This is a genomic window from Vreelandella sp. 21, assembly GCF_050995515.1.
GTDB classification, from domain to species: Bacteria; Pseudomonadota; Gammaproteobacteria; order Pseudomonadales; family Halomonadaceae; genus Vreelandella; species Vreelandella alkaliphila.
This window is the reverse complement of sequence record NZ_CP194673.1, coordinates 2,530,874-2,588,544: the sequence shown is the minus strand read 5'-3', so window position 1 is coordinate 2,588,544 and position 57,671 is coordinate 2,530,874. Positions and strand designations below refer to the sequence as shown.

At 49.0% G+C, this 57,671-nt stretch carries 45 protein-coding genes and 5 pseudogenes (2 of these 50 running past the window's edge); 46 read left to right on the top strand and 4 right to left on the bottom strand.

The window, feature by feature from the left end:
- The 33 genes from ACN06F_RS12070 to ACN06F_RS11910 all read left to right on the top strand — a co-directional run.
- Positions 1–729, top strand: the 3' portion of a protein-coding gene (locus ACN06F_RS12070) for a sulfite exporter TauE/SafE family protein (protein ID WP_038486017.1). It extends 69 nt beyond the left edge of the window; only the last 729 of its 798 coding nucleotides appear in the window; its start codon lies beyond the left edge, outside the window; its stop codon occupies positions 727–729.
- A gap of 51 nt (positions 730–780) precedes the next feature.
- Positions 781–1,569 (top strand): prolipoprotein diacylglyceryl transferase, encoded by a 789-nt coding sequence (gene lgt / locus ACN06F_RS12065; RefSeq protein ID WP_038486014.1) that lies wholly within the window; start codon positions 781–783, stop codon positions 1,567–1,569.
- 586 nt (positions 1,570–2,155) lie between these two features.
- Positions 2,156–2,986, top strand: a complete 831-nt coding sequence (locus ACN06F_RS12060) for a thymidylate synthase (RefSeq protein WP_038486011.1) — start codon at positions 2,156–2,158, stop codon at positions 2,984–2,986.
- A complete protein-coding gene (locus ACN06F_RS12055) occupies positions 2,983–3,522 on the top strand; it encodes a dihydrofolate reductase (protein ID WP_038486008.1) in 540 nt (179 codons plus the stop codon). The genes ACN06F_RS12060 and ACN06F_RS12055 overlap by 4 nt, the downstream gene beginning before the upstream one ends.
- Before the next feature lie 23 nt (positions 3,523–3,545).
- Positions 3,546–4,433, top strand: a complete 888-nt coding sequence (locus ACN06F_RS12050; protein ID WP_433923988.1) for a ProQ/FINO family protein — start codon at positions 3,546–3,548, stop codon at positions 4,431–4,433.
- Positions 4,434–4,696: 263 nt separating this feature from the next.
- Complete coding sequence (locus tag ACN06F_RS12045; protein ID WP_271912239.1) at positions 4,697–5,761, top strand: porin; 1,065 nt, start codon at positions 4,697–4,699, stop codon at positions 5,759–5,761.
- A 794-nt stretch (positions 5,762–6,555) separates the two neighbouring features.
- Positions 6,556–7,875, top strand: coding sequence for a polysaccharide biosynthesis C-terminal domain-containing protein (locus ACN06F_RS12040; RefSeq protein WP_038485999.1), 1,320 nt, complete (start codon positions 6,556–6,558; stop codon positions 7,873–7,875).
- An 18-nt stretch (positions 7,876–7,893) separates the two neighbouring features.
- Positions 7,894–8,568, top strand: a complete 675-nt coding sequence (locus tag ACN06F_RS12035; RefSeq protein WP_415965399.1) for a WecB/TagA/CpsF family glycosyltransferase — start codon at positions 7,894–7,896, stop codon at positions 8,566–8,568.
- Between the two features lie 3 nt (positions 8,569–8,571).
- Entirely contained in the window at positions 8,572–9,222 is a 651-nt protein-coding gene (locus tag ACN06F_RS12030; RefSeq protein ID WP_120386654.1) for a glycosyltransferase family 32 protein, read from the top strand.
- A 40-nt stretch (positions 9,223–9,262) separates the two neighbouring features.
- Positions 9,263–10,549 carry an O-antigen ligase family protein gene (locus tag ACN06F_RS12025; protein ID WP_271912246.1) on the top strand — a complete coding sequence of 429 codons (1,287 nt, stop codon included), beginning with the start codon at positions 9,263–9,265 and terminating at the stop codon, positions 10,547–10,549.
- Between the two features lie 2 nt (positions 10,550–10,551).
- Positions 10,552–11,955 carry an undecaprenyl-phosphate glucose phosphotransferase gene (locus tag ACN06F_RS12020; RefSeq protein WP_120386657.1) on the top strand — a complete coding sequence of 468 codons (1,404 nt, stop codon included), beginning with the start codon at positions 10,552–10,554 and terminating at the stop codon, positions 11,953–11,955.
- Positions 11,956–11,968: 13 nt separating this feature from the next.
- Positions 11,969–12,967 (top strand): UDP-glucose 4-epimerase GalE, encoded by a 999-nt coding sequence (galE, locus tag ACN06F_RS12015; RefSeq protein WP_433923987.1) that lies wholly within the window; start codon positions 11,969–11,971, stop codon positions 12,965–12,967.
- Between the two features lie 107 nt (positions 12,968–13,074).
- Positions 13,075–14,349, top strand: coding sequence for an O-antigen ligase family protein (locus ACN06F_RS12010; protein ID WP_433923986.1), 1,275 nt, complete (start codon positions 13,075–13,077; stop codon positions 14,347–14,349).
- Positions 14,350–14,611: 262 nt separating this feature from the next.
- Positions 14,612–15,034, top strand: a complete 423-nt coding sequence (locus ACN06F_RS12005) for a DVU3141 family protein (RefSeq protein WP_120386659.1) — start codon at positions 14,612–14,614, stop codon at positions 15,032–15,034.
- A 1-nt stretch (position 15,035) separates the two neighbouring features.
- Positions 15,036–16,760: a polysaccharide biosynthesis/export family protein gene (locus tag ACN06F_RS12000; RefSeq protein ID WP_120386660.1), complete on the top strand. Its 1,725-nt coding sequence runs from the start codon at positions 15,036–15,038 to the stop codon at positions 16,758–16,760.
- Positions 16,761–16,895: 135 nt separating this feature from the next.
- Positions 16,896–17,705 carry an ABC transporter permease gene (locus tag ACN06F_RS11995; protein ID WP_433923985.1) on the top strand — a complete coding sequence of 270 codons (810 nt, stop codon included), beginning with the start codon at positions 16,896–16,898 and terminating at the stop codon, positions 17,703–17,705.
- 3 nt (positions 17,706–17,708) lie between these two features.
- Positions 17,709–18,806, top strand: a complete 1,098-nt coding sequence (locus tag ACN06F_RS11990; RefSeq protein WP_433923984.1) for a chain-length determining protein — start codon at positions 17,709–17,711, stop codon at positions 18,804–18,806.
- Between the two features lie 566 nt (positions 18,807–19,372).
- A complete protein-coding gene (locus ACN06F_RS11985; RefSeq protein WP_433923983.1) occupies positions 19,373–20,782 on the top strand; it encodes an MBL fold metallo-hydrolase RNA specificity domain-containing protein in 1,410 nt (469 codons plus the stop codon).
- Between the two features lie 110 nt (positions 20,783–20,892).
- Entirely contained in the window at positions 20,893–21,774 is an 882-nt protein-coding gene (locus ACN06F_RS11980) for an ABC transporter ATP-binding protein (RefSeq protein WP_038485969.1), read from the top strand.
- 48 nt (positions 21,775–21,822) lie between these two features.
- Positions 21,823–22,926 carry a dTDP-glucose 4,6-dehydratase gene (gene rfbB, locus ACN06F_RS11975; protein WP_433923982.1) on the top strand — a complete coding sequence of 368 codons (1,104 nt, stop codon included), beginning with the start codon at positions 21,823–21,825 and terminating at the stop codon, positions 22,924–22,926.
- A 157-nt stretch (positions 22,927–23,083) separates the two neighbouring features.
- The gene (locus tag ACN06F_RS11970; RefSeq protein WP_423621676.1) at positions 23,084–23,449 is read left to right on the top strand and encodes a GxxExxY protein; all 366 of its coding nucleotides are present in this window, start codon (positions 23,084–23,086) and stop codon (positions 23,447–23,449) included.
- 342 nt (positions 23,450–23,791) lie between these two features.
- Entirely contained in the window at positions 23,792–24,688 is an 897-nt protein-coding gene (gene rfbD / locus ACN06F_RS11965) for a dTDP-4-dehydrorhamnose reductase (RefSeq protein ID WP_433923981.1), read from the top strand.
- A 239-nt stretch (positions 24,689–24,927) separates the two neighbouring features.
- Positions 24,928–25,818, top strand: a complete 891-nt coding sequence (rfbA, locus tag ACN06F_RS11960; protein ID WP_433923980.1) for a glucose-1-phosphate thymidylyltransferase RfbA — start codon at positions 24,928–24,930, stop codon at positions 25,816–25,818.
- 267 nt (positions 25,819–26,085) lie between these two features.
- Positions 26,086–26,634: a dTDP-4-dehydrorhamnose 3,5-epimerase gene (gene rfbC, locus ACN06F_RS11955; RefSeq protein WP_433923979.1), complete on the top strand. Its 549-nt coding sequence runs from the start codon at positions 26,086–26,088 to the stop codon at positions 26,632–26,634.
- A 41-nt stretch (positions 26,635–26,675) separates the two neighbouring features.
- A complete protein-coding gene (locus ACN06F_RS11950; RefSeq protein WP_433923978.1) occupies positions 26,676–28,508 on the top strand; it encodes a hypothetical protein in 1,833 nt (610 codons plus the stop codon).
- A complete protein-coding gene (locus tag ACN06F_RS11945; protein ID WP_433923977.1) occupies positions 28,508–30,913 on the top strand; it encodes a hypothetical protein in 2,406 nt (801 codons plus the stop codon). Before ACN06F_RS11950 ends, ACN06F_RS11945 begins: the two co-directional genes overlap by 1 nt.
- An 83-nt stretch (positions 30,914–30,996) precedes the next feature.
- Positions 30,997–31,311, top strand: coding sequence for a hypothetical protein (locus ACN06F_RS11940; protein ID WP_433923976.1), 315 nt, complete (start codon positions 30,997–30,999; stop codon positions 31,309–31,311).
- Between the two features lie 112 nt (positions 31,312–31,423).
- Positions 31,424–32,542: a non-hydrolyzing UDP-N-acetylglucosamine 2-epimerase gene (wecB, locus tag ACN06F_RS11935; protein ID WP_433923975.1), complete on the top strand. Its 1,119-nt coding sequence runs from the start codon at positions 31,424–31,426 to the stop codon at positions 32,540–32,542.
- Positions 32,543–32,766: 224 nt separating this feature from the next.
- Positions 32,767–34,047: a UDP-N-acetyl-D-mannosamine dehydrogenase gene (wecC, locus tag ACN06F_RS11930; RefSeq protein ID WP_433923974.1), complete on the top strand. Its 1,281-nt coding sequence runs from the start codon at positions 32,767–32,769 to the stop codon at positions 34,045–34,047.
- 148 nt (positions 34,048–34,195) lie between these two features.
- Positions 34,196–37,501, top strand: coding sequence for a glycosyltransferase family protein (locus ACN06F_RS11925; protein WP_433923973.1), 3,306 nt, complete (start codon positions 34,196–34,198; stop codon positions 37,499–37,501).
- A gap of 4 nt (positions 37,502–37,505) precedes the next feature.
- Positions 37,506–39,473, top strand: coding sequence for a glycosyltransferase (locus ACN06F_RS11920; RefSeq protein ID WP_433923972.1), 1,968 nt, complete (start codon positions 37,506–37,508; stop codon positions 39,471–39,473).
- Positions 39,474–39,493: 20 nt separating this feature from the next.
- Positions 39,494–40,714, top strand: coding sequence for a glycosyltransferase (locus ACN06F_RS11915; protein WP_433923971.1), 1,221 nt, complete (start codon positions 39,494–39,496; stop codon positions 40,712–40,714).
- Between the two features lie 29 nt (positions 40,715–40,743).
- A complete protein-coding gene (locus ACN06F_RS11910) occupies positions 40,744–41,595 on the top strand; it encodes a hypothetical protein (RefSeq protein ID WP_433923970.1) in 852 nt (283 codons plus the stop codon).
- A gap of 18 nt (positions 41,596–41,613) precedes the next feature.
- On the opposite strand, the pseudogene ACN06F_RS11905 reads toward ACN06F_RS11910, so the two are convergent.
- A pseudogene (locus ACN06F_RS11905) lies at positions 41,614–41,733 on the bottom strand (IS30 family transposase); the annotation flags it as partial.
- 315 nt (positions 41,734–42,048) lie between these two features.
- Here ACN06F_RS11905 and ACN06F_RS11900 point away from each other — a divergent pair.
- Complete coding sequence (locus tag ACN06F_RS11900; protein ID WP_433923969.1) at positions 42,049–42,204, top strand: hypothetical protein; 156 nt, start codon at positions 42,049–42,051, stop codon at positions 42,202–42,204.
- A gap of 197 nt (positions 42,205–42,401) precedes the next feature.
- Here ACN06F_RS11900 and ACN06F_RS11895 read toward each other — a convergent pair.
- A pseudogene (locus ACN06F_RS11895) lies at positions 42,402–43,055 on the bottom strand (IS3 family transposase); the annotation flags it as partial.
- A gap of 45 nt (positions 43,056–43,100) precedes the next feature.
- Between ACN06F_RS11895 and ACN06F_RS11890 the strand changes: the two are divergent.
- Together ACN06F_RS11890 and ACN06F_RS11885 are read left to right on the top strand one after the other, a co-directional pair.
- The gene (locus ACN06F_RS11890) at positions 43,101–43,994 is read left to right on the top strand and encodes a sulfotransferase family 2 domain-containing protein (protein ID WP_433923968.1); all 894 of its coding nucleotides are present in this window, start codon (positions 43,101–43,103) and stop codon (positions 43,992–43,994) included.
- A gap of 104 nt (positions 43,995–44,098) precedes the next feature.
- Positions 44,099–44,388, top strand: a pseudogene (locus tag ACN06F_RS11885) (transposase); the annotation flags it as partial.
- Here ACN06F_RS11885 and ACN06F_RS11880 read toward each other — a convergent pair.
- Positions 44,370–44,993: pseudogene (locus ACN06F_RS11880) on the bottom strand (IS110 family transposase); the annotation flags it as partial. The pseudogenes ACN06F_RS11885 and ACN06F_RS11880 sit on opposite strands and share 19 nt — an antisense overlap.
- An 85-nt stretch (positions 44,994–45,078) precedes the next feature.
- Here ACN06F_RS11880 and ACN06F_RS11875 point away from each other — a divergent pair.
- A pseudogene (locus ACN06F_RS11875) lies at positions 45,079–45,396 on the top strand (integrase core domain-containing protein); the annotation flags it as partial.
- A gap of 41 nt (positions 45,397–45,437) precedes the next feature.
- Here the strand turns inward: ACN06F_RS11875 and ACN06F_RS11870 are convergent.
- Positions 45,438–47,165, bottom strand: coding sequence for an SLC13 family permease (locus tag ACN06F_RS11870; RefSeq protein ID WP_433923967.1), 1,728 nt, complete (start codon positions 47,163–47,165; stop codon positions 45,438–45,440).
- 139 nt (positions 47,166–47,304) lie between these two features.
- Between ACN06F_RS11870 and ACN06F_RS11865 the strand changes: the two genes are divergently transcribed.
- The 9 genes from ACN06F_RS11865 to ACN06F_RS11825 all read left to right on the top strand — a co-directional run.
- Positions 47,305–48,117 carry a helix-turn-helix domain-containing protein gene (locus ACN06F_RS11865; RefSeq protein ID WP_433923966.1) on the top strand — a complete coding sequence of 271 codons (813 nt, stop codon included), beginning with the start codon at positions 47,305–47,307 and terminating at the stop codon, positions 48,115–48,117.
- Positions 48,118–48,260: 143 nt separating this feature from the next.
- Positions 48,261–49,163, top strand: coding sequence for a sulfate adenylyltransferase subunit CysD (gene cysD / locus ACN06F_RS11860; protein ID WP_038485914.1), 903 nt, complete (start codon positions 48,261–48,263; stop codon positions 49,161–49,163).
- A complete protein-coding gene (gene cysN / locus ACN06F_RS11855; protein ID WP_038485911.1) occupies positions 49,163–51,067 on the top strand; it encodes a sulfate adenylyltransferase subunit CysN in 1,905 nt (634 codons plus the stop codon). The genes cysD and cysN overlap by 1 nt, the downstream gene beginning before the upstream one ends.
- Positions 51,068–51,164: 97 nt before the next feature.
- On the top strand, positions 51,165–51,935 hold the full coding sequence (cysQ, locus tag ACN06F_RS11850; protein WP_095603274.1) for a 3'(2'),5'-bisphosphate nucleotidase CysQ: 771 nt from the start codon (positions 51,165–51,167) through the stop codon (positions 51,933–51,935).
- A 339-nt stretch (positions 51,936–52,274) separates the two neighbouring features.
- Positions 52,275–54,122, top strand: a complete 1,848-nt coding sequence (gene glmS / locus ACN06F_RS11845) for a glutamine--fructose-6-phosphate transaminase (isomerizing) (RefSeq protein ID WP_095603273.1) — start codon at positions 52,275–52,277, stop codon at positions 54,120–54,122.
- Between the two features lie 229 nt (positions 54,123–54,351).
- Positions 54,352–54,564: a hypothetical protein gene (locus ACN06F_RS11840; protein ID WP_433923965.1), complete on the top strand. Its 213-nt coding sequence runs from the start codon at positions 54,352–54,354 to the stop codon at positions 54,562–54,564.
- Between the two features lie 97 nt (positions 54,565–54,661).
- The gene (glmM, locus tag ACN06F_RS11835; protein ID WP_433923964.1) at positions 54,662–56,005 is read left to right on the top strand and encodes a phosphoglucosamine mutase; all 1,344 of its coding nucleotides are present in this window, start codon (positions 54,662–54,664) and stop codon (positions 56,003–56,005) included.
- A gap of 72 nt (positions 56,006–56,077) precedes the next feature.
- The gene (locus tag ACN06F_RS11830; RefSeq protein ID WP_038485898.1) at positions 56,078–57,244 is read left to right on the top strand and encodes a nucleotide sugar dehydrogenase; all 1,167 of its coding nucleotides are present in this window, start codon (positions 56,078–56,080) and stop codon (positions 57,242–57,244) included.
- Positions 57,245–57,272: 28 nt separating this feature from the next.
- Positions 57,273–57,671 carry the start of a glycosyltransferase gene (locus ACN06F_RS11825; protein ID WP_433923963.1) on the top strand. The gene runs 2,748 nt beyond the window's last position, so only the first 399 of its 3,147 coding nucleotides appear in the window; the start codon lies at positions 57,273–57,275; the stop codon falls past the right edge of the window.

Below are 57,671 nucleotides of genomic sequence, written 5' to 3'. Positions count from 1 at the left end.
TTTGGGGTGGGGGGCGGTTTAATTATTGTGCCTGCGCTTGTCTTTGCATTTGGTCTACAGGGGGTTGCTCCTGAAATTACCATGCATCTTGCAGTAGGCACCTCACTGGCGACGATCGTCGTCACCGGGGCTTCGTCAGCATTAGGGCACTTCCGAAAAGGTAGTATTCATAAGCCATGGTTCATGGCGCTGTTACCCGGACTTATGTTGGGGGCTATCGGTGGTGTATTTATCGCAGACAACCTTTCTGGCACCGTTTTGGGAACGTTATTCGGGGTGTTTGTATTGCTGCTAGCAACCAAAATGGTGTTTGGCCTTTCGCCAAAGCCCGGTAGTTCGCCACCAGGAAATGTTGCGATGACCATTGCTGGCGGCGTAGTAGGCGTCATATCGGCACTGTTTGGTATTGGAGGAGGCACAATGACAGTGCCTTGGCTTTCACGGTGTGGTGCAAGCATGACCCAAGCGGTGGGAACCTCTGCCGCCTGTGGCTTACCAATAGCGATGGTTGGTGCGTTAACGTTTATTGTTGTGGGATGGGGTAATCCGCTTCTTCCCCAATGGGCGACCGGCTTTGTCATGTGGCCTGCCTTTATCGGCATTGTGCTAACCAGTGTACCTTTTGCACGGCTTGGCGTTCGTTTGGCTCACGTGCTCCCAGCCACTGTATTGAGGTTTTCATTTGCAACGCTGTTGGCCATAGTGGGCTTGCGCTTCATATTGGCGTAATTCACCTATGCCACGCTGCTGTTTTCTTCCTGTTTGCTTTAGAGAGTCTCGATGATTAATTACCCAGATATCGATCCGGTAGCGATTTCACTTGGTCCGCTGCAGGTTCATTGGTACGGCTTAATGTATGTGGTGGGGTTTGTGGCGGCATGGTGGCTAGGATGTAAACGGGCGCCACGTATTGGGCTTACGAAAGATGATATCGGTGACTTGCTTTTTTACTGCGCCATTGGTGTGGTGCTGGGGGGGCGATTAGGATACGCCCTGTTTTACGGCTTAGGGCAGTGGACGGCTGACCCGCTATGGGTGTTCCGCGTATGGGATGGCGGTATGAGTTTCCATGGCGGTTTATTAGGGGTACTGATTGCCGCATGGCTATTTGCACGTCGTAAACAACTGGCGTTCTTCACCCTCGCCGACTTCATCGCCCCGCTGGTGCCCATTGGTTTAGGCGCTGGGCGGATTGGTAATTTTATTAACCATGAGTTGCCGGGAGGGGTGACGTCGCTACCCTGGGGCATGCCATTTCCTGGTATGGGACCAGAGCCACGCCACCCTTCAGCGCTGTACGAAGCTTTTCTGGAAGGTATCGTACTGTTTGCCATCCTGTGGTGGGTATCTGCCAAGCCGCGCGCCAGAGGGTTGGTCTCGGGGTTATTCCTGTTAGGCTACGGCGTCTTCCGTTTTATGGTTGAATTTGTACGTATGCCGGATGCCCACATTGGCTATCTCGCCTTTGGCTGGTTCACCATGGGCATGCTGCTCACGCTCCCGATGATCGCGTTAGGCCTCGTTTTTATCGCCTGGTCGCGTCATCAACCCATCGATGCCAAGGTGTAGCGCGTGTTAAGCGTAGCGCACCCGCGATGGTGCTCCAGCGCGAAGCGGCGCTGTTATTAAGCAGAGCAGCGGCTCCCGTCGCGGGTGCCTCATTTGCTCGTTCCTCACAAGATTCGTTACGCCGCGCTACGGTAGGTGCCGTAGGCTGATTTAGTGGTTTTGTAGCGCGGCGTAAGCGTCAGCGCACCCGCGGGGGAGTATGGAGCGTTGCTTACGTGGCCACGACGCGGGTGCCTTATTCGCTCGTTCCTCGCGAGATTCGTTACACCGCGCTACGGTAGGTACCGTAGGCTGATTTAGTGGTTTTGTAGCGCGGTGTAAGCGTCAGCGCACCCGCGATGGTGCTCCAGCGCGAAGCGACGCTGTTATTAAGCAGAGCGGAGGCTCCCGTCGCGGGTGCCTCATTTGCTCGTTCCTCACAAGATTCGTTACGCCGCGCTACGATAATCGCAATAGATTGACATTAAAGGTTTTGTAGCGCGTGGTAAGCGCAGCGCACCCGCGAAAGTGGTCTAATTAGGCTCGACCTACCCCCCTATACCAGCCTAGAATACCCAATTACATTGCCTGTTAATCTGGAATTTCTGTGACTGCAATAACGCCCATGCCGAAAGAAGCGCTAGAACAGCCGTATCTCGACCTAATGCGCACCGTAATGGAGCAAGGCGTGGATCGGGATGATCGCACTGGTGTTGGTACGCGCTCAGTGTTTGGTCATCAAATGCGTTTCGACCTCTCCCGTGGTTTTCCGCTGCTAACCACTAAAAAGTTGCACCTGCGCTCTATTATTCATGAGCTGCTGTGGTTTCTTAAAGGTGATACCAATATCGGGTATCTCAAAGAGCATGGCGTACGTATCTGGGACGAGTGGGCCGATGAAAACGGTAATCTTGGTCCGGTCTATGGTTATCAGTGGCGTAGTTGGCCGAGCCCCAATGGCGGTAGTGTCGACCAGATTGCTAATGTGTTGGAGCAGATTCGCAAGACGCCTCAGTCACGGCGACTGATTGTTTCAGCCTGGAATCCAGGTCAAGTTGATGAAATGAAATTGCCGCCTTGCCACTGTTTGTTTCAGTTTTATGTGGCTAATGGGCGTTTATCGTGCCAGCTTTACCAACGCAGTGCGGATATTTTTTTAGGTGTGCCGTTTAATATTGCAAGCTATGCGCTACTGCTCAGCATGGTGGCGCAGGTAACTGGCCTGGAGCCCGGCGAGTTTGTACATACGTTGGGTGATGCCCATCTTTACAGCAATCACCTAGAGCAGGCTCGGGAGCAGTTGAGTCGCACGCCTAAAGCGCCACCGCGACTGTCGCTTAACCCTCAGGTAACCAATCTGTTTGATTTCACCTTTGACGATATCAATATCGAAGAGTATGAGTCGCACCCCCATATCAAAGCGGAGGTGGCAGTATGAGTCAGCAGCAACATGCTTATGATCCCCTGGTGCCGATAGCGATGATTGTGGCGATGGCCAAAAACCGGGTGATTGGGGTCGAAGGTAAGTTACCTTGGTACCTACCGGAAGATCTAAAGTTCTTCAAGCGCATGACTCAAGCTAAGCCGCTTGTGATGGGGCGCAAAACCTACGCATCAATAGGTAAACCGCTGCCCAATCGGCTCAATATTGTAGTAACCCGTGATCCAAATTTTGCCGCCGAAGGCGTGCGGATATGTCATGAGCTACCAGCAGCATTGGCATTAGCCGACCAGCAGGCCACCATTGAAGCAGCAGAAGAAATTATGGTGATGGGAGGGGGAGAAATTTATCGACAAGCGCTTCCTCATGCCCAGCGCCTCTATATCACTGAAGTGGATATTGATGTCGATGGTGATGCCGTTTTCCCCGAATTCTCCATGGATGAGTGGCAGGAAGTTCAGCGTGTCGCGGGCAAGCCAGCAGAAGGGCAGCCTCAATACGACTTTGTAGTCTATGAGCGGATCGCCGACTGATCAGCGCAAAGAAGGAGGGGGTTATGGCCGCAACAGTACTGGATCTGCTAGAAACATTGGAAACGCACCTTGAGCAGACCAAAGCCGCATTGAACGCGTTGCGTGAAGAGAACGAAATGCTCAAAAGGCAGTTGGCAAACCAAATGCCCCAGACCCAGCCGCCTTCGCAGCCGCTACAAGATCCAGCCCAGTCTGATGTGTCTGCCGTTGAGCCGTCTGCAGTAGATGCAAAGCCCTCTTCAGAAAAGTCCGACTCAATGGCCGTAGAGCAAACGCCAGAAGAAGCGTTAGCCTCAAGGTCCATGAGTGAAGAGAAAGCAACGGCAGAAACAGTAACGGCAGAAACAGTAACGGCCGAAACAGAAGCTGCGCCGCAGCCACCCTCCCCGCAAGCGCTTTTGCGTCAGTGGTATAAACGCTATCCGCACGCGTTTTTCACTGGACATACTAAACCGCTAAAAGTGGGCATTCATCAGGATTTAGCCCAGCGAGAACCCTGGTCGGGGAAGTTGATTCGTCGAGCATTAGCTAACTATGTGAATTTGCCACGCTATGTGAAATCCATGCGAGAAGGTGCTGAGCGAATCGATTTGGATGGAAACCCAGCAGGCAAAGTCGATAAAGAAGCGGCGCGACATGCCAGTGAGCGGCGAAAAGATAAGCAAGACAGCAATACACCAAAGCAAGCGCAGTCTTCAGAAAATAGAAAGTCGCAGCAATCTTCAAAACAGTCTTCAAAACAAGCATCGAAACAAGTGCTTCAAAAGGCACCAAATAATGCTACCCCCGCAGCTATGAAAGAGCATGAGCATCGGGGGATGAATGAAGCGAAGGAAAAAGTTGAAGCAGCTAAACCGCTTAGCTTAGAGGATAAATTAAGAGGGCTTCAGCAGAAATTTACCGGGCGCTGAGACCAGTCAGTTACTCATGGGTTCCTTAAAAAAATGCAAATCGTAAAAAAACACTGTTTTTTTCTATTGCGTTCACTGGAATCCCAGTATAGAGTTTGACCTGCGAGCATTGGACTATAACAAGGCTTAGTTGAGGACATGCCGCATACCACCGGGAAAAACCGGAGGATGGCATAAAGAGCATGGCCCGCAAGCCAGCTGCAGACTTCACAATAAGTTTGCGGTAACGATCGAAACAGTAAGCTAGTTAAGGAACCTACATCATGAAAAAGACACTTTTAGCGACTGCTATCATTGGCGCCCTCGGTGCCTCTGCTGCCGCTCAAGCAGCTACCGTTTATGACCAAGACGGCACCAAACTCGACGTCTATGGCCGTATCGCCATGGGTATCGCTGGTGGTGGCCCCGAGTTCAACGACAAAGGTCAAGAAATTGACAAGAGTCCGGAATTTGTTGATGTCTATTCTCGCCTCGGCCTGCGTATGAGCCAAGAAGTTAACTCTGACCTGACCGCTTTCGGTCGTTTAGAGTGGCGCTTCCGTGGTGACGAGCGTTACACCGAGTCTGGCTTCACTGAAATTCGTCAGAGCTACCTAGGTCTGCAAAGCAAGCAGTACGGTACCGTTCAGGCTGGTAACTTTGACGCTTTCTACAACCAGTTTGTTTCTCTGCCGTTCGATGTTTACATCGATCGTGGTCTAGAATTCGCTGGCCATACGAAACAGTCGCGTGGCGACTCTATCGGTTACTACACGCCTGATCTTCAAGGCTGGACTGCCTTCCTGCAGCTGAAACACTACAGCGAGCGTGGCGAACTTGAACCAGTTCGCGAAGAAGGTAACGTAGTTGCTGCACAAGGTGGCGTACGCTACGAGCAAGGTCCTGTCACTGTAGCTCTTGGCTTCGTTGACGACGTTCAGCGTGGTGGCGGTAACGGCGAAATGCTGGGTGGTCTGATCGGTTCTTACGCCGTTAATGATCAGCTGTCAGTTCGTTTAGGTTACGAAGGTCGTGAAAACAACTCCGACTTGCGTCTCCGTGAAAACGGCTACGACAAGGTTGGTGTTGGTGCGACTTACACCACAGGTCCTTGGGCGTTCACTGGTGACTACTACCACGTCAGCCGCGATGGTATCAGTCCTGAAGGCGAAGAGAACGATAACAGCAACGCTTGGTCTCTGGGTTCTTACTACAAAGTTTCCAGCGCGTTTGATGTTTTCGTAGAAGTTGCTGATGGCGACGCACCGTCTATCAATCGTGACGAAACTACTCTGAGCGATCTGACTGACAACGTTTACTGGCTAACAGGCGCGCGTTACCACTTCTAAGCTTGGCTCTATCGCCATGCTTAGCAGGTAACCCCTGTAAGTGATATAGAACCGGCCTCATTGCGAGGCCGGTTTTTTTATTAGTTAGATTTAATAGCAGCATAGTGGAATGCAAGTTTTAAAATCATGGTCGTCTTGAGGCGAGAGAAGCAATGAGATAAAAACTACCTATCTGGCGGTTTGTTCAGGTCAAAGCTATGGAAGATGCGCTGTCAAAAAAAGTAATGCCTAAAGACCAGAAGGCGATTGCGCGCCCCCTGGCTAAGCACCTCTAATCAGTGTGAGTGCCCTGCAATATGATACCTATCAAGCGTATACTTCCCCACGTAAGCAGCTCGCTACTAAAGCATGGTCTTATGTCTTGTTGAGATAGGTTTTTGAGATAGATTTCTGAGATAGGTTTTCTGGAATCCTTGCTGCGCTTGAAATCGTCCTTATGTATAAGACTAAAAAATGATCTCCTGAAGTGCGGGATTCGTTTATTTGCTGATGGCAAAGAGATTTCATTGTGTGCTAGTGAGCTATTTTATGAATATTTTTATGGTAATTGTTAAATAATCAATATTGGGGAAGGAGGTGAACGAGCAAGCCTAATCAGAGGTTTACCAAGGTTTGTGAGAGCTTGTTTGTCTTCTTAAATAGAGGCGGTTAATTTAAAATAGTGGAAGATCACTGCATCTGATCTGCCTGCTCAGCAAGTATTTAGATATAAAAATTTATTGATGATGTAAATTTTGCGATAGCAATCTAAACCAACCATTAAGTCAATTTTTTGATTGACTCAAGAGTTCTACATGATTAATAGAGTATTGAAAAGCCAGCTTCTTACAACGTTGGGAGCAAGGGGGTTGGCAGCAGGCGGTACTTTCCTGCTTTCTTACGTGTTGGCCACGTTTGTTAGTATCCAGTCTTTCGGTGCTTTCATGTTATGCCTCTCGATTATGATTGGTATGCAGGTTTTTGCCAGCCTGGGAACTGATCGGGCCACACTCAAATATATGGGGGTGGCTACTTCTAATAATAATCGCCAAGAGGTCGCGTGGATTTACAAACATGCCATGACGGTTAACGTATTGGTGGGAGTCCTGCTGGGCGTAGTGCTGTGGATATTAGCCCCTAGTGTGGCAAGGATGCTGCTTTCATCAACCGAGCACGCCGTTGAGAGCCTACGTATTACCGCGCTATTGTCGCCGCTATACAGTGTGATTTATTTATGCAACTTTCTGATGAAAGGGTGGGGCAAGGCTAATGTTTCCTGCCTGTTCGAAATAGGGTGTATCTCTATAGTGCTCAGTGGCGTTGTAATTATATGTGCTTGGCTGGGTATTCCGTTGGGTGCGCGGGCACTAATTTCTGCGCTGGGCGTAATCCTGGTAGTGTACCTGCTGGTGGCGTTGTGGGCAGTCTGGTGGCTGTATCGACGCAGCACGCTGGTCGAAAGTGAAAGTGTCAGCTTTAGCCAAGACTTCTACCGCCATTTGCCTGACTTCCTGTTGGTAGGCATCATCTTCTATTACACTCAATGGGGGGTTGGGTTGGTGCTAGGTGCCTTCCATAGTGAAAGCGACGTAGCATTGTTTAGTCTTGGGCTGCGGCTGGCTATGATCATCGGTTTCATCCTGACGGTATATGACAGCATTCTAGGGCCGCGCTTTTCTCGACTTCAACACGAAGGGAATGGCGAAGGGCTCAAGCAGCTTGCTCAGAAAAGCGCCTTCCAAATGACCTGCTTTGCCTTGCTGCCTGCGCTGGTATTCATTATCTGGCCCGAAGCTGTGCTTGCCCTGTTTGGCAGCGATTACAGCGGTGCTGCAGGCGTAGTAAGAATTCTCGTGATCGGACAGTTGGTCAACGTAATGACTGGCTCGGTCATATTGCTGCTTTTAATGGCTGACCAGCAGCGCGCAGCGCGGAATATACTGATCTGGTCGGTGGTAGTAGGGGGCGTTGCCTCGCTGGTACTGATACCACGTTACAGCGCAGAGGGGGCGGCTTACGCGCTGCTGCTGTGCCTATTGATTCAGAACGTCGTGGCGGTCTACGTGGTGAAGAAAAAGTTCGGTTTCCTGATGACCGATTGGCGTTTCGTCATAGCGCCGCGAAACCGAGCTTAACAATGATGGTGAACTAAAATGATTAGACTTGAAAGGGAATTTCACCTGGAAGAAGGGGTTGATTACAGCTTTATTAATCCATTTTCTCTAGGCATTGTGGCGCAAAGTCTGAGCGAGCAAGAGTGCCGACAGATTCGCTTTTACGCCGACGGTATTGCTGTAGTGCTCTATGTCCGGCTGTTCAAGGGCAAAAAGATCGAACGTACCAGCTTCGACGATACCTCGATTGCCCCATTGGTGTTAGGGCATGCACAGGCCTTGCAGAAGCGCGTTGCGCTAGTGGGCGGCACGGAAGAGAACATTCTTCAGGCGGCTGAGCTGTTGGTGCAGAAATATCCTGGCCTGGAGATCAGCTACGTACGCTCAGGCTTTTTTAGCTGCGAGGAGGAGCGCCAACAGAGCTTGGTGAATGCTGCCCGTGCAGACATCGTCATCGTAGGAATGGGCGCAGGCAAACAGGAGCGTCTGCTGCTGGATCTGCGCGCTGCCGGCTGGCAAGGCACCGGTTTCACCTGTGGCGGCTATCTAGATCAGTTCGTGCAGGCCAAGGGGCAAGATTACTACCCTGCCTGGGTAGACCGCCTCAACCTGCGCTGGCTATACCGAATGATCAAAGAGCCCAATCGGTTGCTGAAACGCTACCTGAAAGACTACCCTCGGTTTTTGATCAAATACGGCAACAAAATTGAGTGAATCATGATTCCTAAAAAGATCCATTTTTGCTGGTTTGGCGGCAACCCCATGGGCACGCTCTACAAAGAGTGCATCGCCACATGGAAAGAAAAAATGCCTGACTTTGAGATCATCGAGTGGAACGAAAGTAATATTGATAAAAATATTCCCTTTGTTCGTTACTGCCTGGAAAACAAAAAATGGGCGTTTCTTTCTGACTACATTCGGATGTATGCCTTGAATGAGCAAGGGGGGATCTATCTCGATGTGGATATGGAGGTGGTGAAGTCCTTGGGTCCTTTATTGAATCATCCCTTTTTCATTGGTTATGAAGATGAGGGAAGGATCGGGGCCGGAGCCATTGGCGGTGTACCTGGGCATCACTTCTTCAAAAACGCTATGCAGCTTATCGAGGAACGGCATCAGAAAAAGAAGCCTTACTTAATTGCACCAGAAGTGGCCAATGCATGCATTGCCAAAGAAGACACAGATACTGTCATCTTGCCTTGGCCACTGTTCTACCCTTATAACCCCTATGCAAAAGTGCATGACCGAAAGCAGCTGCTCTATCGGCATGTCACTGATGAAACTTATCTCATCCACCACTGGGGAAAGGGGTGGAAGATGAGCCTTCCCGAAAAGATATTAAGAAAATTGTCTAAAATGATGAGCTAAAAGTACTATGCCTATAAAAATAGATCACAAAGGAAATGTAATGTTTCCCAAGGTTGCCATTTTGCTTTTAAGTATTTGGCTATTTTTGGTTAATGGTAATCTTGATCAAAGGATTTTGTCAGGTGTGTATCTGCATGGCGCGATGATACTTGTGCTTACTGGCTTTTTGGTGTTGTTTCTTTTTGATCGATTTGATATTCCGTTGCCCATGGCTTTTTTTCCGGTCTTTTTTCTCTACATGTATTTTGTTTCTCTTTTTAATGGAGGTGATATATATGCCATAGCTAAAGTTCTAGTTTTTTTTGTGGTGGTTTTGATAGCGTCATACTGTGCTTCAAGGATGAGTGTTGAGGTTTTTTTAAAGACGCTTGTCATTACTCTATTCACACTATCATTTGTTAATTTTACAGTTATCATCGCAATTCCTGAGATAGGCGTTGATGTTGGCTTTTTTGAAGGTGACTGGAAAGGGGTTTATGACCAGAAAAACTCCCTGGGAAGGCTGGCTTCACTGCTGACGATTGCTTCTTTTTTACTTTTTTTGTTAAGTAAGGACTTTGGAGTTCGCCTTTATTCTTTTTTGTTTACTGTGGCGGCAGTTTTGTTTACGTATCATAGTGGTTCAAGGACCGCTTTAGCAAGCGCTGTCATCGTTGCTGTTCTGATAGTTGGTTTCTGTTTTTTAATGTATGTTTATAGTCGTCCTATTAAGGATAAAAAGCTATTTACTTCAATTTTGATGGCTGAGGCAGCGTTATGTTTGTTCTTTGTTTTAAGTAGTGTTTATGTTGTTGACTTGCACACGAGCTATGATGGTATAAGTGTTATGGGGCACTTTGTGTCCTTGACTGGCAGATTGACGATCTGGGATTTTGCACTTGAAAATTTATCAGGGATTAATGCCTGGCTAGGTTACGGGTTGGACAACTTCTGGACATTCGAGCGTTTTAGTACGATTGGTCCCATGCAAGGTATGGGAGATTTCTACCCGCATGATAGCCATAGCGGATATATAGATATATTGATTCAAGGAGGATGGTTGGCAGCTTTTGCATATTTCTGCTTCGTGCTTTTTATAATTTATCTTTTCTTTTACGGAGGACTTTCTCCGCAGGTAAAGCTCTGCGCTTTTGGTTTTTTTGCTCTTTTCTTTTTTTCTAATCTAACTGAGTCATATGTGACAAAGTCAACCAATATAGTCAATTTTCTATTCGTTTACGCGGTAGGTTTATGTTTGTTTAACTCTGTTCAGATGAGGGGTAGGAGGGTTTTAAAGTTACGTGGTTATGTTGCTGTGAAGAATATGCGATTATTTGGGAGTAAGTAACGATGAGTAAGCAATCTTCTGCTAGTCGAAGAGGTGTAATCTTTTCCGAGCGCTATCCGCCCAAAATCATCTTCCCAGTGTTCGATGTTGCCATCGTCGTCCTCTCGGGGGTACTGGCGTACCTGCTGCGTTTCGAGACTGTTCACCTGCATGAGCGTTACGTACTGGCGCTTGCGTGCATGTCCTTGCTGGTGGTGGTGGCCAACAGCTCGACGGGTAGCTACAAGCGTTGGCGTATCTCATCCACCTTTTATATTATCACTAAGTTGATGCTGGTCTGGCTGGTGATTGGCATCATCGTCACCTCCGCTATTTACTTTGCTCACGCCGCAGAGCGCTACTCGCGGCTATGGGTAGGCCTTACCTTATTATTCTCTTTCGTGCTGACCGCCAGCGCCCGAGCACTGGTGCAGTATGGATTACGGCGTATTCGCATTCGCGGTGGCGCGCGCCGCCCGGTTTTTCTGGTGGGGCCTGCCAAGAATGTGCTGCACGTGGCGAGGGGCATGCGGGCGGCCTCTTGGGAAGGGCACTCCATTGCGGGTATCGAGCGCTTAGGTGATGAAGCGCCGAATCAAGAGGACCTGGAGCGCATCGCCAGCCGCATCAGCGATGCGGGCGCCGCCGAAGTGTGGATCTGTGTACCGCTGGAAATGGGTGAGACCGTGCATGGCCTCTTCTATGCATTGCGCAACCACACCGAAGAGATTCGCCTGATCCCGGAATTCAAAGACATGCGCCTACTCAACCACCGCACCAGCGAAGTGGCGGGTCACTTGGCGATCGACCTCAGCGTATCGCCCATCAACGGCATGGCGAGTATCGTCAAGCGCGCCGAAGACATCCTCGTCGGCAGCATGATCACGCTGATGATCCTCCCGGTGTGCATTGCCATTGCCCTGGCGATCAAGCTGACCTCGCCCGGTCCAGTACTGTTCAAGCAGCATCGCACGGGTTCCAACGGCAAGATGTTCAAGGTCTACAAGTTCCGGTCAATGAAGGTACATCAGGAGAAGGACGGTGCCGTCACACAGGCCACCAAGAATGACGATCGCCTAACCCCGATAGGCGCCTTCTTACGCGGCACCTCCCTGGATGAGCTGCCGCAGTTCTACAACGTATTGCAAGGGCGCATGTCTATCGTCGGCCCGCGCCCCCATGCGTTGGCCCACAACGAGTACTATAAGGAGCTGGTGGAGTCTTATATGCGTCGGCACAAGGTGAAGCCCGGTATTACCGGTTGGGCTCAGGTCAACGGCCTACGTGGAGAGACCGAGACGCTTGAAAAGATGCAGCGACGGGTCGAATACGACCTGTGGTACATCGACAACTGGTCGGTATGGCTCGATCTCAAGATAATTTTCATGACCGTGTTTAAAGGCTTTAAACATGCCAATGCCTACTAACCGGAGCCTCTAAATGATCCTAGTGACAGGTGGCACAGGCTATATTGGCTCGCACATCGCCGTTGAGCTGCTGGAAGAAGGTCACACGGTAGTACTGCTGGACGACCTTTCCAATAGTGTGGCTTCTGTAGTACCGCGTATTGAAAAAATCACCGGGCGCACAGTTGCGTTCTACCAGGGCGATGTGCGCGATGCCGCACTGCTGGCTACTATTTTCGAGCGCCATTGTATCGAAGCAGTGATTCATTGTGCGGGCCTGAAGGCTGTGGGCGAAAGCGTTACCCAACCGCTGGCGTATTACAATATCAATGTATACGGCACTATTGCGCTGTGCCATGCCATGCATAAGGCTGGTGTTAAAAAGCTGATCTTTAGCTCATCAGCCACCGTCTATGGCGTAGAAGCTATCCCGCCCTACGTGGAAACCATGGGGCGCGGCAGCTGTACCAGCCCTTACGGTACCTCCAAGGCAATGGTTGAGCAGGTGCTGGAAGATCTGTGTGTCAGTGACTCGGAGTGGTCTGTGGCTATGTTGCGCTACTTCAATCCCATTGGGGCGCACCCCTCGGGCATGATCGGCGAGTCACCTCAAGGGGTTCCCAACAACCTGATGCCCTATATCAGCCAAGTGGCGGCAGGCGTACTGCCCGCGCTGCAGGTCTACGGCAATGACTACCCCACTGAAGACGGCACTTGCGTGCGCGACTACCTGCACGTGGTTGATCTCGCTGCCGGGCATCGCGCTGCGCTTAAGGCACTAGAAATGCCGGGTGCCCGCCACTACAACCTGGGCACGGGGCAGGGAGTGTCGGTCAAGCAAATGATTGATGCTTTCACCCAGGCCACACAGGTGCCCGTGGCTTTCCGCTATGCACCTCGGCGCGATGGTGATCTGGCTGCTTTCTGGGCCAGTGCTGAAAAGGCGCAGCAAGAGCTGGGCTGGCAAGCTACCAGAACTCTCGACGATATGATGATCGACACCTGGCGCTGGCAGCAGCAAGCAGCCTCATGAGGTAATGCCCGTCAAGTGAACTCCTGGCGAGCAACGTCGTTGCCTGTGCTACTATCGGCTTCCTTAATGAATTGCCGCCTCAAGGCCATGAAAGGAAGCCAGTTTCAATGTTGTCAACGCCCAGTTTTTCGTCACCAACAGGCAGTCAGCCCCCCCAGCTATTCACCGGCGTGGCCGTCTTTTTATTGGCCGCCATCGCACTGGTGGTGCCCAGCGGTTACTCACTGGGTGCGTTACTTCTGGTGCTGGCGGGTCTAGTGCTTATCGCCCTTCGCAGAGTTCCCATTCTGACGCGCCAGGACGGTGCCATCATCGCCGTGCTACTGGCTTATGCAGCTATTGCGATGTTGGAAGCTTGGCTGGATGGTCAGGGTGGTAAAGGCTTCGACAAGCCTAGCCGTTTCATCCTGGCCATTCCGGCCCTCTTCTGGGTGCTGCGCTACCCCCCAAACTTGGCTTTTCTTTGGAGCGGCATCGCCGTGGGGGCGATCAGTGCTGGCACCTGGGCCGGATGGCAGAAGCTATTCGAAGGAGTAGATCGTGCCCAGGGGCATACCCACGTTATCCAATTCGGTAACCTAAGTATGTTGCTTGGGGTGCTTTGTTTGGCGGGGCTTGGATGGGCAGTTGTTCAGCGACAGCGCAACGTGTGGGTGGTTTTCATGATGCTGGGTGCGATGGGCGGCATACTAGGCTCGCTATTTTCAGGTAGCCGAGGGGGGTGGGTAGGCTTTCCTATCGTATTGATGGTGCTATACCGTGCTTATGGAACAGGGTTTTCACCGAAGCTAAAGGTCGCGGCTGTAGTTGCGGTGTTAATTGCCGGTGTCGCGGTCTATGCCGTGCCTCAGCTTGGTGTGCAAAGTCGTGTTCATCAAGCGTTCAATGATATCAATTTGTATATCTCTGGTGAGAACCGTTCCACCTCGTTGGGTTCTAGGTTTGAAATGTGGCGTGGAGCTACGTTGTTAATTCAAGAAAAACCGTTAATAGGTTGGGGAAGCAATGGCTACGAGCAGGCGATGGCAGCGCTGGGGGAAGAGGGCGTTATTGAGCAAGAGGCCGCTTCGTACGGCCACGCACATAATGAATTTATAGATGCTTTTGCCAAGCGTGGTTTGATTGGCTTGTTTGTTCTATTAGCGCTCTACATCATTCCAATGCGCTTGTTTGCTAGGCAGCTAGGTGCCGACAATTTAGCAATTCGATCCATTGCTACCGCGGGCGTGCTGTTCTCAGTCACCTATATCGACTTTGGCCTCTCTCAAGCGTTCTTAACTCATAACAGCGGTGTGATGATGTATGCTTTTTTACTAGCCTCGTTTTGGGGTATCTATGCAAATCTTACGAGAGAAGCAAGTCATACCAAGTTCCAAAGTTGACTTTTAAGTCGTTGATCCCGTAACAAAAAAAGCCAGTTCTTACAGATCTGGCTTTTTTTATGTGTTTCATGGGTAATGTGGCAAAATTTAATGAATTAACTGTATAAGGTTTGTCAACGTAGAGCCTCGCCAGTTAATCCCTTACAATGGCTCCGCTTTGATAGCACAGGTTAACCACTTTTTTAAGCCGCACAGCGTAGGGCAAGGGAATGCGCCCGTTAGAATCCCTGGGCGGTAGCGTGCCTTTTTACTGGAAATCATCATGTCAAATAGCCCATTTTTTCTAACGCGGCCAGCTCGCATGCTGCTGGCAGCGTTAAGCGTTGCCGTAGTAAGCGGCTGCGCTACCTATCCCAATAGCACTCAACAGCAAGCGCGGTATGTGCTGAATACCGACTCAGCTAAACTGCTGAGTGACGACAACCTCAATGGCTTTTTATCTCAAGCACCTGCTGGGGCAGTTATGAACCTGGTGCGCAGCCCTTGGGGTGATAACGTCGAAATCGTTGCAGACGCCCCTTACCTTGCGGCCAGTGGTAGAGCGTGTCGACAGCTGCGGGTAGTAGAATCAGGAAGTGGCGCTGCACGCATCGCGCTCACCTGTGAGACTCCCAATGGTTGGGTTAATCAGCGAGTGCTAAGCCAAAGCACTTCCGCGACATCCACTGCAGCACAAGGGCGCTAAAATGAACGCTATTCGTCTTCTTAAACGGCTCTCGTTTAAACGCCCTCTTGCCGTTGCTTCGCTGGTTATTATGAGTAGTGCCGTAAGCACGACGGGCTGGGCACAAAGCATTAGCCTACCTAATACTATTTTGCCGGAAGGGCAAACCCGTGAGCAGCAAGAACAGGTAGATGATACGCCACGTGCCGATTGGCGTAGCGGCACCTATGGGCCCGTCAGCGCACAGCCGCAAAACCCAGATGAATTACCCCCGTTCGGGGCCAACCTGTTTAGCGGTGGCTTTCGTGGCGCGATGGGTGATGGCTTGAATGCTAGCTACCAAGTAAAGCCCGGTGATCAAATTACCGTGCGTGCCTGGGGTGCGTTTGAGTTTGAGCGCGTGTTACCGGTGGATGCTCAAGGCAATATCTTTATTCCTGGTTCTGGCCCATTAAATGTAGAGGGCCAAAACAGCCAGCAGGTAGAGAGCAGTGTGCGCGGTGCCATCACATCGGTTTACCCAGAAAACGTACAAGTTTACACCAACGTGCAGGGTGTTCAGCCCGTTGCTGTTTTTGTCACCGGGTATGTTGAAAATCCAGGCCGTTTCGCAGGCACACCGAACGACTCAGTACTCTATTTTCTTGATCAAGCAGGCGGTATCGACCAAGACTTGGGTAGTTACCGGCAAATTCGTGTAATGCGAAACGACCGTACGGTTGCCACGGTCGACCTATACGACTTTCTTATCAATGGTTCTATTGCTCGGCCGCAGTTTGAAGATGGCGATACCATTGTGGTCGAAGAGCGCGGACCGGCGATTGCGGTGGGGGGCGATGTGCACCGCGAACACCGTTATGAATTACTGGGCAATCAGTTAAGCGGCGCTGAGTTAGTGAATCTGGCGCGCTTAAGAAGCGGTGTTTCCCATGTTCTGCTACGCGGCAACCGTGAAGATGGGCCTATTGCACAATATTTCCCTATCGACATGTTCTACGGTCAAACCATTCGTAGTGGCGATGAAGTCCTGTTCAGCGCCGACAAGCGTAGTGAAACCATCGTGGTTGAAGTGGAGGGCAGCTACTATGGGCCTTCACGTTACGCGTTACCCCGCGATGCACGCTTAAGCGAACTGCTAGATGCCATCCCCGTACCGGAAAACATGACCGCGGTGGAAAGTATCTCGCTACAGCGTGAAAGCGTTAGGCAGCAGCAAAAGCAGTCTATGGAAGACAGCCTGCGTCGCTTAGAAACTACCTATCTCAGTGCTGAATCCAGCACTAATGAAGAAGCGCAAATTCGTGCCCAAGAAGCCGAACTAATCCAAAACTTCATTGAGCGTGCCCGCGAACTAGAGCCTAGTGGCCGTTTAGTGGTCGCCTATAACGACCAAATTTCGGATATTCGCCTGCAAGATGGTGACGTCATCACCATTCCTGAGTTGAGCGATTCGATGCTCATTAGTGGTGAAGTGCTCGTACCCCAAGCCGCTGTTTATCGCCCTGGCATGAACGTGATTGACTACATCGAAAGCGCTGGTGGTTTCACTAACCGCGCAGATGAAGACCACATTCTAGTGGTTCGTCAGAACGGCGCGGTAGAAAATGCCCGCAACGTTAACCTGCGCCCTGGCGATGAAATTCTGGTCATGCCTGCCGCACCTACCCACAACCTGCAGCTAGCATCTACGCTCACGCAGATTCTATTCCAAATTGCTGTCGCCACCCGCGTCGCAGTTGATCTGTAACGGCTCTAGCCACGGAAGACATGGTAAGCACGGATAAAACTAAAGATTATTCTTTTGACCTTGTCCGTGTTTTCAGTGAGTGTCCGTGGCAAATTAAAAGCCGCATAACCTATTTCACTTTCAAAAAGTAGAGCTATGGCAAATGTAAAAGGCGCGCCTAAGGGCGCCCGTACGCCTTGGCAAGTTACCCGTAGCGTTTGGTACGCCATGTTCGTGCGCGAGGCGCTCTCCCGCACCATGGGCGATCGCATGGGCTGGTTCTGGATGATCTTTGAACCCGTCGCGCTCGTCAGCATTATGGTAGGCATGCGCAGTTTTGTTCGCGGTGGAGGTTTTATTGCAAATGCTGATTTTATTCCTTGGATGATCGCAGGCTTGATGGGGTTCTTCCTGGTTCGTGAAGGGATGATAAGAGGTATGGGGGCAATTGACGGTAATAAAGCGTTGTTCGCTTACCGTCAAGTACAGCCGATTGATCCGGTTTTAGTGCGTAATTTTCTGGAAGGATCACTACGCAGTTTGGTTTTTCTGATTTTTATTGGCGGTGGATTAATGCTGGGGTTGGATCTTTACCCAGATAATGCGATCCGCGTGATGGCCGCCTGGTTGTCACTTTGGAGCTTAGGGTTGGGTTTAGGGCTGGTAACGTCTGTTATTGCAACACTGGTGCCTGAGATCGGTATTGTCATTCGGATGATTTCGCTGCCGCTATTAATCGTTTCTGGCGTTATTTTGCCACTAAATAGTCTGCCTCATTGGCTGCTGGAATACTTAATGCTGAACCCAATCCCTCATGGGTTAGAAACACTTCGCTTAGGCTTTTTTGAAAACTATAAAGTGGTGCAAGGTACCAGCATGCTTTACATGTGGTTGTTCACGTTTACTTTAATATCGCTAGGGCTACTGATGCACCTGCGCTTTGTTGATAAGTTAAAGGCAAAATAATTCATGCAAGCTTCATTACGTCGATTTGTAAAAACATCGCCTCACTGGGCATTAGCATTTGTCGCTATTCTACTGGTGTCTTTTTATTGGTTTGTATGGGCAGAAGAGCGCTATGTGTCCCGTGCAACGGTGGTGCTAGAAAGCCCACAAGTCGCCACACCTGAATTTAGTCTTTCCTCGTTAATGGGGGGAGGCAGTGGTAATACCCACGATTTATTGCTACTGCGTGAGCACTTATTGTCTGTTGATATGTTGCGTTTGCTGGATGAACAGCTTGATATTCGCCAACACTACAATGAGCACGGTGATATTTTTGCCAAGTTACGTGATCCAAATGTCCCCATTGAAGACCTGCATAAATATTACCTACGCCGAGTAGAGATAGAGCTGGATGAGTATGCCGGTGTTCTGAATATTCACGTTCAGGGTTACACCCCTGAATTCGCCCGAGATATGGCTGCACTGCTGCTAGAAGCGGGCGAAAATCACATGAATGAAATGGGTCATCGCTTAGCCGAAGAGCAGGTGCGCTTTTTAGAACAGCAGATGATTCGCTTGGAAGATCGTTTCCGCGACACTCGCAATGAGTTGCTCGAATTTCAAAACGAGTACGGCCTAGTGTCGCCTACCTCAACGGTAGAAAGTATTAACCAAGTTGTCGCTACGCTAGAAGGTGACTTAGCCCGTCTGCAAGCGCAACGCAATGCATTGGCAAGCTTTCAGAGCTCGCAGTCAGCTGAGCTGCGCCAAGTCGAACGCAGTATCACCGCATTGCGCGACCAGATTGTTGAGCAGCGCGACCGCTTAGCCCAGGCAACGGGTGATTCGTTAAACCGCGTATCGGCTGAATACGAAACACTAGAACTTCAGGCTCAGTTTGCTCAAGAAACTTATTCAAGCGCATTAGCGGCGTTGGAAAACACCCGCTTAGAAGCTGCCCGCCAGCTCAAGCAGGTGAGTGTGCTGCAAAGTCCGCTATTCCCAGAATACCCAACCGAACCAAACCGCCTTTACAACAGCAGTGTGTTCGCCATCATCACCATCTTCCTAGCCTTCATCCTCAGCATGATCATGATGATTGTGAAAGATCATAGGGATTGATGAGTACCGTTGTAGCCGAGCGGTGCCCCTTGTAGTGCGGCGTAACGAGGTCGCGAGGAACGAGCAAAACCGAGGCACCCGCAACGGCGGCGAAGCCGCCCAAAGGCCTCCAGTCAGCACCGCATTGATACCCCCGCGGGTGCGCTTCGCTTACCACGCGCTACAAAATCAATGCACATCGTAGTACGGCGCAACGAGGTCGCGAGGAACGAGCAAAACCGAGGCACCCGCAACGGCGGCGCAGCCACCCAAAGGCCTCCAGTCAGCACCGCATTGATACCCTCGCGGGTGCGCTGACGCTTACACCGCGCTACAAAATCAATGCACATCGTAGTGCGGTGTAACGAGGTCGCGAGGAACGAGCAAAACCGAGGCACCCGCAACGGCGGCGAAGCCGCCCAAAGGCTTGCAGTCAGCACCGCATTGATGCCCCCGCGGGTGCGCTGACGCTTACACCGCGCTACAAAATCAATGCACATCGTAGTGCGGTGTAACGAGGTCGCGAGGAACGAGCGAAACCGAGGCACCCGCAACGGCGGCTAGCGCCACCGAAAAAGGACTTTTCGATGTTAGATATCATCCACCACGGTGGCGCAACAGGCGTAACGGGCAGCTGTCATCAGCTCATCCTCAATAGTACACACTCGTTACTAGTAGACTGCGGTCTCTTTCAAGGTGAAGACGCAGCGCAAGACCATTTCCAACAGCTGCAAATTGAATTTGATATCAGTACCGTTAAAGCTCTGATCATTACTCACGTACATATTGACCACGTGGGGCGGCTGCCTTACCTGCTGGCGGCGGGTTATAAAGGCCCCATTATCTGCTCGGTTCCTTCGGCCATACTGCTACCACTAGTGATTGAAGACGCCCTAAAGATCGGCTTCACGCGTAATGCAGATCTGATCCAGCGCTTTCAAGCGCAGCTTGAATCACAAATTGTCAGCGTGCCTTACGGCAAATGGCACACGGTTGTGAATGATTACGAAAAGGGTAAGCAGGGCATTACTACCCGCGTCAAGCTCAAACGGGCAGGCCACATACTCGGTTCTAGCTACGTAGAAATAGCTCATCAGCACGCCAATGGAGCCAAAGAACGGATTATCTTTAGCGGTGATTTAGGGGCACCCTACGCACCACTACTACCTGCACCTAAATCACCCTACGGTTGCGACCAGCTAATTCTCGAAAGCACCTACGGAGACCGCCAGCACGTAGGCCGCCGCAAGCGCCGTGCCACGCTTAAAAATGCCATAGAAAAAGCCCTTGGTAACGGCGGTACAGTGATGGTGCCAGCCTTCAGTATAGGCCGTACACAAGAGCTGTTATACGAGCTAGAAGGCATTGTCCATGAAGCCAAGCGCAACAAAAACAGCCAGTGGCAACAGCTAGAAATTATCGTCGACTCCCCTTTGGCAGCGCGCTTTACCCGTGTGTACCGCCAGTTAAAACCCTACTGGGACAAGGAAGCCCAACGCCGCGTACGCAGTGGTCGCCACCCGCTTAATTTCGAAAACCTTTACACCGTAGAAAGCCACGAAGCCCACGAGCAAACTGTCCAATACCTAGCAAAAACCGGTCGCCCAGCGGTAGTCATTGCTGCCAGTGGCATGTGTGCGGGTGGGCGTATCATGAACTACCTAAAAGCCATGCTAGGTGATGAGCGCCACCAGGTATTGTTCGTGGGGTATCAAGGGGCAGGCACGCCAGGGCGAGCGATACAGCAATATGGCCCACAGGGCGGTTGGGTTGAAATTGATGGTCAGCGTATCGATATTCACGCCGGTATTACCACAATTAGCGGCTACTCCGCCCATGCAGATCAAAAAGATCTGATTAATTTCGTCAAGCGCATGCGCCGCTGGCCTCACACCATACGCCTGGTACACGGCGAACAAACTGCCAAACACGCGCTCAAACATGAACTAGAAGCGCTTTATCAGCGCAACAGCAAACCGCTTGATATCAATTTGTAGTGCGGTTCGCTTACGGCTTGCTACTTATTAAACACCTAAAGAGTCGGTGAAACTTACTTGCCCATGAATTTCCTATTCACTATTCACCACTCACTATTCACGAATTTAAAATGATTGAAATCAAACACCTCTACAAGCGTTACCACAACCATCATGGTAGCGACTGGGTACTAAAAGACGTCAATTTCACCATACCTATGGGCGTGAGTGTTGGCTTAATAGGCGCGAACGGAGCAGGTAAATCGACACTTTTGCGTCTTATTGCTGGTATGGACACCCCTGAACGTGGCGAGGTTATTCGTCATAGCCGTGTTTCCTGGCCGGTAGGACTTTCAGGGGGAATGCAGGGAAACATGACGGGGCGCCAAAACGTTAAATTCGTTGCACGCGTGCAAGGTAGTGACCCCGAAGAAGTCAAACGGGTTATCAAATTCGTTGAAGAGTTCGCAGAAATTGGCCCAGCTTTTGATGAGCCCATTCGTACTTATTCATCGGGCATGAAATCACGTATTTCGTTTGGTTTATCGCTCGCATTTGATTTTGATGTCTATATTTCCGATGAAGCCACTGCCGTTGGTGATCGTGCGTTTAAAGCCAAAGCTAAAGAGCTATTTGAATCGAAAACGGGTCAAGCCTCTTTGATAATGGTTTCCCACTCAGAAGGTATTTTGAAAGAGCTTTGCCAAGCAGGTGTTTATCTCAAACAAGGCAGCGCCTTTTGGTACGACGATATCAACGATGCCATTGCCGCCTATCATTCAGATGTAGACAAAAAGAAACGTCAGTCTGAATTGCCTAGCGATGTGATAGGGGCTCGTAAATACCTGCAGTCCTGCCACGCCGATTTAAAAGCCGCTCAAGAAATCCTAGCTGATGCCAAAGAGCAGGAAGATAAAAAGGCGCTCGCTGCAGCTAAAAAGGCAGTTAAAGAAGCTAGCAGCAGAGCAAAAGAAGCGCGTGAAAATTTAGAGTTACGGCAAAGCACACGCTAGTGTCAGCGTTAATAAGATAGCCAATAAGACAGTTATTGAGATTGCAGCATGAGTAAAACGTTTTTCATTACCGGCGGGGCAGGTTTCATTGGTTCTGCCGTTATTCGTGAGTTAATCCATAACACCGACAACCATGTCGTGAATGTTGATAAGCTCACTTATGCAGGCAATCTAGAATCGTTGGTAAGTGTCGCCGACAGTGAGCGCTACACGTTTGTGCAAGCAGACATTTGCGATGCGCCTGCGATGCAGCAAGTGTTTGAACAGCACCAGCCCGATGTAGTAATGCATCTCGCAGCAGAAAGCCACGTAGATCGTTCTATTGACGGGCCTGCAGAGTTTATTCAAACCAACGTAGTTGGCACAGCAGTTCTGCTAGAAGCCGCCCGAGCCTACTGGAAAAAACTGCAGCAGCAAGATGCCGACAAAGCAGAAGCGTTCCGGTTTCATCATATTAGTACAGATGAAGTGTATGGTGACCTAGAAGGCACGGACGACCTTTTCACAGAAACCACGCCCTACGCGCCCAGCTCGCCATACTCGGCAAGTAAAGCCAGCTCAGACCACTTGGTTCGCGCTTGGCAACGTACCTACGGCTTGCCCACACTGGTTACCAACTGCTCTAACAACTACGGGCCATACCACTTTCCAGAAAAGCTAATTCCATTGATGATCCTCAACGCCCTGGCTGGTAAGCCGCTACCGGTATACGGCGATGGCCAGCAAATCCGCGATTGGCTATATGTAGAAGACCACGCTCGCGCCCTGATCAAAGTCGCCACCGAAGGTGACGTAGGCGAAACTTACAATATCGGCGGCCACAACGAACAAACTAATTTACATGTAGTAGAGACGATCTGTGAGATTTTGGATGAGCTAGTGCCATACAAAGTGAAGGGTAATTCTCACCACTTACCACTCACTACTCACGATTCACATAAACAACTAATCACCTTCGTGACAGACCGTCCCGGCCACGACGTACGCTACGCCATTGATGCCAGCAAAATTGAACGTGAACTGGGCTGGAAGCCAGAAGAAACCTTTGAAACCGGCCTACGAAAAACCGTCGAGTGGTACCTCGCCAACGAAACCTGGTGGAAGCGCGTACAAGACGGCAGCTACCAAGGCCAGCGCCTGGGCAGCATTTGATTTTTGCCACGGACGCTCACGGAATCCACGGATAAAAACCAAAGATTTTTGTTTTTATGTTTTGTCCTTATCCGTGTTTTTCAGTGAGTATCCGTGGCCAATTACAAGGCACTGCCACGGAAGTGAGTGTCCTTGGCAAAAAGCATAAGGGGAAAAAATGCTCAAGGAAGAAGCGCTCACATATCAAATCAGAGGCGCAGTGTTTGAGGTCAGTAAGCAGCTGGGGCCAGGTTTTTTAGAAAGCATCTACCAAAGAGCATTAGCAATTGAGCTTCGATCTATTGGCCTTGAGGTTGAAACAGAGAAGCCCGTCAATATCTATTACAAGCAGTGCTTGGTAGGTGAGCACCGCTTAGATGTGCTAGTTGAAAACAGAGTTATTCTAGAATTGAAAGCGCAAAGCCAGCTACCTGCCTCAGCAGAGCCCCAGCTGATCAACTACCTTCGAGCCACTGGCTTACAAGTAGGGTTGCTCATTAATTTCACTTTTCCTAAAACATTTATCAAACGAATCGTTGTTTAATTTACAGCTCCGGACTAGCCACGGACGCTCACGGAATCCACGGATAAAAACCCAAAGATTTTTGTTTTTATGTTTTGCCCTTATCCGTGTTGTCAGTGAGTGTCCGTGGCCAATAACGAATGCTTGCCACGGACGCTCACGGAATCCACGGATAAAACCCAAAGATTTTTGTTTTTATGTTTTGCCCTTATCCGTGTTGTCAGTGAGTGTCCGTGGCCAATAACGAATGCTTGCCACGGTCGCTCACGGAATCCACGGATAAAAACCCAAAGATTTTTGTTTTTATGTTTTGCCCTTATCCGTGTTTTTCAGTGAGTATCCGTGGCCAAAATGGATTACCCCATGAACATCTTCATCACCGGCGGCAATGGCCAAGTAGGCTTTGAACTCCAGCGCCAGTTTGCTCCTTTTGGCACTGTTCTGGCCCCGACGCGGGATGAACTCGACCTAGCCAATGCAGATGCGGTGGATGCTTACCTAGTCAAACACCAGCCAGGGTTAATCCTTAACGCTGCTGCCTACACAGCGGTTGATAAAGCCGAAAGTGAGCCGGAACAGGCGAAGCGCTTAAACGCTGAACTGCCGATACAATTAGCCGCGTATGCAGTGAAGCAGGGCATTACGCTGGTGCACTACTCAAGCGACTACGTATATCCAGGTAGCGGCGAAACACCCTGGCAGGAAGACAGCCCCACCAGCCCGCTAAGCATCTACGGCCAAACCAAGCTGGAAGGTGACCTTGCCATTATTGAAAGCGGCTGCCAGCACCTGATATTCCGGACCAGCTGGGTATACGCCGCCCGCGGCAATAATTTCATGAAAACCATGCTGCGCCTGGGCCGTGAGCGTGAAGCGCTGAATATTGTTAATGATCAAATTGGCGCGCCTACCCCTGCACGCCTAATTGCCCAAGTGAGCGCATTGGCATTTACTCCCAATGCCTCACACCTCACCCCCCACATAACCATGGGCATCTACCACTTAGCCCCCAGGGGGGAAACCAACTGGCATGGCTTCGCCAGTGAGATTTTTAACCAAGCCCGTAAAGCAGGGGAAACGCTAGCGATTACGCCGGAAGGTACCGCAGGTATACCCACGGCAGAGTACCCAACACCCGCCAAGCGCCCACTGAATTCACGCATGGCAGTAAGCAAGCTAGAAAACGCACTTGGCATCACCATGCCCACCTGGCAAAGCCAGCTGGTATTAACGCTGAAAGAACACCTAGATAGTTTTTGAGCCACGGACGCTCACGGAATCCACGGATAAAAACCCACAGATTTTTTGTTGTTATGTTTTGCCCTTATCCGTGTTGTCAGTGAGTATCCGTGGCCAATAACGGATGCTTGCCACGGACGCTCACGGAATCCACGGATAAAAACCCACAGATTTTTTGTTGTTATGTTTTGCCCTTATCCGTGTTGTCAGTGAGTATCCGTGGCCAATAATACGTAGCGAAAATGATTAAAGAGACCCCTATGAGCCAAAGCTCACAAAGAAAAGGCATTATCTTGGCCGGTGGCTCTGGTACGCGGTTACATCCCATTACCCGAGGTGTATCCAAGCAACTCCTGCCAATTTATGACAAGCCGATGATCTACTACCCGATCTCAGTGCTTATGCTGGCCGGTATCCGCGATATTCTGATTATCTCAACGCCGGAAGACCTTCCCCAGTACCAAAACCTACTAGGCACCGGCGAAGACTTTGGCATTCGCCTGGAATACGCTGAGCAGCCTAGCCCCGATGGACTAGCCCAAGCGTTTATCATTGGGGAAGCGTTTATTGGCGAAAGCCCCGTTTGCTTGGTATTAGGCGACAACATTTTTCATGGACAGCACTTTTCCGATCAGCTAAAGCGCGCCAGTTCGCACACATCGGGCGCGACGGTATTTGGCTATTTGGTGAAAGACCCTGAACGCTTTGGCGTAGTTGAATTTGATGAGCAGGGCCACGCGATCTCTATCGAAGAGAAACCGAGAAAGCCCAAGTCGGCTTATGCTGTTACTGGCTTATATTTCTACGATAACGATGTTGTTGAAATTGCCAAAAACGTAATGCCATCAGAGCGTGGCGAGCTAGAAATTACCAGTGTGAATAACGCCTATCTAAAGCGTGGTGATTTACGCGTAGAACGCCTTGGCCGCGGCTTTGCCTGGTTAGACACCGGCACCCACGACAGCTTGCTAGAAGCCAGCCAATACGTGCAAACCATTGAACACCGCCAAGGTCTAAAAATCGCCTGCCTTGAAGAGATCGCTTGGCAACACCAGTGGATTAGCGACGAACGCCTAGACGAACTGGCCAAGCCTCTCGCCAAAACCCAATACGGCAAGTACCTACAGCGCCTTTTGATAACTAAACGATAATATCTAGCCACAGACACTCACTGAAAACCTGTTTAGCCACGGACACTCACGGACGGCACGGACAAAACCTTAAATTCTTTATTGGTTTTTGACTTTATTGGTTTTTGACTTTATTGGTTTTTGACTTTATTGGTTTTTGACTTTATTGGTTGTTGCTTTTGACCTTGTCCGTGTTTTCCGTGAGTGTCCGTGGCCTAAACGATTTTATCCGTGTTTTCAGTGAGCATCCGTGGCTAAACAAATTTGGCAATGGCTAAAGGATGTTTAATGCAATACGAAAAACTCGCCATTCCTGATGTTGTGCTCATTACCCCCCAAGTCTTCGGTGATGAGCGTGGCTTCTTCATGGAAACCTTTCGCCAAAGCGAATTCGAAGCTCACTGTGGTCATCACACATTCGTGCAGGATAATCACAGCAAATCCGCCCATGGCATTTTGCGTGGCTTGCATTACCAGCACCAACAGCCTCAAGGCAAGCTAGTGCGGGTAACTCAAGGCGAAGTCTTCGATGTGGCGGTAGATATGCGTCAAAGTTCGCCAACCTTCGGCCAGTGGGTAGGTGTAACGCTCAGCGAGCATAACAAACAAATGCTTTGGGTGCCCCCCGGCTTTGCCCATGGCTTTTATGTCACCAGTGAAGAAGCCGAATTTCAGTACAAATGCACCGATTACTACGCCCCAGGGGATGAAGTATCGCTGCGTTGGGATGACCCCACCCTTAATATTCAGTGGCCCTTGGCAAGCCAGCAATCTCCGGTACTTTCAGCCAAAGATACACAAGGCTTAAGTTTGCCAAATGCCCCGCGTTTTAATTAAAATTAATGATTGAAAAAGATGAGAATGGAGCTGCTCTGACCATGTCCTTAGTCGTGTACGTAGGAATAGATAAATTCAAGGCCGAATCAGGTGCCGCCGTGCGCGAGCAAAACGCGACTGAAATAACGTTAAGCGACATCGCGAAGTGGCAGCCCAATACAGGTGAAGCAGGTACCGCTGAAAATCAATTGCTGGTGATTGATACGTTTAGTGAAGAAGCGTTAGCGTTACTTAAAAACTGGTTAAAGAAAGACACAGCGAGCGAGTGTATCATCGCTTGGCCGCAGCCTGATGCCTGGCTGGCGGCTAGCTTGGCAAATGGGGTAGCAGGTGAGGAAGCGCTAAATGATTGGCTAGCACAAGCCAAGCGCTTACTGGCACTTTTTCGCTCAGCTCGCCGTCAAGTAACGTTGGCGGGTTACCTGCCTGGCTGTGAGTTAAAGGTGGTTAAGGCACCACTATTAGACCGCTGTGATAATGCGATTTATCAGCTAGCAGCAGCCTATATAAGCAGTCAATCTCAAGCATTAAAAGATACCCACGCTTATTTGGTAGCCAGCAGCCAAGAGTGCCCGATTGAAGAAAGTTGTGAGACGCAGGTAACTCAAGCAGCACTGAGTGAATATCACGCCCGGCAAACAGAAAGTGAAAAAGGCCAACGCACTGGGCGTGCGCTACAAGAGGCAGACGCCGCCCAGGAACGTCAACAACAGCATATTGCTCGCCTGAAAGGTGAGCTGAGCAGTGCCCGTGATGAGCACGCTCTATTGCTACAACAGCTTCAAAGCACTCAGCAGGTTGTGGCTGAACGAACAAATGAGCTTCAAGTACAGCGCGAACTATCCAAGCAGGATGCACAGCGCTTGCAAGAGCTAGAGCAACAGTTTCAAGCACTGAAAAAAGAAAACGAAGCTCTCAAGCAAGCATTTGAAACTCAGCGCAAAGAGCAAGGCGTTACTCAACAACACAATCAAGCACTGAAAAAAGAACACGCAGCTCTCAAGCAAACACTTGAAACTCAGCGTGAAGAGAATGACGCTACCCAGCGATATAATCAGGTGCTGAAAAAAGAAAACGAAGCTCTCAAGCAAGCATTTGAAACTCAGCGCAAAGAGCAGGCAGTTACCCAGCAGTACAATCAGGCGCTGAAAAAAGAACACGCAGCTCTCAAGCAGGCATTTGAAACTCAGCGCAAAGAGCAAGACGTTACTCAGCGAAATACTCAATCGCTGAAGAAAGAAAACGAAGCTCTCAAGCAGACTTTAGACACTCAGCGCAAAGAGAAAAAGGCTAACCTGCAAGTTCTGGCTGCAGCACAAAATGGAAATACGCAGTTGCTGAATACTCTACAGCAGGTGCAGCAGGCGTATGAAACGCTTTACATGAAAAAACAAATACAATACGAGCAATTGTTAACAAGCCAGCAGGAGTTTAATGTACTGCGCACTACCAGTGAACAGCGTATACATCGGCTGGAGCGCTTAGTGCAGTGGCTACGAGTCCATGCCCAACGCCATGCCTCAGCGGCATATCGCGAAAGCCGCAGCTACAAGAAGGCACTACCTAAACAGGTAGCTGTGCTGGAAGCTAGCCCGCTCTTCGATGCTGACTGGTACTGTGCGCAATATCCAGACGTAGCTAAGTCCACTATGAAGCCTGCCGAGCATTTCCTCAAGTTTGGTGCCATTGATGGCCGCTACCCAGGGCCACTGTTTAATACAGAGTTTTATCTTACTCACTATGAAGATGTCGCCGCCTCTGGTCAGCATCCACTGCTGCATTATCTTCGCTATGGGAAAAATGAAGAGCGTGAGATTCATCCTCCCCAATACCAATTGCCGGCACCGCAAAAAATGGCTAAAGGGACTAAATAATGAGCCAGAAAGTTGACCTGCTAGTACATATTGGCCCGCTTCGTGAAGAGAGCGAAGCACTGCTAAAACATGTGAACCACGTCACATTATGGGCACCGCTTTACCCAATGCCTGAGCGGCAGCAGACATTAGTGAAAGCCTTGCCTGGTTTATACCTTGCGGAACAGCCAGTAACGCCGCCTGGTGGAGAAGCGGTGTGCTATGCCTATTCGCTACAAGAATTTACTAGCCTGGCTCCCGCTGGCGAGCTAACTAGCCTCTATCCAGGGCTTGGCAAGGCTCGTCAGCAATCAGTAGATACTCAAACGTTACCGCAAGCGCTAAAACAGGCTGGCTTAGGCCAAGCAACGCTCACCCATTTGATTATCGAACAGCCGGAAATTGCGCTAAGCCTACTGCAAGCATTTAACCATTCAGGCTTGCTTGATCAGTTAACCCATCTGTGGGTGCGTACCAGCCCGCTGCGCCTTTACGAAGGGATGGCAACCAGTATTGAGTTATCGCAGTGGTGCGAGCAGCAGGGCTTTGAAGAGGTTACTCAGGATGCTGAAGATCCTGACTTTTTCCTTCTTGGGTTTGCACGCAACCCACTCTATAACAAGCTAAAAGACACCGAGGCCAAGTTGGCCGAACATGAAGCTCAACTTAGCCAGCTAAGTGCAGCACGAGACACACTAGAAAAAGAGCTTGCTGAAACTACACAAAACAGCAAGCAACGCGCTGAGAAAGCCCAGCAGCAGTTGGACGATAGCGCTACTCAGCTGAAAGAAAAAGATGCCCAGTTGAGCGAGCGTGATAATCAGCTTAAGCAGCTTAAAGAAGAGCACGATGCGCTGAAAAAAATGCTCTCTGAAACCAAGCAAAGCAGTAAGCAAAGCGCCGAGAAAACCCAACAGCAGCTGGAAGAAAAAGGTGCAGAGCTAAACGAGCGTGATGCCAAGCTTGAACAGCTAAACGCGGAGCTTGTTGCGCTCAAGAAAAAACTTTTGGAAGCCGAGCAAAACCTTAACCAAAGCACCGAGAAAGCTCAGCATCAGCTGGGGGAAAAGGCGACTCAGCTGAAAGAAAAAAATGCCCAGCTAGCCGAGCGTGACACTCAATTAAGCCAATTAACTGAAGAGCGCGATACGCTTAAAAAGCAGCTAAACCAAGCGGCTAAGGCTAGTCAGCAGCATCAAAAAGAGCGCCAGGAAAGCGAACAAAAGCTTAAAGATGCAACACAGAAATATGAAGAAGTAGAACAGCAGTTACAAAATACTGAGCAAGCCGGGCAAAAAGTACAGAAAAAACTGGAAGAAACCCACGCTTGGTTTATTACTCGCAAGCAACAAGCAGAAGAGGGCGCTGAGCAAATTAAGGCACTGCAAGCGAAGCTAAAAACGCAGCAAGCTCAGGTGGAAAGCCTTCAAGAAAAATTAACCCTTAGTGAAGAAGAGCGTGAGAATTACCAGCGTTACTTTGCCAATCGCAAAAAACAGCATGAAGAAGCTGAGGCTAAGCTAGCGGAAGCCCAACAGCAGCTAACTGAAAAAGACGCCATGGTCAGCCAGCTCAACGAACAGCTAGCTATGTTAAAGCAAAGTAACGAACGCTTTGGGCAGTTAGAAAGCAAGTTGGAATCGCTGTTTGGCGAACAGCGCAGCTACATTCAACAAACGACCAGCGCGCTTGGTCAGCACGTTACCCGAAGTGCTCGCCAGCAGCGTGATGAGCAGGCGCTGACACACTATCTGCAACACGGGCAGCGCCCAGTGAGTACCCAGCTTGCACCCGGTTACGCTATGGCGCTGCTAGAACACTATGATACCCACCATCATGATGTGGTGGTGATCTTCGGTAGTACGCACACGACTGAGTTACTTGCCCAGAGCATTGTCAATGCGCGGGTAGAGCAACCACGGCTAATGAGGCAAAACGGTCAGCGTCAAGAGACTCATAATGAGGTCACACTTTCTCATGATGACTTACCACAAACCATTGTGAGCATTCAGCATCAGAAAACGGTCAGCGATGAGCTGAAGGAGCGCTTAAATAACAAGCGTCTTAGCCATGCGGTGAATCTGGTTTACGCCCCGTGGGGTGAGTGCCAGGCCAACGACCAAACAGCACTGTTTTACTCAGCAGAAAGCACGTTACAGCGTCTTAATCAATGGTTGCCAGAAGATGCCCGAGTACTCGTTATAGTAGGAGAAACGCTACCTGAAGCAGGCCACAGTCGAGAAGTGGCCTTGCCGCTACTACTGAAACAACTACCCACGCAGCGGCTAGATGTCGTTTTGGAAGGTAATAACTACCCGCAGGAAAGTGAGCTAACCACCCGTTGGGATACCCTGCTTGAAACCCGCCAACGCCCAGCCCAATGGCTAAACCTGCCTAATGCCCACAGCCTCAAACTAGAAGGTTAGTCGGAAGTAATAGACAGGTAAGAGCAAGGCTTGTGCCCCTCACGCCTTGCTCTTCAAACCACACAAACCCACGAGCCAACACCATGGAAAAAGACCTCGTTAAACGCGCGCACAGCGCCTTCAATCAAGGCGATTACCAACACGCCATAACCCTCTATCAACAGGCGGCCTATCAATACGGTCAACACCTGTTTGATGTTAATATTAATATTTGTGAACAGCGATTACAGAAGTCTGGCCACGCAGTGATGGGTACTCCAAGAGTCGCGCCCAGAAGCGTACCTAAAAGCGTTGATGCCATTCCCGTTGCTCAGCAACTGGCTGAAACCCAGGAACTGCTGGAACACTACTACCGACGCTGCCAAGAACTGGAATACCGACTGCAAGACGCTGGCTAAAGGTTGCAAGTAGGAGAGTGGCAAGCTAGTACGCCCAAGCAATACGCCGCAGAGCTATTAAGGCGAGGCACTTAGGCCGTCATTGGATCGATAATTGAATAGAAGGCAGGGAATGAAAGTACTCACTGTATTCGGTACACGCCCAGAAGCCATTAAGATGGCACCGCTTGCATTGCAGCTAGCCATGGATGAGCGTTTTGAAGCCCGTGTATGTGTCACTGCTCAGCATCGTGAAATGCTGGATCAGGTGCTCGCATTATTCGAACTTACTCCAGACTATGACCTGGACATTATGAAGCCGGGGCAGGATCTCAATGACGTTACCTGCGGCATTCTCCAAGGGCTTAAATCGGTACTAGAAGACTTTAAACCTGATATCGTTCTTGTGCATGGCGACACCGCCACTACATTTGCCACCATCCTGGCGTGTTACTACCAGCAGATTCCCGTAGGGCATGTTGAAGCAGGCCTTCGTACCGGCAACCTATACTCACCTTGGCCGGAAGAGGGTAACCGTAAGCTTACTGGGGTGCTGGCGGCAGTTCATTTTGCTCCTACGGCTACCTCGCAGCAAAACTTACTGAATGAAGGCACTGACCCAGCCACCATTCATGTAACCGGCAATACCGTGATTGATGCGCTGCTTGAAGTGGCTCATAAGCTTGAAACTAATCAGGCGCTGGCTGCTGAACAGGCCAAGCGGTTCCCCATGCTGGATGAAAGCAAGCGCCTGATTCTAGTGACTGGCCACCGCCGCGAGAGCTTTGGCGGCGGGTTTGAACGTATCTGCCAAGCTCTAGCCGATACCGCCGAGCGCCATCCGGATACCCAGATTCTTTACCCGGTACACCTCAACCCCAACGTCCGCGAGCCGGTTAACCGCCTGTTGGCCAGAGTGGATAACGTTCATCTGATTGAGCCGCAGGACTATCTGCCGTTTGTGTACTTAATGAACCGCGCCCACATTATCCTCACGGATTCTGGTGGCATTCAGGAAGAAGCACCTTCGCTAGGCAAGCCCGTATTGGTTATGCGTGACACTACCGAGCGCCCCGAAGCCGTTGAAGCAGGCACTGTTAAACTGGTGGGCACCGATGTGGCGACTATTACCAGCGAGCTAACTCGGCTGTTAACCGATAACGAAGCCTACACCGCTATGAGTTATGCCCACAACCCTTATGGTGACGGCAAAGCCTGCGAACGCATCCGCGACGTGCTAGCAAGCTCATAAGCTGACAAATTTTTTGCCACAGATTTTGCCACGGACATTCACGGAAAACACGGACAAGGTCAAAAGCAACCTAAAAACCTAAAAACCTAAAAACCTAAAAACCTAAAAACCTAAAAACCTAAAAACCTAAAAACCTAAAAACTTAAAAGCTAAAAAGTATTTATGGTTTTGTCCGTGTCGTCCGTGAGGGTCCGTGGCTAATAAATTTTATCAAGGAATGAAACATGCAATTCGATACTATCTCCATGATCGGCTTGGGCTACATTGGCCTACCTACTGCTGCTGTTTTCGCTTCTCGTCGTCAAAATGTTATTGGTGTGGATGTAAACCAACATGCCGTTGATACCATCAACAATGGCGAAATCCATATTGTTGAACCTGAACTGGACATGATTGTTCACGCGGCAGTAAAAGAAGGTTACCTGCGTGCGACCACCACGCCAGAACCTGCCGATGCCTTTCTAGTTGCCGTGCCTACGCCGTTTCATACTGATGAAAATGGCCAGAACCACAAGGCAGATTTAAGCTATATCGAAGCTGCCAGCAAAGCTGTTGCTAAAGTGCTTAAGCCCGGTAACCTGGTGGTACTGGAATCTACAAGCCCGGTGGGTGCTACTGAGCAGATGGCCGCCTGGTTAGCGGAAGCTCGCCCAGACCTAACGTTCCCGCAAACGCACGGTGAAGCGTCGGATATTCGTATTGCCCACTGCCCCGAACGCGTATTGCCTGGTCATGTTATCCGTGAGCTAGTAGAAAATGACCGTGTGATTGGCGGCATGACACCTAAGTGCGCCGAGGTAGCCAGCCAACTCTACAAAATCGTCGTAGAAGGCGATTGTGTGACCACCACTGCCCGTACCGCTGAAATGGCTAAGCTGACTGAAAACAGCTTCCGTGATGTGAATATTGCCTTCGCCAATGAGCTTTCCACCATCTGTCATGAACTAGACATCAATGTTTGGGAACTGATCGCCCTGGCCAATCGTCACCCACGCGTCAATATTCTCACACCGGGTGCAGGTGTTGGTGGCCACTGTATCGCGGTAGACCCCTGGTTCATTGTCGATTCCTGCCCGGAACAAGCGAAAATTATTCGTGTGGCTCGTGAAGTTAACGATGATAAACCCCAGTGGGTGTTAAGCCGCGTCAAAGAAGCACTAGATTATTACCACCAGCAGAATCCGAGTGCCACGCGTAGTGATTTAACCGTGGCTTGCCTGGGCGTTGCCTTCAAGCCAGATATCGATGACCTCCGTGAAAGCCCCGCACTGGGCATTGCGCAGCAAGTACAGCAACTGGGCTGCCGCCTGCAGGTGGTAGAACCCAATATCAAATCACTGCCCAAAACGCTGCAAGGTGAGAACACAACGCTGGCCACGCTGGAAGAAGCACTTACCCAAGCAGACGTGGTCTGTGTACTTGTTAAGCACAAGCCGTTTATCGCTAATTCTGAAGGCGTTCGCGCTAAAGAGAGCGTTATCGATGCAGTTGGTCTGCTTGGTTAAAGGGTTAAAGAGTGAAGTAATAAAGCGTGAGGGGAAAGTAATGAATTGCGTGATACTTCCCTCACGCCTCGCAAGTGAATTAATCACAACCTATCTTTAATCATTCATTCCACACGTCTTACCACTTACTATTCATCAACGGACACCCATGGACGAGCTGCTCTCATACGCCACTACACTAGCAAAACAACTAGCCTATCCCGTTAGTGCACCTATACAAGGAAGAATTGCCTACGTAGTAAGCCACGCGCAAACCTACGCCAGTAATGGTTATGCCATAAGAACCCAAGGAATTGCTAAAGCGCTTAATCAGCATGGGTTTGAAACGCTATGTTTTGTGCGTCCTGGCAGGCCATGGGAGTTAAACGCAGCAAGCTCTGTAGTGCCGGAATGTACAATCGAAGGTGTGCGCTATATTCATACCCGCTGGCAAAATGACAAAAGTCTAGAGGGAGATAAAGAATGGTTAAAGGAAAGCGTAGAAAAATACATTCTCTTATTTACAATATATCGCCCAAGTGCTGTGTTGGCAGCATCTAATCACGCTTCAGGCCTGCCCGCATGGATTGCCGCTAAACGCCTGGGCTTGCCATTTTATAACGAAGTACGTGGCTTTTGGGAGCTTTCAAGAGCTGCTCGTGAGCCTGGGTACGAAAATACCAGTGATTTCAAAAAAGAAGCCGAGCGCGATGCTTTCGTAGCAAAGCAGGCACAAAAGGTGTTTACACTTAACCAGCCAATGAAAGAAGAGTTGGTTAAGCGAGGTGTGAACGCTGACGATATAATGCTAGTGCCAAATGGAGTAAGCCAACTACCGAACATCAAGTTAGCCAACCCCGCACTTAAGAAAAAATTAGGTATTGCGGAAAATGAGAAAGTCGTCGGCTATGTAGGCAGTTTTAATGCCTATGAAGGGTTAGATGTGCTTCTGGAATCATGCACCAAAATGGTGCGAAAAGATGAAAAACTCAAGCTGCTGCTGGTAGGTGACAACCAGCCCTTGACTCTGAAAAAACATAGCGGAGCTTCAGCTGCTCACCTAGCCGATACCGGGCCGATGGAAACTCTCCCTTGGCTGATTCAGGTCGGGCGGGTGCCCCATGAGCAGGTCGCCGACTACTATGCACTGCTGGATGTCGTAGTGATTCCCCGCAAGCCCCTGGCGGTGTGCCAGCTCGTGCCGCCTATGAAGGCCGCCGAGGCCCTGGCCTACTGCAAGCGGCTGGTTGTCTCCGATGTGCTCCCCCTGGCCGAATATGCCGACAAGTACGACGGTGTGGTAAGCTTTGAGGCGGGCAGTACGACAAGCTTGGTCACAGTCCTTCAGGGGTCACTGAAGTTACCTGCGCCTAAACCGAATGCCGAGCTTCTTTTCTCCGCTCATATCGAGGCAATGGTAAAGGTGTTGAAGGGGGAGGGGGCTTTAGACCAGAAGTCGATGGTTGAGACAGAATTTAAACCTCAAGCAAAAAAAGCAGTCCCAGCCAAGGCTGTTGCTGCCAAGCCTGTCAAGAAAACATCTGCTGAGTTCGAAGCCAAAGATCAAGTCCAGCCTGACCAGAAGCCACCCATCAAGTTGACACGAGAGGTCGTCTGGCAGCGGTTTGATCTAAATGGCGATAATGTCATTCGTATTCTGGGTAACATCAGTATCAAGAATGGTGGTGATAAGGCCGGTGTGCTTCTGGTTGAGCTCTTTGACAAAGACAACAAGAAAATTTCAGCAGATGAAATAACCCTATCGCAGTCGGAGGTGTTTGGTGGTAGCTTTATGTATCTCCAAGATACAAAAGGGAAAAAGGCTCAAATAGCTTACTTGGAAGTTTCAAACAACGTGAACTACATAAGGCTTGGAGCCGTACTCTTTCACTGCAAAGGTAATACCAAAATTGAGATTTCTGATCTAGAGGCCAAAGCTATTAAATTTAGCCCATCTTCTGATAGTAATCTAAATGATAGCCCTAAAAAGCCATCCGATTTCAAAGTGGCAATTATTGCTGATGAATTTACTTACAATAGTTTTTGCCAGGAGTTTGAGGCGCTTCCGATAGAGCCGGGAAACTGGTTGGATATTTTCCAAGAAAATAATCCCGATGTGTTTTTTTGTGAATCAGCATGGTCTGGTGTCGATTCAGTAAGGCGGCCTTGGAAAGGAAGAGTTTATACAAGTGAAAACTTTAAAAGTGAAAACAGAAAAGAACTTTTAGAAATCCTTGATTATTGTAAAAAGGCAGGCATTCCAACCGTTTTTTGGAATAAAGAAGACCCGACGCACCATAATGACCTTGTTCATAATTTCGTGGATACGGCAAAGTATTTTGACTATGTGTTTACAACAGCAGGTGAGTGCGTTGAGAGCTACAAAATAGTGCATGGGATAAAGAATGTTTTTGCACTGCCTTTCGCAACAAATCCTCGGCTTTTTAATCCAGTGGAAGAGGGTGTTCGTAGTGACCACGCTGTGTTTGCGGGCAGCTGGTATGCTAATCATGAGAATAGAAGCAAGGTCATGGAGTCGATTTTAGACGGATTGGTAGAGGATGGATTTAAACTAGACCTCTATGATCGATTTTACGGTGACGACGATCCACTCCATAGTTGGCCAGAAAGATACAGAAAGTTCTTGCACCCGTCCAAGCCTCATCATGAAATGCCTGGGGTTTATAAGTCCAGCAAATTCGGCCTGAATTTCAATACTGTAACTGCATCCCCTACCATGTTTGCTAGACGTGTCTTTGAACTCATGTCGAGCAACACGTTGGTCGTTTCAAATTACTCTAAGGGTGTCGATGAGATGTTTGGGGACTTGGTTGTGTTCCCTGATCGTGAACCGGAGAGGCTGAAGTTCCTTACTTCTGATGAGGTAGATAGTATACGTCACAAGGCCCTGCATGAGGTGCTGGAAAAGCATACTTATAAGCAGCGTTGGCGCAGCATCCTGAAAACTATTGGCCTGCCATTCGTAGAAAATGATACAGCACTGACCTTCACTTATATCGTCAAGGACAGAAAAGAAGCCTTATCTGCAATTTCATGGTATCAGCAGTATGGCATGCAGTTTCCAGGTTCCAGACTGCTACTGGTGGCCGATATAAGTATGGACCCACTAGACGTCGCCAAGTTCTACCAAGAGTTTAATCGGTATGGGGTTTCCGTGACTTCGGCGCTGCATGCTGAGAAGTATGCAATGGTTGATCGTTACAGCCCAGTGGAGACTTCACACTTTGTGGCACTATGTCCTGACATGAACGCTGATGCTGGGCGGATCAAGGAAGGTGCTCTTCATCTGCAGTACATGACAGAACACTTAGTTGCGCTAGAGCAGCGACCTAGTAAGAGGTATAAAAAGGCGCTAGTTAGTGCTGATGTGGTTGTAATGGGAAGCACTAGCCAATTTACAGATTGGTTGAATTACCAAACGAAAAAGCAATTCTTTACCGCATATTGGGTGTGATGTCATGCTTGTATCATTTGTTATTCCCTGCTTTAACGCCGTTGATAAAATTGGGCGCTGTATGGCGTCGCTTGAGAGGCTAAACTTCGATCCAAATCAGTACGAGGCACTTTTTATTGACGACTGCTCAACTGATGGCACGGATAAACTAATAAAAAAAATATGCGCTCAAGTTGAAAACTGGGAATTTTTTCAGCTAGAGAAAAATAGCGGATCACCTTCGAGGCCACGTAACAAGGGTGTTGAGGAAGCTCGTGGTAAATATATTTATTTCCTAGACTGTGATGACGAGATACTACCAAATGCTCTTAATGAGCTGACTCAGCTAGCGGAAGAAACAAATGCTTGTTTAATACGCTCGGAGTTATTAGTAGAAAATGGTAAGCAAAGTAAACGCATGAATCAGATGGATTCATGGCACAGTGTGATGACAAAGAGAGAACGAATTGAACTCATCATCAAGAAGCAAAGTACTGTCGTAACAAGTTTTGTTAAAACTGATTTATTAAGAAAGAACAGTATTCGTTGGCCTGAACATCTGCGTATGGGAGAGGACACTGTATTTCTAGCAACATTGTTTGCATATGCGCAAGTAATCGAGTACTTGGCATCCCCAACGTTCATATATTTCAAAATACCCTCAATGACACCCGCCAGTACTCAACGTTATGGTCGGCGTGAACTATCGGATCACATTGAGGTATGGTCGACAGCGCAGCAGCTGCTTGAGCCACTAGGTATCAATTATATCCAAGTTCGCCTTAGCGTTGGGTTGAGGGTGTCTATTGAATCTCTAATTTTTAAGAATAGAGGTGATGTGGACGTAGAAACGTTTGACAGATTTTCTGTTTTTGTAAATAATCATTGGGCCATACTCAAAAATTTTAAATACTCTAAGCGGATAGATGAAATTTTGTTGTCGATTAAGTCCAGTGAGTATGCCACCTTTTCAAAGCTGACCAAACCAAGGTTGCTTATTGCCGGACATGATCTCAAGTTCATTGAAGATGCCGTGCCTGAACTAAGTGAGTACTTTGATATTAAGTTTGATAAATGGCAAGGCCACGCTATTCATGATGAACAGCAAAGTCGAGAATGTCTGAAATGGGCTGAGTATATTTGGTGTGAGTGGCTATTAGGCAATGCAGAGTGGTACGCAAAAAATAAAAAGCCACATCAGAGGCTAGTTGTAAGGATGCACCGTATGGAGCTGGCTCGAAATCATGGCTCCAACATGGATATTGAAAAAGTTGACGCTGTTGTTGCCGTGTCGACCTACTTCTTTGAAAGGCTGCTGGAGAAATACCCCAATATTCCGCGTCATAAAGCACGCCTAATGCACAACTATGTGCGGGTAGACGACTATGACACTACCTGGTATCCTGAGCGGCTTTTCACGCTAGGAATTATTGGTGTCTTGCCTTCTCGCAAGGGCTACAAAAAAGCGCTAGAAATTCTAAAGGAACTCAAAAATCATGATGAACGCTTCAATTTAAAAGTGTTCGGCAAGCGAGCTGAAGATTTGGCTTGGGTTGCAAAGAACCCAACGGAGATGGCTTACTTTTCTGACTGCCAGACCTACATCGAAGAAAACGGATTGCAAGACTCTGTAGATTTTGTAGGTCATGTAGATATAAAGAAAGAGTTGGCAAAACAGAAAGTAGGCTACGTGCTATCGGTCAGCGACCCCGATCTGGATTTTCCTGGCCCGGAAAGCTTTCATCTTGCTATAGCTGATGGTTTTGCAGGTGGAGGTGTTTCTCTAATTCAATATTGGCCTGGCTGTGAATATGTTTGGCCTAGCGAATTTATTTCCAAAAATAATGATGAGATAATTAAAGCTATTCTTGATATTGAGAGTGGTAGAAGTGATCTGAATATGTTGAATATAGCAGGAAGGTCGCATTTAATGGAAAGTTATAGTGTCGATTGTTTTGCTAAAAAAATTGCAGATCTTTTTTTAGAGTTATAAATACTGTATTGGAGTTTGAAATGAATAATAACGCATTTTTTTTTGGTGTAACTAGATTTAGTGTTTTTTCACCTGGTAGTTCGGCATGGAAAATAACCGCTGCTCAAGAATCAGAGTATTTAGACCACCTCTATTCTGACGAAAGACTTTCTCCAAGGTTTGATATATTTGTTAATTATGCTCTTCCAGTATATGAAGAATATTCGAAAAAATATGACTATAAACATATAGTTCTTTACTCTGATAAAATGCCGGATAAATGGAAGAAAATATTGTTTGATTGTGGAGAGAAATATAATTTTTTATGCTTACACAAAGTTTCTAAATCAATTGAGTTTATGGAGGTGATGGAAGAACAGTTAGCTAGGGAGAGAGCAGTAGATTGCCCAGTTGCTTTATTTAGGGTGGATGACGATGATTTGTTAAGTAAGGATTTCATCGATCAGCTTTCTAATTATACAGATTTTCCTTTTGTAGGGATGTCTGTATCATTCGGTTGCGGAGTAGCTGCCAAATATACAAGTGGCTCGTTTGATGATTTTAGGTCAATAAAAAAACCTATGATAGCGATCGGTTTAGCAAATATTGGGAGGTACGATTCATCCTCTTTGAGGCTATGGCTACCAAAAGCAGTTAGTCACGTTGAAACTGATATTCATAGGCCCGTAATCGTCGATTGTAGAAAGCCATCATTTGTTTGGACTCATCATTTTCTGCAGGATTCTAACCATCAAGAGAGTAGTTCAAGTGGAAAGGCTGAGATTGATAAAAAGTTTCTTTCTTACAGGTCAGTTAAAGATATTAGTTGTATCGATTCTTTTCCAACAATTTTAAAAGATTATCTAAGGTTTTCGAATGGTAAAATAGAAGTTGCTAATTTCGTAACGTTTGAGCACAGATATGAGCATGAATTTGAATTTGGGGGGCTAGGTATAAGCCAAGGAGGTAGTTATAGGATATTTTATGATATTAGTTTATATGAAAGCACGCTTTCGAATAGTAAAGCTGTTGTTTTATGCTTCAAAGAGGCTATGAACATAGATGATATTGTTGGTATGCAGCTATCGCCTAATAAAGATGTTGGTTGGTATCGATACATAGCAGTAACTTCGGGTGCTGCTAGAGGGCATGTCGATTTTTACTTACCAGATAAATGTAAAATTGACTCAGTTTTTGTTAAGAACTGGGCATCGGATAGTGTTTTATGTGTAAACGAATTAATAGTTGAAAAAATAGCTTAACTCTTTTTGATAATTAATATAGGTGTTATATGTCGATTTACAGCATTTACGCGACTAAAAGAAGCGGCCATCATGCATTTATTGAATGGCTTTGTTCGGGGTTGAGTGGTAATTGGGTATATTTTAATAATTGCAAAATATATGATGGTGAGATTAGATATGCTGTAATTGAGTCAGATTTTAATCTGCCAGGCTTGGAGAAAAATAAACCGGGCTTGCTAAGTGAAGCTTTACATACCATTGGCCCAGATGTTGAACATTTGATATTAAGTTACGAGAACGTAGACTATGAAAATTGCTGTAGGTGTTTTTTTCAAGAAAAACAGTTTAGGAAGCATTTTGGGGATCAATTCAGAATAGTCTTTTTAAGAGATTTTTTCAATTCTTATGCTAGTCTTTTTAGTTGGTTTGAAAGGTATAAGAAAGAAGAAGCGCCTGTTAAAGCGCTAGATGAATTTAAAAAGTGCTGGGGAGGGCTTGTTAGTCTATATTTAAAGAGTGGCGATGATGGTTTTAATAGTGACGGTGCGAAATTAGTTCTTCCTAGTTTTAATGAGTTCTCTTTCGAAGACAATTATAGGGCGGGTCTTGCAAAGAAGCTTAATATTTTAAATTCTGATGTTAATAAAGAGCTTTCACTGTTTGGAGGAGGAGGGAATACGTTTTTTGATGACAAGAAAAATTACACACCAAGTCAAGAGAAGTTGGAATCTCGATGGAAGCTTGTTTTGGATAAGGAAAAGTTCTTTGATTCTATTGATGAAGCTACTTTGTTTAATGCGAGGAGCTTTGCGTATTTCTTAAATCGGCCAGAGTTATTTGATATTCCAGAGCGAGAATTATCCAAAAAGAGCGGAGTAGACTCTGAGAGTAGTACCTAGTGGATGCAGATATGAGCGTCATATTTTTGGGCTTTCGTGATGTTTGGCCATCAGTCCGCTCATCAGTTCAATTGGATATTTAAAATTAAAGCGTTTTCGTGGACGCATATTCAGCTCGAAATCAATGGCGTCGAGCTCCGTTTAGCTACGGGTGTACTTCACGGGAAATGCTAAAAGGAGCGCTCTCCAAGATCCAGGCATTGCTTCTTGGGCTCATGTCCTGGGTGCGGCTCACTTGGATAGTGGAGTGCGTTCCGACGTATGATATGGGGGATGCGTTGAAAATCACCGATGTTCTACAATTAGTTTCTGCGGCCAAGGGTTTTATTCAGCCAGTGTGCACGAAAAAGATGTTTTTTGATATTGCCCAATGTAATGGTGGATCCACGTCAGGCGCTGCTGAAGGCTTATGCTGGTTATGTGCGGTAAGGGCTGCTAAGCCATGAGGTAGCTTTGAGACTCGAAGCGCTGTGGCAACAGGCCCACGATGCTCGCTGGTTGATCGTCTCTGGCGGCGATCAGGCCGAGCTGTGCGATGTGTTCGCAAGCCGCGGTATCGCCGAGTGGTTAAATGTCGGTATCTTAGGCAGCCCTATTACTAAGAACTAAATTTTGGCCCGTGAACTCGGGAAATAGTAATATCCAGTAGCTGGCGCTGTGCCTGGGGAAAGCAAGTATGATTATCAGGCAGTGAGTGCCGCCGGATTAGATTTTGTATTCCTAGTGGGTGGAGCTAGGTAGCGAACTGGAAAAGCTGTGTAGATAAACTCAGGTTGCAGTCTGCTCTTTCAATTCAAATGTAGTGGTCAAGTGAAACTGGCCACCGGTTTATAGTTAATCCAGTACTTTTCTTCTACCTGATTCCGACTCATCCCGTCGTTATGCTGGCGAGGTCTAAGCTGGCTGTAATACCCGATTAAATAGTTCGCGATATGATGTTGGCCCTGTAAGAAGGAGCAATAGCCATACGTCGGCACCCACTCAACCTTTAAACTCCTGAAGAGCCGTTCCATTGGCGCGTTATCCCAGCAGTTTCCACCTCGGCTTGAACTTTGTTTTATCTGGTATTTCCAGAGCGTCTGACGAAACCTACGGCTCGTATAATGGCCGCCTTGGTCGCTGTGGAAAATAACCGGATTTCATAGGCCATCTTTAATGCACTACTGGTAAGCTCATTATCCGGCGACAACCACAGTGCCCAGCAAATTGGTTTTCTAGCAAATAAGTCCATAACAACGGCTAGATAAGCCCATCGATGACTAGTCCAGATATACGTGACATCGCCACACAGCTCGATTGGGCGCTACAACGTTAAACTGATGCTCTAAGTGGTTCGATATCTCAACATGCTCATCACCTGTTTTCTTGTAGGTGTGCCCATGAACTTGGCGGCTAACTAAACCAAGCGATTCCATCAAGCGGCCAGCGCGATAGCGGCTTAATGATACAAATTTCACTGTGCCACTACAAAAGTCCACTTTGATAAAGCGTGGAGAAATATTATTGTGATATATAAACATAAAAAATCCTATCCAATAAAAGATCAATTTTCACCTGATTTTTTATTCGAGAATAATGATGAAGTGTCTTTTTTTTATACATATATTCGAAAGAATGCCTCAACCTCATTCAAGAAGCTATTTCAAGTTTTGTATCCTGGTGCTTGCCCAGGTGATATCCCTTCTATTGGTTGCATGATGCAGCATGCGCGAGTGGAAGGATTGGTACCGGGGGAAGTTAACCAGCGCTTTGCTACCAAGTTGTTCGTCTATAGGGACCCAATTGATAGGGTTTTCTCAACCTATAAGAATAAGATTATTCAGCAGGACGGTGCTGAAGACTTGTTGAGACGGCTTGAAAAGGTGGTGGGGCGCGATCCCGCATTGCTGACGTTTGACGAATTTGTACAAGAATATGTGTTACTGCTCGAAACCGAGCGCTGGGAAGAGGTTGATGGGCATCTTTACCCACAAGTGTGGCACCTCTTACCGATTACTTACAACAAGGTAATCCGGATGGATAATGTCTATAAAGAGATGCTGGATCTGCTGCCTGTCGAATTATGTAACCAGTTGTTCAAAGAACCTTCCAATAGTACCACCAAGGGTAGTTTGCCACTCCCTTGGGCAGACTCTGATTGCCCAGCTGTCTACTTCCGCAAGAAATATGCTGAGAGTAAAGCGTTACCTACACTTAAACAGATATTAACTTCTGCAACAGAAGCACGTTTGCGAGAGGCTTATTCAGAAGACTATCAGATGATTGCTGAAGTAGAGGGTAAGTCTTTAGGTTCATCACCTGCTAATGTCTTAGACTTTAATTTTTCTACCGCTTTACCTGAGGAGAGACTAGAAAAAGCACTGGGCCTAGACTTCTCCTTACCATCAAATAGAGGTTGATGACCTGTGAGAAATTGTGTCTTCTGTGAGTGTAGATTCGACGTCACCCCCAGATTGAGTAGCGCTACACTTTAGAGTCCGATCCTATGCTAAGGAGACTGGACATGAAGAAGCGTTTCAGCGAAGAACAGATCATTGGCTTCTTGGGCGAAGCGGAGGCGGGACTCCCCATCAAGGAGCTATGTCGTCGGCACGGTTTCTCGGAAGCAAGTTATTACCTTTGGCGCAGCAAGTTTGGCGGCATGAGTGTCCCCGATGCCAAGCGACTGAAAGAGCTTGAAGCCGAAAATGGACGCCTGAAAAAGCTGCTCGCGGAGTCGCTATTGGAGATGGAGGTCACTCGCGAGGCGCTGAGAAAAAAGTGGTGAGCGCCCCGGCACGTCGCACGAAGGTCGTTTTCTTATGGCGCGTGATGCTTAGAGGGGTGGGGAATTTGAGTAAGAAACGGCAAAACCACACGGCACGGGTGCTGTTAAAAAACCGCTCCATTTCCGGAAAAAAGAGAGCGAGGTAATGATTGAATAGGCTATGTTGACAGCGGGATCTAGCGAGTGAAATTTGATAATACGTATTCGCAAGCTCCTGAATATCTAACATTTCATTTGCTAACGGATCGTAGAATGGATGCATCATGCGCTGCTGCATCAAGTACATGATGACCCGCGCGTCTTTCTTGTCGTTCTTATCCCAGCTTTTAAACAACATTTCACGCGCTCTGGCGCAGGCTAAAGACGACACCATATGGCACAAGGCACCTTGAGACCTTAACCAATAGGCAATATTGCGATGAAAGTCAGCCGTTGGCTCAAAAGCCACCAGAACATCTTCGGCAGGCACTTCTGCTGCATTAATGAGGCTCCGATAACCCACTAACGTGTTAGGAAACTTAAACACTTTCGTACGGCCTGACGGCCATAAAATGACCGTAACATGGGACATTTTGGCAATGTCGATGGCGATCAATACCTTTCCAGCACTATTTTTCACGTTGTCAGCCATTTGTATATTTCCTAAAATCAATGATGGGCATCAGAGATTTTGGTACAGATGACTGGCTCCAACCTGCTTATTCAGCAAGTACTATGGGAAGGAGTTCTGCGGACGCGCCATGCTGACGTGGGCTCATCAACGTGGTGTTGCCTTGTTTTTAATCGAACCTGGAAAGCCCAATCAAAACGCCTACATCGAATCGTTCAACGGGCGTTTTAGAGACGAATGTCTAAATGAGCACTGGTTCACCAGCCTGCATCACGCGAGAGTCATCATCGAGGCGTGGCGACGGGAATACAACGAGGAAAGACCGAAGAAAGGACTGGGAGGATTAACGCCTTCCGCCTATGCCGAGCAACTGGTTTTAAAACACGATAAAGTAACGTCAGACTCTAAACCCGGGTGCTACTGAAGATGGGGTGACGTCGGGTGCACTCTGGCAGTGGCCCTAACCTAAAAAGGAAACACCATCGGGGTAATCACTAAGACTGCGGCTGAGTAAGTGATGCTAACGGGTAATCCAATCTTGAAGAAATCAGTAATCTTATAGCGCCCCGGTGAATACACCATCAAGTGGGTTTGGTAGCCAAAGGGAATTAAAAAGCAGGCGCTGGCACCGTAGGCAACCGCCATCACAAATGGCAAAGGGTCGGCACCAAAGGCTTGGGCGGTGCTCCAGGCAATAGGGAAAGCCAGGGCGGCAGCGGCGTTATTGGTAACTGTTTCGGTTAGCAATAGGGTTAGTAGGTAGCAACCAATAAAGGCAGCGTAAACGCCGTAACCGCTAAACATCCACTGCATTCCTCCAGCCAGAACAGCGGCGGCTCCTGAGTTTTCTAACGCTTGTGCTATTCCTAAGGCAGAACCAATAATCAGCCAAAGTTCAAACGGAAAGCGGCGGCGTAATTCTGCCAGGCTAATCACTTTTAATAGCAATAGGCCGCCCAGCAACAGTAGCAAACCATGAAACAGCGGCAGTAAGTTCGCCGTCGCCAGTGCGATAACTGTTGCAAACCCACCTAGCGTAATAATGCTCTCTTTTCGCGTAAGCTGCGGGCGTGTGAAGCTGCCGCTGAGCAGATGAAAGTTACGGTCTATGTTGCGGTGTTGGCGAAAGTCGGCGCTTACGGCGAGGAGCAAGCAGTCGCCTACACGCAGGGGGATTTTGCCAAGCTGACCCTCCAGACGTTTGCCGCCACGGCGTATGCCGACAACCCCTGCACTAAACATACTGCGGAAATCGACGTCCTGTAGAGTTTTGCTAGAAAGTTCTGATTCGTGTGAAATAACCACTTCTACTAAATTGGTGGCTAGCAAGTTATCAGCTTGATGACCAAATAGATTGAGCCCAGGAAAGCGTTGTAGTGCCTGAACTTTGCTCACTTCTCCAGTAAAAACGAGCGTATCGGCCGCTTGAAGGCGTTCTTCTGGCGCAACGGGGCTGATTAAGCGGCCTTGGCGTTCAATTTCCAATAGATAAAGCCCATTTAGGCTTCTTAAGCCGTTCTCTTCAATACTCTTGCCAATCATCGGTGAGTCGGCTTCTACATCTGCAGCAAGAAAGTAGGAGAGCTTTTCGTCGGTGTCTTCCAAGCGATGGTGAGGTAGGGCATTCGCCCGCCATAGCAGTATGCATAGCGTGATTAATGCAACGGGCACCCCCACTAGGCTGAATTGAAACATGCCTAGCTCACTACCGCTGGCGCTAAGATTAAATGAGTTCACCACCAAGTTAGTGGATGTGCCTACCAGCGTAGTGATCCCTCCTAAAATCGAGGCGTAAGAAAGCGGAATTAATAGCCGTGATGGTGCAATGCGCTGTTGGCGGGAAATAGCCCCTAAAAAAGCTGCAACGACTGCGGTGTTGTTCAAAAATGCAGAAAGCACCGCGGTGCTTCCCATTAGCCGGGCCGTGGCTAAGCGGGGGTGGCCTTTGAGTAAGTGGCGGGAAAGCCAGTCCAGCAGTGGCGAGCGCTCTAATGCGAGTGACACCAATAGTAGTAAGAGTAGCGTAGCCAATGCGGGGTTGGTGTATTGCATTAGCAACGTGCTGGTATCAACAAACCCAAACAGCAAAAACAGGCCTGCAAGAGTAACAAAGGCAATCGCAGGCTTAACTTTTCCGCTGATTAACAGTACCAGCAATACAACTATTGATAACAAAACGGCCCATGGGGTCATGTTAATCCTTACAAAACATAATTCATGTTAGAAACTTGCTGGATTCTACGCGGGCTTTTATGATGGTGTCTAATAATTGCCAACGATAGCGTTATGTGTTGTTTATTAATTGTTTTCAATCAAAGGTTTATGCTCAATATTGGCCATTAAACATTTATCGCCTGAATTGCTAAACGAACGCCGTAAGCAGGCGGTTAAGCTTCGTTTAGACGGCCATACCGTTGCGGTAGCCTGCCAGCAAACAGGGCTTTCTGCGCCGACCGTTTCGGCTGCTTGGAAAGCTTTTCGTGAAGGCGGCTGGGCAGCGGTGCCCGTCAAACCCCGCGGGCGTTTAAAAGGTCAGGCTAACGTCCTTGGGGCAGATGTCCAGGCGCTTTTGTGGCAGGCGCTTTATCAGGAGCCACAAAATAGTTTATTGCACCTAGCACCAGGTTGGAGCAGTGCTGGATTGGCTGAATGGCTTAGTACGCAACACGGCGTTGTGCTATCTCAGCGGGCGATTGAACACTGGTGGGAAGCGCAAGGGTTGAAGCATAAGCCTTGGAAATTTGAGTACTTAACAAATAGCCACCTAGCAAATAACTACCTAGCAAAGCAGCGTTCCCAAGAGGGGCGTTGGTTTCGCAGCGCGGTGGCTCCCGTTTTTACCAAGCTGAAAGATGCGGACCAACGTTGGCAAGGTGGTGTTCGGCGGGTGGCTCGTCCATCTGGTTCTGTGTACCAGATTTATTTGCATGGTCCCAGGGGGCGGTTATTAATGCGTTGCTTTAAAAAGCCGCCTGAAGCGCAAGATTACTTAGTGGTATTTGGTGCATTAAATTCATCCGGTGCTGCTGCTCTGGTATTTCATGGGGCTTTGCTTTCAGCTAGCCCAGAAGTGACTGACTGGTTAGCGCAGCAGCCTGCGTTTTGGCTAGTGCCAGTGCCTGCTGATTTTACGCTTCCCATATAGGGCTGTGTTAATAGGGCTGTGTTAATAGGGCTGTGTTAATAGGGCCGCACTAGTTGCGTAAATTACTGAAGTTAAGGGTTTTTAAGTCAGCGCCCCGAGTGGCCACTTGAGAACGATTTTTTCATATAACATTGGGATAGATGATGACATCACTCACCCATCTGCAGCGTCTGGAAGCAGAAAGTATTCAGATTATGCGCGAAGTGGTCGCCGAGGCTGAAAATCCAGTCATGCTGTATTCCGTCGGTAAAGATTCTGCGGTTATGCTGCACTTGGCACGTAAGGCGTTTGCGCCTGGACCACCGCCGTTTCCGCTCTTGCACGTAGACACGCGTTGGAAGTTCCGCGCGATGTATGAATTCCGCGATAAAATGGCCGAAGAGATCGGCATGGATCTTCTGGTGCATATCAACCCGGAAGGGATCGAGAAAGACATCAATCCGTTTACGCACGGCTCGGCGATTCACACCGATGTGATGAAAACTGAAGGCCTGAAGCAAGCGCTTGATAAGTACGGGTTCGATGCGGCCTTTGGTGGTGCTCGTCGTGATGAAGAGAAGTCTCGTGCCAAAGAGCGCGTGTTCTCTTTCCGCTCTGCTCAACACCGTTGGGACCCGAAAAATCAGCGTCCTGAGCTGTGGAAGCTGTACAACACGCGTAAGAACCCTAAAGAGTCTATTCGTGTGTTCCCCATCTCTAACTGGACCGAGCTGGATATCTGGCAGTATATCCATCTGCAGAATATTCCCATTGTGCCGCTTTACTACTCAGCAGAGCGCCCGGTGGTTGAACGCGATGGTGCGTTGATCATGGTGGACGATGAGCGCATGCCGCTGGAGTCGGGTGAAGTCCCGATGATGCGCAAGGTTCGTTTCCGTACGCTTGGGTGCTACCCCCTAACAGGGGCGGTGGAGTCTGAAGCCGATACGCTTCCGGCCATCATTCAAGAAATGCTGTTGACCAAGACGTCAGAACGTCAGGGGCGTGTGATTGATCACGATAGCGCTGCCTCCATGGAGAAGAAAAAGCAAGAGGGTTACTTCTAATGTCGCATTCATCTGAACTCATTGCCGAAGACATCGAAGGTTACCTGAAGGCCCACGAGCATAAAGGCCTGCTGCGTTTTATTACCTGTGGCAGCGTCGATGACGGTAAAAGCACCCTGATTGGCCGCTTGCTGTTTGAATCTAAACTGCTCTTTGAAGATCAGTTGGCTGCTATTGAAGCTGACTCTAAAAAGTTCGGTACTCAGGGCGGCGACATGGACTTCGCGCTGCTGGTTGATGGCTTGGCAGCAGAGCGCGAGCAAGGCATCACTATCGATGTAGCGTATCGCTTTTTCTCCACCGAAAAGCGCAAGTTTATCGTTGCTGATACGCCTGGGCATGAGCAGTACACTCGTAACATGGTGACCGGTGCTTCCACGGCAGACGCTGCTATTTTGATGGTTGATGCGCGCCACGGCATTTTGACACAGACTCGTCGCCACAGTTTTTTAATGTCTTTGATGGGCATGCGGCATGTCGTCGTTGCCATCAATAAAATGGACTTGGTAGATTACTCTAAAGCGCGTTTTGACCAAATCGTTGAAGAGTACCGTACGTTTGCCAAACAGCTCGGTTTGGAAAATATTACGTTTATCCCCATGTCGGCATTGAAAGGCGATAACGTTATTGAGCCAAGCCCGCACATGCCTTGGTATCACGGCACTACGCTGATGGGCTATTTGGAAACCGTAGAGCTAGATGCAGAGCATTTGCAGCGCTCTCCCTTCCGGATGCCAGTGCAGTGGGTTAACCGTCCTAACCTGGATTTCCGTGGTTTCAGTGGCATGGTATCAAGTGGTGTTGTTCGCCCTGGCGATCAGATCCGTGTTCAGCCTTCTGGTAAAACCAGTACGGTGTCACGCATCTACACCTTTGATGGTGACTTGGATGAGGCGGTGGCAGGCCAATCGGTAACGCTACTGTTGGAAGATGAAATTGATATCTCCCGGGGTGATGTCATTTCCGGTGTAGAGCAGCCTGCGCATACGGCTGATCAGTTCGAAACAACGTTGGTGTGGATGCATGAGGCGCCGCTGCTGCCGGGCCGCCCCTACCTAATGAAGCTAGGCACCCAGATGGTGTCAGCGACCGTTACCGATATTAAATATCAGGTTAACGTTAATACGCTGGAACACACGGCTGGCAAGCAGCTTGATTTGAACGGCATTGGTATCTGCACGATTAGCCTCAACCGTGCGGTTGCTTTTGATGCTTATCAAGATAACCACGATACCGGTGGCTTCATCCTGATTGACCGTATGACGAATAATACGGTGGGTGCAGGTATGCTGCATTTTGCCCTTCGTCGTAGCCAGAATATTCATATGCAACACGTGGATATTGATAAGCAGGCACGTGCGTTGGCGAAGAGCCAGAAGCCCGCAGTTCTGTGGTTCACAGGTCTTTCTGGTGCTGGTAAATCAACGATCGCTAATTTGGTTGAGAAAAAGCTATTTACTCAGGGCCAGCATACCTACTTACTGGACGGTGATAACGTTCGTCATGGTTTAAACCGTGACTTAGGCTTTACCGATGCTGATCGGGTTGAAAACGTGCGCCGTGTAGCTGAAACCGCCAAGCTGATGGTTGATGCCGGGTTGATCGTTATGTCTGCGTTTATTTCGCCTTTCCGCAGCGAGCGTCAACTAGCGCGAGATTTGCTGGAAGCGGGTGAGTTCATCGAGATTTTTGTAGATGCGCCGCTTGATGTAGTGGAGGCCCGGGATCCTAAGGGGCTTTATAAAAAGGCCCGTCGCGGTGAGCTGAAAAACTTCACGGGCATTGATTCAACGTATGAAGCACCTGAGTCACCAGATATTCATCTGAAAACTTCAGAAATGAGTGCCGAAGAAGCGGCTGATAGTGTGATTAAGGCATTACGGGAGCTTGGTCTGATTAGCTGATCTCCACGCAGTGTAGGTTAAACGCGTAATGTAAATACTGATAAGCCACCAAGCAGCTAGTCGCTGTTTGGTGGCTTAATCATAAGGAAATGACAAGATGATTGATCAAGCGTTATTGGATTCTGTGGAACGTATTGCTCGTGAAGCGGGCGATGCCATTATGGCGGTTTATGCACGCGAATTTAGCGTGGAAGAAAAAGAAGACAAAAGCCCATTAACTGAAGCGGATCAAGCTGCCCATCATGTGATTATGCGCGGCCTGCAAAGTCTTCCAGTGCAGTTGCCAATACTCTCTGAAGAAGATGCAGAAGGCTTTGCCGGGGTAGATAGCAATGGTCGCTATTGGCTGGTAGACCCGCTTGATGGCACAAAAGAGTTTATCAAGCGTAACGGCGAGTTCACCGTTAATATTGCGCTGATTGAAAACGGCAAACCCGTGTTGGGCGTTGTTACCGCTCCGGCGCTTGAAACCGCTTATGTCGCCGCTGAAGGTTTAGGTGCTTTCAAGGTGGAAGCGAATGGCGAGCGCCACGAAATTCGTGTTGCGGGCGAGCCGGAAGCTGCTTCCTCTTGGCGTGTTGTGGGTAGTCGCTCGCACCCCAGCCCGGATTTAGCAGCGTGGCTTGAAAAGCTGGGTAAGCATGAGATGCTGCCCATGGGTAGTTCGCTTAAACTATGCTTAATCGCAGAAGGAAAGGCCGATGCTTACCCCCGTTTAGGCCCTACCTGCCTTTGGGACACCGGCGCCGCTCATGCGGTCGTGCTTCAAGCGGGTGGCCGGGTTGAAACGCTAGAGGGCAAACCGCTTAGCTATGCCAACCCCAGCGAAAAGCTCAACCCATATTTTATTGTTTGGGGAAATGCGTGAAGGGCATGTTTTGAAGGGCATGTTTTAAGGCCATGTTTTAAGGCCATGTTTTGAAGGACATGCTTTGAAGGCTGAGCCATGGGGAGTGTAAGATGCTCCCCTTTAAGAGGCCGTTCATGGGATACTTTCCATGATCGGTCTTTATACAGGCAATGATTGGTCTCTTGTGACTGTTTTTTGAGACGGGTTTTTGAGACTGGTCTTTGTGACGGATCTTTGTAAACAGTCCTTTGCAAATGGCCTTTTGCTAGTCGTTTTTTGCAAATGGTTCTTTGCACATGGCTCTTTGCATGCGAGTGAAAGCCATCGTCGTTATAAGTCGTTATTAAAGGATTGAGTATGTGCGGAATCGTCGGCGCCATTGGCGCAATGGAATGTACCCCGTTTTTGCTTTCAGGCTTGAAAGTGCTTGAATACCGCGGCTATGACTCTGCTGGGTTAGCCGTGCTAGATGCATCCGGGACTTTGGTGCGCGCCCGTGCTAAAGGCCGCGTGTCTGAACTGGAAGCCCGAGTTGCAGAGAAGGGTGCAGTGGGTAATGTGGGCATAGCGCACACCCGTTGGGCAACGCACGGTGTTCCTGCTGAACGTAACGCTCATCCGCATATTTCTAGCGGGTTAGCCGTTGTGCACAATGGCATCATTGAAAACTATGAAACCCTCCGTGAAAAGCTTCAGGGGTTAGGGTACGAGTTCACTTCAGACACCGACACTGAAACCATTGCGCACCTCATTCAAGCCTGCTTTAAAGGCGAAATTGGCGAACCAGCGGAAAATCTTTTTTCTGCAGTGCGTTGTGCTGTGGCGCAATTGCAAGGCGCTTTTGCTCTGGCAGTGGTAAGCGAAGAAGAGCCGGATTGCTTAGTGGTGGCTCGTGAAGGTTCGCCGCTGATGCTAGGTATTGCTGATGACGGCCACTATGCCGCTTCAGATGCCTCGGCGCTGCTGTCTGTCACTCAGCGTATGATGTACCTGGAAAATGGTGATGTCGCGCGCTTAACGCGTGACTCGATCACGTTGGTTGATGCGCTTGGCCAGCCCGCTCAGCGGGAAGTGATTACCTCTAGCCTTTCTGCGAATGCAGTTGAGCTAGGCGAGTTTAATCACTACATGCAAAAAGAGATGTTTGAGCAGCCCCAGGCATTGGGTAACACGCTGGAAATGCTGAGCGGTGCAGGCCAGTTGCAGCCGGGTATTTTTGGCGCAGAAGCGCAAGGCGTTTTTGAGCAGGTAGATTCCGTATTGATTCTGGCCTGTGGTACGTCTAGCTATGCGGGTATGACGGCTAAGTACTGGATTGAGCAAGTCGCCGGTATTGCGTGCCATGTTGAAATTGCTAGTGAGTACCGTTATCGCCACAGCGTAGCGAATCCTAATCAGCTCGTCGTGGTTATTTCTCAGTCGGGCGAAACCGCTGATACCCTCGCCGCGTTGCAGCACGCTAAATCAATGGGGCACACCCATACATTGGCGATTTGCAACGTACCTGAATCTGCCATTGTGCGCGAAACGCTGTTGCGCTTTATTACCCGTGCTGGCCCGGAAATTGGTGTTGCCTCTACGAAAGCCTTCACCACCCAGCTCAGCGCACTATTTTTGCTTACGCTGTTGTTGGCAAAAGCGAATCAGCGGCTAGATGAAGCAGATGAAAAAGCCTATTTGGATGAGCTGCGCCACTTGCCCATCGCGGTTGAAAAAGTGCTGGCGCTAGAGCCAAGCATCAAGGCGTGGTCGAAGCATTTTGCCAATAAGCATCATGCGCTGTTCTTAGGCCGTGGCCGCCACTTCCCGATTGCGTTGGAAGGGGCGCTGAAGCTGAAAGAAATCTCCTATATCCACGCAGAAGCTTACCCTGCTGGGGAACTGAAGCATGGCCCGTTAGCATTAGTTGATGCAGATATGCCAGTGGTGGTGGTGGCGCCTAATGATGAGCTGCTTGAAAAGCTAAAAGCTAACATGCAAGAAGTGAGCGCCCGTGGCGGTCAGCTTTATGTGTTTGCTGATGGTGGTAGCGCTGTTAAGCCGAGTGAAGGCGTTAATGTACTGGTGATGCCAGAACACTACGGCCTGCTTTCGCCCGTGTTGCACGTGGTAGCACTTCAGCTGTTGTCTTACCACGTAGCGCTGGTTAAGGGCACGGATGTAGACAAGCCCCGTAACTTGGCGAAAAGCGTCACCGTAGAGTAAATCCAGGGGCGGCTTCGCCGCCTTCGCGGGTGCCTCATTCGCTCGTTCCTCGCGAGATTCGTTACACCGCGCTACAAACGTATTGAATGCACAGGTTTTGTAGCGCGGCGTAAGCGTCAGCGCACCCGCGTGGTAGAGCTGGGTGTGGCGGGATTTGGTGCCGTTGGGCGTTGTTCTGCCGTCTTTCGCGTCGGGCCGCCGCTGAGGGTGCCTCATTGGCTTGTTCCTCGTGAGATTCGTTACACCGCGCTACAAACGTATTGAATGCACAGGTTTTGTAGCGCGGCGTAAGCGTCAGCGCACCCGCGCGGTAGAGCTGGGTGTGCCGGGATTTGGTGCCGTTGAGCGTTGTTCTGCCGTCTTTCGCGTCGGGCTGCCGCTGAGGGTGCCTCATTGGCTTGTTCCTCGCGAGATTCGTTACACCGCGCTACAAACGTATTGAATGCACAGGTTTTGTAGCGCGGTGTAAGCGTCAGCGCACCCTCGGGGGGCTCACCATTCACTTTTCATTATTCACCACTCACTATTCAGGTTTTGACATGCGTAAATATTTTGGCACCGATGGCGTTCGTGGCCGTGTTGGCGAATTCCCCATGACCCCAGACTTTGCAATGAAGCTGGGTTGGGCCGCTGGCAAAGTGCTGGGGGCGGAAGGTATTAAAGAAGTGTTGATTGGCAAAGATACCCGGGCCAGTGGCTACATGTTGGAGTCTGCGTTGGAAGCGGGCTTTTCAGCGGCGGGCGTTAATGTGGCGCTGGTTGGGCCTCTACCTACACCGGGTGTGGCGTACCTTACTTCTACCTTCCGTGCAGATGCCGGGGTAGTCATCAGCGCTTCTCATAACCCGTTTGACGACAACGGTATCAAAATATTTGGGCAAGGGGGCTATAAGCTAACTGATGCCCAAGAGCATGAAATTGAAAATAAGCTCCATATTGCCCTGGAAGGCGGTATGGAGTGTGTAGGTTCAGAAGCATTGGGTAAAGCGCGCCGTGTAGACGATGCCGCTGGCCGTTATATCGAATACTGCAAAGCCGTGCTGCCCAGCACATTAAGCTTGAGCGGGCTGAAAATTGTAGTGGATAGCGCGAATGGTGCTGGCTACAAAGTAGCGCCTGCTGTTTACAAAGAGTTAGGTGCTGAGGTTGTTAGCATTCATGACCAGCCTAACGGTGTGAACATTAATGCGAACTGTGGTGCGACCTCTATGCGCAGCCTGTGCACAGCCGTATTAGAACACGAAGCCGACCTTGGTATCGCGTTGGATGGTGATGCCGATCGTCTGATGATGGTTGATCACACGGGGGCCGTCGTTGATGGCGATGAGCTGCTATTTTTGTTGGCGAAAGATGCCAAAGATGCTGGTTATACGGGCGGCATTGTTGGCACCCAGATGAGCAACCTGGGGCTTGAGCAAGCATTGGCTGCGATTGAAGTGCCTTTTGTGCGCGCAAAAGTAGGCGACCGCTACGTGATGGAGCAGCTAAAAAATACAGGTTGGCGCTTAGGCGGGGAAGGCTCTGGCCATTTGCTGAGCCTGGACCATGCCTCTACGGGAGATGCGGTGATTGCTTCCCTGCGCGTGCTGACTTCATTGCTCAACCAGGGCACAACGCTCCACATGGCTAAGCAGGGCATGAGTAAGCTGCCCCAGGTGCTGGTTAACGTGCGTTTTAAAGCCAGTAAAAACGAAGACCCACTTGAAAGTGTGCCGGTTAAGAAAGCGCTTACCGAGGCGGAAGATAAGCTCGCTACCAATGGCCGTGTGCTGCTACGTAAATCAGGCACTGAGCCGTTAATTCGCGTGATGGTAGAAGCGGGTGATGCGCAGTTGGCGAAATGGTGTGCAGAGCATATTGCCAAAGCGTTACCCACTGGCTAACCTGACGGTTTTTAGTTAAGCGTTTTAAATCAATAGTCTGGCATCGTATGTAACGACTTTAGGTGAGGTTGGATGAAAATTGCAGTCGCTGGCACGGGCTACGTGGGCCTTTCAAACGCGATGTTATTGGCTCAGCACAACGAGGTGGTGGCCGTTGATATCGTTCCTGAAAAGGTCGAAAAGCTAAATAACCGTGTTTCTCCGATTGAGGATGCTGAGGTGACAGCGTTTCTTGAGAGGGAGGACTTGCACTTTACGGCAACCCTGGATGCCGAGGCCGCTTACCAAGGGGCAGATTTTGTCATTATTGCTACCCCGACCGACTACGATCCAGAAACCAACTACTTCAATACCAAAAGCGTTGAGGCGGTGATTACTCAGGTAATGCGTATTAACCCTGATGCGGTGATGGTTATTAAATCTACCGTGCCTGTCGGTTATACCGCGGAAGCCGCCGAACGTTTTAACACACAAAACCTGTTGTTTTCTCCAGAGTTCTTACGTGAAGGAAAGGCCCTGCACGATAACCTCTATCCTTCGCGAATTATTGTGGGTGAGCGTTCCGAGCGTGCAGCTGTCTTCGCCGAGCTACTAAAGCAAGGGGCGGTTAAGAAAGATATCGATGTTCTGCTGACTAACAGCACGGAAGCTGAGGCCATCAAGCTGTTTGCTAATACTTATTTAGCGATGCGCGTGGCGTACTTTAATGAGCTGGATACCTATGCGGAATCGCATGGGTTGAATGCTAAGCAGATTATTGAAGGTGTAGGCTTGGATCCGCGCATTGGTAAACACTACAACAACCCAAGTTTTGGTTATGGCGGCTATTGTTTGCCGAAAGATACCAAGCAGTTGCTGGCCAATTATCAAGATGTGCCTAGCAACATAATTCAAGCTATTGTTGAGGCAAATCGTACCCGTAAAGATTTTATCGCAAAATCCGTTATGCGCCGAAACCCAGAAGTGGTGGGCGTGTACCGGCTGATTATGAAAACTGGCTCTGATAACTTTCGTGCCAGCGCTATGCAGGGTGTGATGAAGCGATTAAAGGCTAGGGGTATTGAAGTGGTGGTCTATGAGCCGGCGCTTGATGCAGATGAGTTCTTCAATTCTGAAGTAATGCGCGATTTAGATGTGTTTAAACAAAAAGCCGATGTGATTTTGGCGAACCGCATGGTGGATGAGCTGCAGGATGTAGCGGATAAAGTATATACCCGTGACCTGTTCGGCAGCGATTAAGCTTAGTGTGTTTTGATAATAGGTTGCCATGCTCTCTTTTTTAGCTAAGTGGTTACGTAAGGCACATACCGGTAAATCACTTGCCAGTGCCCCCCTTAAAAGTGCTTCTAAGGGAGGGCTTAACCAAGGGCTTAATAATGAGCTCCTTGATAACGATGCCTTTGATGCCCAGTGGTACCTGGCTGCGTATCCAGATGTGGCCAAGGCCGGTATCGACCCTTGGCAGCATTACCAGCGCCATGGTAAGGCAGAAGGGCGCTTACCGTGTCGCAATCAAGCCATTGGCTGGGGGCACGCGTTGTGGCGTGGGGCTGAAGCCGTTGTGTTGCCACGCTTGCAACGTTTACTTACTGCTAATAATGCAACGCCACTTGAGCGCTTAACCGCTCGTTGGGAGCTTGCTCGGTGGTACGCCTGGCAGGCGAAC

What these genes read in the sequence shown, in the direction of transcription:
- lgt (WP_038486014.1), top strand. Translation starts at nt 781, where the DNA reads ATGATTAATTACCCAGATATCGATCCGGTAGCGATTTCACTTGGTCCG.
- ACN06F_RS12055 (WP_038486008.1), top strand. Translation starts at nt 2,983, where the DNA reads ATGAGTCAGCAGCAACATGCTTATGATCCCCTGGTGCCGATAGCGATG.
- ACN06F_RS12050 (WP_433923988.1), top strand. Translation starts at nt 3,546, where the DNA reads ATGGCCGCAACAGTACTGGATCTGCTAGAAACATTGGAAACGCACCTT.
- ACN06F_RS12045 (WP_271912239.1), top strand. Translation starts at nt 4,697, where the DNA reads ATGAAAAAGACACTTTTAGCGACTGCTATCATTGGCGCCCTCGGTGCC.
- ACN06F_RS12040 (WP_038485999.1), top strand. Translation starts at nt 6,556, where the DNA reads ATGATTAATAGAGTATTGAAAAGCCAGCTTCTTACAACGTTGGGAGCA.
- ACN06F_RS12035 (WP_415965399.1), top strand. Translation starts at nt 7,894, where the DNA reads ATGATTAGACTTGAAAGGGAATTTCACCTGGAAGAAGGGGTTGATTAC.
- ACN06F_RS12030 (WP_120386654.1), top strand. Translation starts at nt 8,572, where the DNA reads ATGATTCCTAAAAAGATCCATTTTTGCTGGTTTGGCGGCAACCCCATG.
- ACN06F_RS12025 (WP_271912246.1), top strand. Translation starts at nt 9,263, where the DNA reads ATGTTTCCCAAGGTTGCCATTTTGCTTTTAAGTATTTGGCTATTTTTG.
- ACN06F_RS12020 (WP_120386657.1), top strand. Translation starts at nt 10,552, where the DNA reads ATGAGTAAGCAATCTTCTGCTAGTCGAAGAGGTGTAATCTTTTCCGAG.
- galE (WP_433923987.1), top strand. Translation starts at nt 11,969, where the DNA reads ATGATCCTAGTGACAGGTGGCACAGGCTATATTGGCTCGCACATCGCC.
- ACN06F_RS12010 (WP_433923986.1), top strand. Translation starts at nt 13,075, where the DNA reads ATGTTGTCAACGCCCAGTTTTTCGTCACCAACAGGCAGTCAGCCCCCC.
- ACN06F_RS12005 (WP_120386659.1), top strand. Translation starts at nt 14,612, where the DNA reads ATGTCAAATAGCCCATTTTTTCTAACGCGGCCAGCTCGCATGCTGCTG.
- ACN06F_RS12000 (WP_120386660.1), top strand. Translation starts at nt 15,036, where the DNA reads ATGAACGCTATTCGTCTTCTTAAACGGCTCTCGTTTAAACGCCCTCTT.
- ACN06F_RS11995 (WP_433923985.1), top strand. Translation starts at nt 16,896, where the DNA reads ATGGCAAATGTAAAAGGCGCGCCTAAGGGCGCCCGTACGCCTTGGCAA.
- ACN06F_RS11990 (WP_433923984.1), top strand. Translation starts at nt 17,709, where the DNA reads ATGCAAGCTTCATTACGTCGATTTGTAAAAACATCGCCTCACTGGGCA.
- ACN06F_RS11985 (WP_433923983.1), top strand. Translation starts at nt 19,373, where the DNA reads ATGTTAGATATCATCCACCACGGTGGCGCAACAGGCGTAACGGGCAGC.
- ACN06F_RS11980 (WP_038485969.1), top strand. Translation starts at nt 20,893, where the DNA reads ATGATTGAAATCAAACACCTCTACAAGCGTTACCACAACCATCATGGT.
- rfbB (WP_433923982.1), top strand. Translation starts at nt 21,823, where the DNA reads ATGAGTAAAACGTTTTTCATTACCGGCGGGGCAGGTTTCATTGGTTCT.
- ACN06F_RS11970 (WP_423621676.1), top strand. Translation starts at nt 23,084, where the DNA reads ATGCTCAAGGAAGAAGCGCTCACATATCAAATCAGAGGCGCAGTGTTT.
- rfbD (WP_433923981.1), top strand. Translation starts at nt 23,792, where the DNA reads ATGAACATCTTCATCACCGGCGGCAATGGCCAAGTAGGCTTTGAACTC.
- rfbA (WP_433923980.1), top strand. Translation starts at nt 24,928, where the DNA reads ATGAGCCAAAGCTCACAAAGAAAAGGCATTATCTTGGCCGGTGGCTCT.
- rfbC (WP_433923979.1), top strand. Translation starts at nt 26,086, where the DNA reads ATGCAATACGAAAAACTCGCCATTCCTGATGTTGTGCTCATTACCCCC.
- ACN06F_RS11950 (WP_433923978.1), top strand. Translation starts at nt 26,676, where the DNA reads ATGTCCTTAGTCGTGTACGTAGGAATAGATAAATTCAAGGCCGAATCA.
- ACN06F_RS11945 (WP_433923977.1), top strand. Translation starts at nt 28,508, where the DNA reads ATGAGCCAGAAAGTTGACCTGCTAGTACATATTGGCCCGCTTCGTGAA.
- ACN06F_RS11940 (WP_433923976.1), top strand. Translation starts at nt 30,997, where the DNA reads ATGGAAAAAGACCTCGTTAAACGCGCGCACAGCGCCTTCAATCAAGGC.
- wecB (WP_433923975.1), top strand. Translation starts at nt 31,424, where the DNA reads ATGAAAGTACTCACTGTATTCGGTACACGCCCAGAAGCCATTAAGATG.
- wecC (WP_433923974.1), top strand. Translation starts at nt 32,767, where the DNA reads ATGCAATTCGATACTATCTCCATGATCGGCTTGGGCTACATTGGCCTA.
- ACN06F_RS11925 (WP_433923973.1), top strand. Translation starts at nt 34,196, where the DNA reads ATGGACGAGCTGCTCTCATACGCCACTACACTAGCAAAACAACTAGCC.
- ACN06F_RS11920 (WP_433923972.1), top strand. Translation starts at nt 37,506, where the DNA reads ATGCTTGTATCATTTGTTATTCCCTGCTTTAACGCCGTTGATAAAATT.
- ACN06F_RS11915 (WP_433923971.1), top strand. Translation starts at nt 39,494, where the DNA reads ATGAATAATAACGCATTTTTTTTTGGTGTAACTAGATTTAGTGTTTTT.
- ACN06F_RS11910 (WP_433923970.1), top strand. Translation starts at nt 40,744, where the DNA reads ATGTCGATTTACAGCATTTACGCGACTAAAAGAAGCGGCCATCATGCA.
- ACN06F_RS11870 (WP_433923967.1), bottom strand. Translation starts at nt 47,165, where the DNA reads ATGACCCCATGGGCCGTTTTGTTATCAATAGTTGTATTGCTGGTACTG.
- cysD (WP_038485914.1), top strand. Translation starts at nt 48,261, where the DNA reads ATGACATCACTCACCCATCTGCAGCGTCTGGAAGCAGAAAGTATTCAG.
- cysN (WP_038485911.1), top strand. Translation starts at nt 49,163, where the DNA reads ATGTCGCATTCATCTGAACTCATTGCCGAAGACATCGAAGGTTACCTG.
- cysQ (WP_095603274.1), top strand. Translation starts at nt 51,165, where the DNA reads ATGATTGATCAAGCGTTATTGGATTCTGTGGAACGTATTGCTCGTGAA.
- glmS (WP_095603273.1), top strand. Translation starts at nt 52,275, where the DNA reads ATGTGCGGAATCGTCGGCGCCATTGGCGCAATGGAATGTACCCCGTTT.
- glmM (WP_433923964.1), top strand. Translation starts at nt 54,662, where the DNA reads ATGCGTAAATATTTTGGCACCGATGGCGTTCGTGGCCGTGTTGGCGAA.
- ACN06F_RS11830 (WP_038485898.1), top strand. Translation starts at nt 56,078, where the DNA reads ATGAAAATTGCAGTCGCTGGCACGGGCTACGTGGGCCTTTCAAACGCG.